Origin of the sequence: Chryseobacterium jejuense (assembly GCF_900100075.1) — a bacterium.
In the GTDB taxonomy this organism is placed as follows: Bacteria; Bacteroidota; Bacteroidia; order Flavobacteriales; family Weeksellaceae; genus Chryseobacterium; species Chryseobacterium jejuense.
Window position 1 is genome coordinate 57,672 of sequence record NZ_FNEG01000007.1, and the last position, 57,671, is coordinate 115,342.

A 57,671-nucleotide genomic window follows, 5' to 3' on the forward strand; every position below is an offset into this window, starting at 1 on the left:
AAATCAGTCTGCCAGGTTGAATGTTAATGGATTTTTCACAGGTCTATTTAATTATTTTGAAAAAGGCGGTTTTCTTATCAGTGAAAAATTTGAATATGCTAAATTGAATCCTTCGGAAAGAACTTACAAAGATTTTAATTTCAAAAATATTATTTTCTGTGAAGGAATGGGAGTAAAGGATAATCCTTACTTTTCAGATATTAATGTGACACCCAATAAAGGACATCACATAAAAGTTGAACTCTCTCAGCCTATTCCGGAAAATATCACCATTAAAAAGAAGCACTTCCTTTTTCCAACCGGGAACGGACTTTATTTCTATGGTGGAACTTATGACCGTGAGCAGCTACACCACCACATTGATGAATCTGCAGTGAATCAGCTAGTCAACGGACTTTCAGAATTCTATCCTTATGATTTTGAAGTGAAAGAAGTGAACTTTGGTTTCAGACCTACAGTAAAAGACAGAAGACCAATTATTGGAAGACATGAGATTCATAGTAATTTATATGTTTTCAATGGGCTGGGAGCAAGAGGAATTCTAAACGGATGTTACTTTGCAAGAGATCTGTTCCGTTTTATAGAAGAAGGTATTCCGTTGCATGAAGAAGTCTCGCTAAATAGATTTAAATAACTTTTTCATCAGCATATAATCTTAAAGGCGATAATCTATGAATGAAAACCTATTAGGGATTATAGCAGGAGTACTTACTTCCATCTCCATGATCCCACAGCTTGTAAAAGTAGTGCGGGAGAAAAATGTAGAAGATATCTCTCTGCTTATGCTTTTGATTCTTATTTCGGGGTTATCTTTATGGGTGTGGTATGGTTTTGTAAAAGACGAACTTCCTATTATTGTGTCAAACTCATTTGCTGTTTTAGTGAATATAAACCTTTTGATTTGCTATATGGTATATAACAAAAAGTAAAAAAGACGTCCCCATACAAGGACGTCTTTTTATATTAAATCTAATTATTTTTTTCTTATTCAAGAACGAACTTCGCTAAAGGAGCCATTCTTGCTTTGTTCAATGTTAACGTATTTCCGTTCACAGAATAGTTATCAGCTGCAAGGATAGCCTTTGTAAACTGATTTTCGATATCAAGATCTTCACAAGCCATCATGGTAGACATTCCTTGGTTGAATTTGATTCTCATGACATCCTGCTTGATTTCAAAAGTACCTCCTAATCCGTTACATCCAGCATTACCTTCATATCTCATTCCATTCATATCAAGTTTGAAATAAGGATTGCTTTTTGGATTTTTTAATTTGATCGGCTGACCATTAAGTTCCGTTAGTTTCCAAGTCTTTCCTGTAATATCTGTTGTTGGTTTCTGTGCAGTCTGTGTCTGGCAAGAAACAAGAAATACAGTTAGGAAAAGAGCAGATAAATAGTAATACAAGCTTTTCATAAATTTTAAATTTTAATTTTTCTGTTTGTACATAAGCTAATACGATGCCATTTTTGCAGGACCTGATTCTTTTTTTGCCTGTTTAAGATGGAAAAGCACCATATCTACATTTTTCTTTAAAAAAGTGATATTCCCTTTAATTTCAGAGTATTGGTACTCCTCGTTAGAAGCTGTATACTCAGGCAAAGCAGCACTTTTTTTAAGGTCATAAGTTTTACCGTTTAAATGTATCGTCGCTGTATTTTTAGAACGGTTGATCGTAACTTCTATTTTTTCTCCATAGCTGTCAACATATACATCTTTTGAAATGTCATCTGTATTTTCTGAAGTAACAGCGGTAACGGTTTCAGCATCTTTTCCGGGATGTTTACACGCTGTTGAGGAAAGAACTGCCAATCCCAAAAGGACTGTTGTTAATAAATTTTTCATAGTGATAAGTGATTTTAAAGTGTTTCATGAATTATGATGTTAATACTATATAAAATTACAAATATTTTTGGTAAATATGTGTTAATTTTTCATAAACTAATATTATGTTTTAAACGATTAGGTTTTGTCCATCATTTTTTAAACATTCTTCAATGAAACAAAAGCTGATTATTTATAGTAAGAAATTTGTGATTGAGAGGATTGGTGTTGTTTTTTTAACCGATTTATTATCAGTTGGATAGAGGGAATGTTTTTCGTTGTTCATTTGTTGTTTAAATTTTCGGCAAAAATAATTCAAAATTCAGAGAATAACAATACGCCTGTATTAATAATTTGAAATCATGATAAAGTTTAGTTTTTATGGTTGATATTTTCCATTAATCATAAATTTTCTTAAAATAAAATGTCGAAAAACGAGACATAACTGAACCTAAAAAGAAAGTATTAAGATGTATTATTGTATTGATAAGAGATCTTTATGAGATATAAACATCTGTTTTTCATGGTGTTTAATGTTTGATAAAATTTTGAATTCAGGTTATTTAAAGAAGCGTTAAATTTTGTTAATCTATTATGATGGTATCATAATCTAGCTGTACATTTGCCACTTCAAAATGAGAAACTTTATAGTATTTTTTTTAACGAGTCTTTTTCTGCTGTTTGTAGTAGAAAGCAAACTCAATGTTAAAACACTTCGAAGCGACTATTCCGGTCAGGTTTCTCATCATCATCTTCCTAAAAGAGCCAATAAACTGAATCAGACTTATGAAAAGCTTTCTATCCAGCAGATGACTTCTGATACGATAGATGATAATTCAACTTTGGAACTTGCAGAAAATGATTTTCAGCTGTCTGATGTATTGCAGGCTATTATTGTTTTTGCTGCAGTTTTTAGTCTGGTCTATATTTTTGGATTAAAAAGTAACAAACAGTTTAAACCTGATATTCATGGGTTTATTTGGGGGCTTACTGCCAAAAAGTTTATTCTTATCCGTTCTATTAGAATTTAAAATTTCATTTTTCTCAATAAGTTTCTGCCTGATTTCAGGTGGGGATGCTTTGCGTTGTGTATGTTGGTAATCATCGCTCCGTACTATTCTTTATTACCATTTATTTCTATTCAAAACATTAACGATTTATAAACTCTAGAATTATGATAAAAAGAGTTGCCTCAGGTATTGCGCTTAGTGTCCTATTACTGGCTGTAAGCTGCAATAAGAAAAAAGAGGAGAAGGAAGAAGTAACTACTTACCCGGTAACATCACCGGTAGTAATGGATACTGTGATTAATAAGGAATATGTAGCTCAGATTCAGTCTGTAAAGAACATTGAAGTTCGGGCGCAGGAAAAAGGATTCCTTGAGAAAATTTTTGTAGATGAAGGACAGTATGTGCAGGCAGGGCAAACCCTGTTCCGTATTATGCCTAAGCTTTATCAGGCAGAACTCTTAAAGGCAAAAGCAGAAGTAGAGCAGGCTTCTATTGAACTGAGAAATGCCACTACATTAGCTGGAAACAATATTGTATCCAAAAATGAAAAAGCTATGGCTAAAGCTAAGTTGGATGCAGCCAATGCAGAAATGAAACTAGCACAAATCCACTTGTCTTTTACCGATATTAAAGCTCCTTTTTCAGGAATTATCAATAGAATTCCTTTAAAATTGGGTAGTCTGGTAGATGAAGGTGATCTGTTAACTTCCTTATCAGATAATACAAGTATCTATACGTATTTCAACGTTTCTGAACCGGAATATCTGAGCTATCAGACGCATGCAGCAGACAGAGGAAGCAATCAGGTATCTCTGATTACAGCAAATGGAGAAACATATTCTCAAAAAGGAGAAATACAGACTATTGAAGGAGAATTTGACAACGAAACCGGAAATATTGCTTTCCGTGCTAAGTTTCCAAACCCTGATAAGCTTCTGAGAAACGGTGAAACCGGAAAAGTGCAGATGACTATGCCGGTTCACAATGCCCTTATTATTCCTCAGAAAGCTACGTATGAAATTCAGGATCAGAAATATGTATTTGTTATTGATAAAAACGGTACTGCAAAATCCAGAAATATTAAAATTGCTTATGAACTTCCGGATCTTTATGTAGTAGGTTCTGGAATTTCAAAAGGAGATCAGATTCTTTTGGAAGGTGTTCAGAAGGTGAAGGATGATCAAAAAGTAAAAACAAAATTCCAGGATCCTAAAAAGGTTCTTCAATCATTGAAATTAAAAGCAGAGTAGTGGTCTCTAAAGTGAAGTAGTATGTTTAAGAAATTCATCCGCAGACCCGTTCTGTCTATTGTAATCTCATTGATTATTGTGTTTATGGGGATTCTATCATTGGTAAAACTTCCGGTGACTCAGTTTCCCTCAATTTCTCCACCTAAAGTAAATATTACCGCAGAATATCCCGGAGCCAACAACGAATTATTGATTAAATCGGTTGTTATCCCGTTGGAAAGAGGATTAAATGGGGTTCCAGGTATGAAATATATGACCTCGGACGCCGGAAATGACGGAGAGGCATCCATTCAGGTTGTATTTGACCTTGGAACAGATCCTAACGTTGCCGCAGTAAACGTTCAAAACCGCGTATCTTCTGTAGTTAATAAATTACCTCCTCTGGTAGTTCGTGAAGGAGTAAAAATTACCCGTGAAGAACCGAATATGTTGATGTACATTAACCTGTACAGTGACGATCCTAAAGCCGATCAGAAATTTCTGTTCAATTATGCAGATATCAATGTAATGTCTGAATTGAGAAGGATAAATGGAGTTGGTTTTGCTGATATCCTGGGTACCCGTGAATATGCAATGCGTATCTGGCTTAAACCTGATAGGTTAACAGCTTATAACATTTCAGCAGATGAAGTGATGGAATCTCTGAATGAACAGAGTTTGGAAGCATCTCCGGGAAAAACCGGGGAAAGTTCCGGAAAACGTTCTCAGTCATTTGAATATGTATTGAAATATCCAGGTCGTTTTAATAATGAAAAAGACTATGGAAATATCATTTTAAGAGCCAAACCTGATGGCGAATCCATCAGATTGAAAGATGTTGCTGATATTGAATTCGGAAGTTCAATGTATGATATTTATTCCACATTAAATGGAAAACCGTCTGCAGCTATCACTGTAAAGCAATCTTATGGTTCCAATGCAAGTGATGTTATTAAGAATGTGAAAGCCTTAATGACAGATCTTGAGAAAAATACTTTCCCGAAAGGAATGCATTATGAGATCAGTTATGACGTTTCCAGATTCTTGGATGCTTCTATGGAAAAAGTAATTCATACTTTATTTGAAGCCTTTATATTGGTTGCTATTGTGGTGTTCCTTTTCCTTGGAGACTGGCGCTCTACCTTAATTCCTGCATTAGCAGTTCCGGTTTCATTGGTGGGAACGTTTGCTGTGATGTCAGCATTTGGTATTACCTTGAATATGATCTCACTCTTTGCTTTGGTAATGGCCATTGGGGTCGTCGTTGATGATGCTATTGTCGTTATTGAAGCCGTCCATGCCAAGATGGAAGAGAAGAATCTTTCACCATTAAAAGCTACGGAAGAAGCAATGCATGAGATCAGTGGAGCTATTATCGCAATTACTTTGGTAATGGCATCCGTATTTATTCCGATTGCGTTTATGTCTGGACCTGTAGGAGTATTTTACCGTCAGTTCTCAATTACCATGGCATCATCCATTATCTTATCGGGGGTTGTAGCCTTAACTTTGACACCGGCATTATGTGCTTTAATTCTGAAGAATAACCACGGAAAAGCCAAAAAGAAAACACCAATTACCATTTTCCTTGATAAATTCAATAATTTATTTATAAAAGGAGCTGGGAAGTATGAGAAAATGCTGAATAAAACAGTAACTAAAAAGATGTTCACGTTACCTCTGTTACTGGTTTTTTGTGCAGCTACTTATTTCTTGAGTAATTCACTTCCGTCAGGGTTTATTCCGGCGGAAGACCAGGGGATGATCTATGCAATTATCCAAACACCGCCAGGATCTACATTGGAAAGAACCAATCAGATTGCAAAAGAACTCTTAAAAGAGTCAGAAGATATTGATGGGGTACAGTCTGTTTCTTCATTGGCAGGATATGAGATTTTGACTGAAGGTACGGGATCAAACTCAGGAACCTGTTTGATCAACCTTAAAACTTGGGACGAACGTAAAGAATCTGCTGCTGAAATTATTGAGAAACTGGAAGAAAAAGCTAAAAATATTCCAGGGGCCAATATTGAATTTTTCCAACCACCTTCCGTGCCGGGATATGGAGCAGCAGGAGGTTTTGAACTTCGATTGCTTGATAAGGCAGGAAGTGGTGATTATCATAAAATGGAACAGGTAAGTAATGATTTTGTAAAGGAGTTGAAGAAACGTCCAGAACTGGGATCTGCATTTACCTTCTATTCTGCAAGTTTCCCACAATATATGCTTAGAATAGATAATGACCTTGCCGAACAGAAAGGGGTAACTATTGAAAAAGCAATGGATAACTTATCTACTTTGATTGGGTCCAATTATGAAACGAGTTTCATCCGTTTTGACAGACCTTATAAAGTGATTGTTCAGGCTGGGCCTCAATACCGAGCATTGCCAACAGATTTATTGAAATTGTACGTTAAAAACGATAAAGATCAGATGGTACCTTATTCCGATTTCATGAGATTGGAAAAAGTATATGGATTGTCTGAGATGACAAGACATAATATGTATAATTCTGCTCAGGTGAGTGGTACTCCAGCACCAGGATACAGTAGTGGACAGGCTATTAAAGCTATTCAGGAAGTTGCGGATAAAACACTTCCGAGAGGTTTTGGTATTGATTGGGCCGGGATTTCCAAAGATGAAGTAAGCAGAGGAAATGAAGCGGTATTTGTATTCCTGGTATGTTTAGGATTTGTTTATCTGATCCTTTCTGCACAGTATGAAAGTTTTATTCTTCCATTACCAGTAATTTTATCATTACCTGTAGGGATTTTCGGAGCATTTTTATGTTTGAAATTGTTAGGATTGGAAAATAATATCTACGCTCAGGTAGCCATGGTTATGCTTATCGGACTTTTAGGTAAAAATGCTGTGTTGATTGTAGAATTTGCCGTACAGAAAAAAGCCGAAGAGGGAATCCCTGTCATGCAGGCTGCAATTGAAGGAGCAGTTATTCGTTTCCGCCCGATCCTGATGACTTCATTCGCGTTTATTGCCGGACTGATTCCATTAGTGATTGCAACAGGTCCCGGAGCTATTGGAAACCGTACCATTGGAACGGCTGCTGCCGGAGGAATGTTGATAGGAACTATTTTCGGGTTGATGATTATTCCAGGATTGTATTACATTTTCGGAACCATTGCTGAAAAGTCGAGGCTGGCAAGATATGAAGAAGAAAATCCTTTAACAGAACAAACTGAACCTTATGAACACGATGGAAAATTCGAAGACTAAAAATATAATAGCAGCCATCGCCTTATCTCTTGTTTTAGCAAGTTGTAAGGCGCCAATGGCGACGGTGATAAAAGACGAGGTTAAACAAAATATACCTCAGAACTTCAATCAGGAAGAACAACAGGATGCGAACAACAACAGTGGAACAACTCCATGGAGACAATTTTTTACGGATCCTAATCTGGTAAGCCTTATTGAAACTGCATTAAAGAATAATCAGGAGCTAATGATTACCCTTCAGGAGATTGAAATTGCCAAAAGTGGAGTTTTAGCAAAGAAAGGAAGATTAACACCTACAGTTTCTGCAGGAATAGGGGCTGGATTAAAAAAAGCAGGCCGATACACGAGTGAAGGAGCTGGAGATGCTACCACACAAATAGAACCTGGCAGAGAAATGCCGGATCCTCTTGGAAACTTTGAAGGTGGTTTAATGGCCAATTGGGAAATTGATATCTGGAAGAAATTAAGAACAGAAAAAGAATCAGCAGTAGCTCATTATCTTTCTACAGTGGAAGGGAAAAACTTCGTTCTGTCTAATCTTATTGAAGAAGTTGCGGATAATTACTATGAATTATTGGCGCTTGATAATCAATTGGATATTATTCAACAGTATATTAAGCTTCAGCAAAGAGCTCTGGAGATCTCTAAGATTCAGAAAGAAGCTGCTGCTGCAACAGAATTGGCGGTCAAGAAATTTGAAGCTGAGCTGGCAAAATCCAAAGCTTCAGAATATACCATTCGTCAGCAGATTACGGAAAAAGAAAATGAGATCAATGCTCTGTTAGGAAGATATCCACAACCGATTGTCAGAACCAAGGAGAATTTTATGTCAACCATTCCTCCAACGGTGTATACGGGAATTCCGTCACAATTGCTGGCTAATCGTCCTGATATCAAACAGGCAGAATTAGAATTGAAAGCATCAAAGCTGGATGTAGAGGCTGCAAGGAAAGAATTTTATCCATCATTGGAAATTTCTGCAACCTTAGGATTGGAGGCATTCAAACCATCTTATTTGGTGAAAATGCCGGAGTCTATCGCCTATAATCTTGTAGGTGAGCTAGCTGGACCATTGATTAATAAAAGTGCGATTAAAGCTAATTTTCAGACTGCGGATGCCAAACAGGTACAAGCATTATATGAATATGATAAAACGATTTTAAATGCTTATCTGGATGTGGCCAATATGATGTCGAAGATTAAAAATATAGACCAGTATTATCAATTGAAATCTCAGGAAACAAAAGCCCTGGATCAATCTATTGATATTGCGAACCAGTTGTTCAGAAATTCCAGAGCAGATTATCTTGAGGTTCTTCTGAACCAAAGAGATGCTTTGGATGCTAAAATGGAGCTTATAGAAGCGAAGCAAAAACAGTTGAGTACCGTAGTAGATATTTATAAGAGTCTTGGCGGTGGCTGGAAATAAAGAAATATCATAATTCAATCAATAAACAGTTAATGTTTTGAGGGTTGGCTCTTCGGAGCTGGCCCTTTTTTGTTTTTAATACGTCGAGTTCTGTCGCTTTGATGGGATAGCTTTGTCCTGAATCATTAAAACAATTAATTATGACATTAAATTCAATTGTAGACTTAAAAACTAAAAATGGAAATACAGATGCCGATTTCTATATTGTAAGAGGGTATCATGCTGCCAATGATGGTGGTGGTGGTGAATTTTATTGGGATGGGGCATATTCTGGTACCGGAAATAATGGGACTATTATAACTGTTGGGGGGATAGGTGCCTGGAGAAGATCTTACGAAGGACCAGTAAATTTATTATGGTTTGGAGCAAAAGGGGATGATATTGCTGATGATACTATAGCTTATAAGTTGGCAACAGATTACTGTAGTGAAGAAAAGAAATTTTTATTGATACCTGAGGGGAAAATATTTCAAATTACCAGTGACAAAGTAATTGGTTGTAGTATAACAGGGACGGGTACATTAAGAACGATCACTGCAGACGCTAAAATATCAGTTGGACTTAAGGGTGCTATTGTTGAAGATATTACAATAATGGGGACCGGAACTGGAGATAATATTATTGGAGGAGGGCTGTATGTAAATTACAGTGAAAACTGTATTATTAGAAATGTAAAAGTAAATAATGTTCAGGGGGCAGGAATTACGGCAGCGGGATCCTCTTATGCTCATATTGACCATTGTACAACAACTGCAACGAGAGGGCAAAATGGAGATGGTATTATTGTGATGTCAGCTTCTGGTTGTAAAATTACAAACAATTATTGTACGGATTATCAAAGAGTTGGTATTGTTTGTGATAGGGAGACTACTCAAAGTGAAGAAGTTTATATTGCCGGAAATATTTGTAAAGAAGGGCATAATGCTCTTGGGAATGAATTTAATGGTGGAATTTGGGTAGAGAAAACACATGGTGCTCAAATTGTAAATAACTATGTAGAAAATCATGATGATAAAGGAATCATTGTAACTCCCGCCACAATAGGAACCGAAACTTATACTTATGTGGTTCATGGAAATACAATTAAAAATTCATATGATGGCATTAATATTACTTCGGGAAAAAACACAAAAGTTATTGTAAGTGATACTTTTATTTTGGATTGTGCACGTTGTATTGAGATTGGTGATACTGATAATGTACTTCTCTCAAATATTTATTTTGGCGAACGTATAATGCAACCAAAAGAAACTTTAGTATCTATTTCAAACGGTATACAAAAACCTACCGATGTTATCGTAGAAAATTGTATTAATGATACTTCTTTTAACTCCGGAATATCACCTGTTACATTTCCTGATATATATGGAATGAATTGTAATCTAACAGTAAGAAACTGTAAAGGAAACTGGGCTTATAGAAACTTTTCTCCTGCCACCATTCTGGGGCATATTGAGTATTTCAATACTTTATTCGATCTTAATAGCCTTGGGTATGCACCTAAAACACTTCTTTATCTTACCAATACAGATCATGAACAGTTATTTGATAGCTGTGAAATTCGTTTACCTGTTGATATGGATATCCGCTGCCAGTCTCTAACAGTTATTTTTAGAAATTGTCAGGTGGAGTCTTCGGGCCCGATGAATCTTCTTATTGGAGCGTATGGCTCACAGAAGGTGATTATAGATAACAGTACATTTAAGAATCTTACCTTTCTGAATCCGAAATCGAATTTTGAAATGGTAATCAAAAATAGTGATATCAATAATTATAGTGCCAATGGATTTCTGGATACACCTTTTGGACAATTGGGAGTTTTGGAAGTATTGAATAGTAAATTTATTTCAGCAAATTCTATAGTTCCTTTTAATCTACCATTAAATGTTAACTATTCTTTGTTTAAAGGAAATATATTTAAAGCTTCAGCTTTGTTTTCAAATATTACTACTGTTCCTAAAATTAATGATAGTAATTCTCCTTTGCAATAAGTAAGAAGAATTATTCAATCAATAAACAGTTAATGTTTTGAGGGTTGGCTCTTCGGAGCTGGCCCTTTTTTGTTGTTAATACGTCAAGTGTCACAGTGCTGTAGTAGATTTGTAGAGTCAATGAAGGATCATAGAATCGCAATGAAATATCCTGATGTTTGGAAATGTTCTATATTAAATCACAATAAAATGACTTGCATGGACTGAAAAAAAGTTAAATTTGCGCAAAATTTGAAAAGTTAATCATTAAACTCAAAATAACACGGGAATGAAAAAGATTTATCTCAGTGCATGTACTGTATGCACTATTCTGGGGCTGTCTGCCCAGGAAGTTCTGTGGCAAAAAGATATTAAATCCTCTACTCAGGATTTTCTAAGCCAGGTCACTACTACCATCGATCAACAGTATCTCATTACTGGAAGCTCTATTCAGGCAGGAAGCGGGAAGTTGGAAGCTGGAAGCAGACAAAATAATGGTTATGATTTCCATTTGGTTAAACTGAACCAGCAGGGAAATGAAGCCTGGGAAAAATATTTTTCAGGAAGCAATCACGATTACTTATCTGCAACGGTAGCCACTCAGGATGGTGGATTTCTATTGGCCGGGACTTCCTATTCAGGAAAAGGATTGGATAAAAAAGAAGAGTCCAAAGGAGGAGCAGACATCTGGCTGATCAGAATCAATGAATTCGGGGATGAACTATGGCAGAGAACATTGGGAACTTCCTCTGATGAAGAAGCCAGAGCAGTCATTCAAAGTACAGATTTGGGCTTTTTCGTCGCTGGAAATGTACAAAGTTCTTCCAATGGTTATGGCTCTAAAGATGTCTGGATTACCAGGCTGGATAAAGAAGGAAAAGAGCTCTCTCAACTGATTTTAGGTGGAAAAGGGTTGGATGAAGTTGAAAAGATGATTCCAACGAAGGACGGTGGAGCCTTATTGGGAGTTTATTCAAGGAGTTCCGAGGTTCGTGTTTCAGGATCCGAGATTAGAAATCCTGAAAGGAAATCTTCGGATACAAGTACTGCTACCCGCAACCTGATATCTGCTACCTCAAAACAAAGCAGCAATTTTGGTGAAGGCGACTACTGGATTGTCAAACTGGATAAAAACGGAAAAGTAGAATGGGAAAAGAATTTCGGAGGTAAAGGAGACGATCATATCAGAACATTAGCCTCTACCGCAGACGGTTATATCATCGGTGGTGAATCTAGATCCGAAAGATCCGGAAACAAAACAGTAGGCATTGAAGAAGGAACTGATCTTTGGATTATTGCTCTTAACGAAAGAGGAGATGAGCAGTGGCAGAAATCTTACAATTTCAAGAACCGGGATATTCTGATGGGTATGAATGCAATTCAAGGGCATGAACAAACTAAAGGAATCTTATTAGGCGGTTATACTCAAGCCGAAGGAAGAATACAAGAAAACGATGAAACCTTTTGGATGCTATATTTAGATAGTAATGGAAATGAGCAGTGGAGAAAGCATGTTACAGGAGAATCCAGACAAAAAGAAGAAAGGCTTTCAGATTTGAAGCTAAATAGAGATGGTTCTATCGTTTTAGCCGGAACCAGTGCCAAAGAACTTGGTAAGGAGAACTGGAAGATTGTAAAGCTGGGTGATAAACAAGTGAATGATCTGATAGAGAAATATGATATTAAAATTTATCCAAATCCGGTATCGGATTATGCGTATGTAGAAATTGGTTTTGATTTTAAAGAGGCTGATATTATGCTGTATGATATGAGCGGAAGACAGCTTCAGAATTTTAAAACGAAGAACAGAGTGACCAAGATTAATACCCAGGCTTTGGTGCAGGGAGCTTATTTGGTTACAATAAAAACTGATAATAACAAAACAGCAAATGCTAAACTGATTAAGAAATAATGAAAAGGCTATTAATTTTAAATATATTTTTGTTTTTTACAAAAAGTTTTTGTCAAACAGTATCAACACCTTCATACACTTCGACCTTCCCTAAAACCCCAGCAGCAACTGAGATGGAAAGATTCGGAAACATTCCAGTGAATTTATTTACAGGGGGCTTAGATTTGCAAATTCCAATATTTTCTAGTGAGAAAAACAATATTAGTTTAAGTTACAACTCATCTGGTTTTATTCCAGGAAAAAAAAGTAATTATGTTGGATATAACTGGAGCTTAAATTATGGAGGAGCTATTACCCGGGAAGTCCGAGGAATAGCAGATGATTTTATTTCAGATGGTAATTTTAATGGTTTTTTATACACTGTAAAGAATAATCCAATCAGTAATTCAAGTGCTTTCAATAATGGATATAATTATCACCTTAATAATAATTATATTAATATTGCCGGAAGGTTTAGCGAGTTAAGAGCCGATAAGTTTAATTTTAATTTTTTTGGAATAAATGGTTATTTCTATATAGGTAATAACGGAAAACCCGTTGTATCTTCCAGTACACCTAACCTCATTGTCAATATAGATAATTTTTCTTACCAGGATAACTTCTACTGTGACCCTAACCCTTCAGGATTCAGTATTGTAGATGGACAAGGTAATGAATATTATTTTGGTGATAATACAAATAATGTAGAGGTATCTTATTCATTGGGACATCATTTAAACCCTGAACAACCATCAGGAGTCCTTCCAGAAGCACGTGCTAATTATATGATTTCAGGATGGTATCTGTATAAGGTGAAATTTGCAAATGGAGAATTCTTGAATATCAATTATAAATCCCGACCATTATATTTTGATGCCAGTGATTTTTGCATAAAAAATAATTATCTTCCAATAAAAAAGAATTTTGGACTTTCTGGGTCTGCAAGTAATACTCAACCATATTATGAGTTATATTTGAATGTTAATCAAAAAAACAGTACTGAAACAACTATTTATAATGGTGGATCAGGATTTCCATTTTATCAGGAACTTCCTCATTATAGTATTGAAGTAGTAAAAAAAGTATTTCCAGAAAGTATAGAAATACCAGATAGGTTTTTCATAAAATTTATATACAAAACCCAACAGGCAAATGTTGCTGAGAATTTCGATGCTTATCTTTTAGAATTCATTGAAGTTAAAAATAAATCTCAGAATACTTCTAATGTTGATAAATTCGAGCTTAGATACAATACCTCAAATAAAGATTATTATTTTTTAACTGAAATAATCAAGAATACAGATCAAAAACATCTTTTTAATTATAATTTAAATACGACATTCCCAAAATTCAATACTTTTGGAACTGATTACTGGGGATTCTGGAATGGAGCCAATGCCACTCAAAATGCTTTAATTCCTAATTATCAATTGAATTTTTCTACTGGCGATATAACAATTACAGGAACAAGCCGCGCTTCTAGTAATTCTTTGTTTGATGTCGCCTTATTAAACAAGGTGACTTATCCTACTGGTGGGTATAGTTTATTTGACTATGAGCCTAATAGTTATGCTCAAAAGGTTACAAAAAATAGCTCCACAAATTTTATAAAACAACTTGTACCCAATAATGATATTGCAGGGGGGGCAAGAATAAAGAAAATTTCTTCATTTGATGGCAATAATACTATAACTAAAGAGTATAGATATATTAAAGATTTTTCATCAGGTAATATTAATGGACCATCAACAGGAATACTTTATAATGATTATAGAATGGTAAATTTTGTAGATTTAAATGCTGGGAGTTCGAACTCAAGAACCATCTCTGAAGAGGCTACTAATATTAATACTACCTCATTAAGTTCATATCATATAGGGTATTCTGAAGTTTCTGAGCTGGAAAACAATGAACTCAAGAAAAAATATTTTTTTAGCGACTATGCATCAAATCCTGACTCTCTTGTTTATAGCCAAGGACCACAGGTTCGTTTTCCACCGGGTGTAAATGTTAATCCCGCCAATTATCAGCAAAGGTATTTTTTAAGATATCTTGATAATAAAGATAATGAAAGAGGAAAACTGATCCGAGAAGTATTTTATAAAGACGGAAACAATATTGTACAGGAAAACTTCAATATATATTCGTCTCTTAAGTCTCATAAATTATTAAGTAACAACTATGTAACCCTTATAGAAACCGCTGTTGCTTGGAGGATGTTCTATAAGTTTTATGGATTGCCATATGTCTTAAAAAAATCTATTACAAAGAAATATTTTGGGAGTTCTGTTGTAGAAGAAAAATCAACAAATTATTTTGAAGGTAATTTACATCTCAATCTTACAAAAGTAATTAAAGAGTATTCGGATAACACAGAGTTTAAAACAACATACCTATATGCTGAAGATTTGAGACATGGTAATCAGCCACAACAAAATTATCCACCTTATTTTTCTTTACCTTATATGATAGGGAACAATATAGTAGGAGTTCCCTTGGTTACTAGTAACTATAAAAATAATATTTTCCAAAACAGAACGCAAACAGTTTATGAACACAACCCAAATAACAATCTGGACTTACCTAAAAGGAGCTTATATTATACTGAAGATGCTATGGTAGCAGCCCCACTTGACAATGGTTTTGGTGTTACAATGGTTCCTGGTGCATTTGAGCGTTTTAATGAGGTTGTTTATGACCAATACGATTCAAAAGAAAATCTAGTACAATATACTACAAAAGACGGTATTTCCACAGTTATCATCTGGGGATATAATGGGACTCAGCCAATTGCTAAGATTGAAAATGCAAAACTGGAAAATATTGGACAATCTCTTATAGACAGTATTGTGAATGCCTCTAATACGGATGCAGCAGCTGAAAGAAATAATGATGAAACCAACTTATTAAACGCTTTTAATACTTTCAAAAAAGATTTAGGTGGTTATCAGATCACCACCTACAGTTATGATCCTTTAATTGGAGTAAGAAGTATTACCCCGCCATCAGGCATCCGGGAAGTTTATCTTTATGATACTGCAGGCAGGCTTAAAGAAGTCAGAGAAAATAACCAGACTGGAAAACTATTAAAAGAATTTAAATATAACTATAAACAATGATAACTCAAATTATGAAAAAAATAATATTCACTACAGGAGCTTTAGCCATTCCACTATATATATCAGCAGATGTTGTTCATACAGTATCTGAATCCCTATCAGTAGGTGCTTATGACTCTCATTTCAATACAAAGAACTAATCTGCTAATATAAAATAATGCATAAAAAAATATATATAAGCATAGGGCTGTTATGGAGCCTTCATCATTTTGGACAGATTGTTTTAACAACCCCTCCTGCTCCTAATACCGAAGTGTCAGACCCTGTAAATATACGTATGCTTCCAGGGTTTCAATTCAATTCAGTTAATGGAACTTTTCGTGCTTACATTGGCGGGGCACCCTCTGGTAATGGTGATACCTATACCCCTATCACGGTAGATTATTCATCCAATATTCCAGGTACCGAAAATTATATTTATACCAGACAATATTTAGTACCCACTACAGTTTCAGACGGATCTCTTCAGCAAATACAAAATGTGCAGTTTTTTGATGGATTGGGAAGACCTAAACAAGCTGTCAGTATAAAATCTACCTCTAGCGGAAAAGACCTTGTAACTCATATTCCTTATGACGGATTTGGAAGGCAGGTTGATAGTTGGCTCCCGGTTCCTATGGCCTCATTAAATGGAAATATCCAGACCGGAGTAGAAACTAGTGCCAATAGTTATTATCAGTCTAATGATATTAATGATTCCTATCCTTTTGCTCATAAAACCCTGGAAAACTCCCCACTTGATAGAGTTTTAAACCAAAATAGCCCTGGTAATGACTGGAAAAACAAACCTGTTATTTTTGGATATGAAGCTAATGTACAGGGGGAGGTTAAAAAATATACAACAGTCACTACATGGCCAGACGGAGCTACTTCCTCTGAACTAAGCATATCTGGTACATATGGAGAAGCACAGCTGTATAAAAACACGATAACAGATGAAGACCATAATAAAACCATAGAATTTAAAAATGGAAAAGGGCAGACTCTGTTGGTAAGAAAAGTCATCAGTTCCTCAGAAAATGCAGATACTTATTACGTCTATAATGAATACGATCAATTGGTATTTGTTATTCCACCTTTAGCTTCTACTGCGTCAGCCGTTTCTGCTACAGTGAAAGAAGATCTTTGTTATCAATACAGATATGATGGTAAAAGCAGACTTGTAGAAAAGAAACTTCCTGGCAAAGGTTGGGAAAAGATGGTATATGATAAATCAGACAGACTGATTCTAACTCAGGATGCCAATCTCAAAGACCAGAACAAATGGCTTATTAACAAATATGACAAATTGGGGAGAATTGCTTATACAGGATTGTTAACAGGTGGTGATAGAGCAGGCAGGGAAAATCAAATCAAGGATCTGGTAATTACTGAAGATAGAAGTACAACAGGATTTACTCGAAATGGCATCACTGTGTACTATACCGATAGTGCCTTTGTTGGAGAAATACCCACCATTCTGAATGTCAATTATTATGATACTTATCCTCAGGAAGCACCCTCAGTGACTACGGTTTTAAATCAGGACGTATTACCACAGGCGCAGAATTCGGATGTAAGTACTAAAAGCCTTCCCACAGCCAGCTATACTAAAAATATTGAAAATGATAGCTGGACAAAAGTATACACCTATTATGATAAGAGAGGACGAGCAATTGCTAACCATTCTTTAAATCATTTAGGCGGATATACCAAAACTGAAAGTTATCTGAAGTTTTCAGGAGTACCGGAATATACCCTTATTGAGCATAAAAGAACAGCCAATGACCCGAAGATCAACCTTAAAGAAACCTTTGAATATGATCATCAGGAAAGATTGGTAAGACATTGGAATCAGGTAAATGGCGGAGCTCAGGAGCTTCTTGCCGAAAACCTTTATAATGATCTGGGACAATTGCAGACTAAAAACGTAGGAAATACTACAGGCAGCCCATTGCAGCGTGTCAAATATGTTTACAATATAAGAGGTTGGATGACCAAACTTAATGATCCTTCCAATTTGCAGAATAAACTTTTTGCTTACGAACTAAGATATAACAAACCTAATAGCCAGTATTCAGGCTCTGCGAGATACAATGGAAATATTTCCCAGATGTCATGGATTACCCAAAATGATGCTGTACTGAGAAATTATTCTTATGAATACGATGCCCTTAACCGACTTAAAGAAGGTCGTTTCTGGGATGCCATGAATTTAGAGAGAGGAGAATACCACGAACAGCTTACCTATGATCTTAATGGAAATATTAGAACACTTTTAAGAAGAGGAAAGCAGCTTCCAGGATACACCGCACCTGAAGTAATGGACCATCTGGAATACCATTATGAAAATGTGGAACAAAGTAATAAGTTATCCTATCTTAAAGAAATCGGAACCGGAAATGCCATAAGTGGCTATCCATTAGCAGCTGGAAGTACCGGAAGTACTATTACCTATGATGCAAATGGAAATATGACGACTCAGGTGGATAAAGGCATTTCCTCCATTCAGTATAATTATCTAAATTTACCTGGAAAGATTACCCAAAACGCTAAAGTAACCGATTATATTTACAAAGCAGATGGAGTGAAAGTAAGAAAGGTTTTTGGAACAGAAATAACCGATTATTTGGATGGCTTTCAGTATACCAATTCAATATTAAAATTCTTCCCAACAGCAGAAGGCTATTTTAATGCTGAGACCGGAAAATATGTTTATAATTATACCGATCATCTTGGAAATACCAGATTAAGCTATTCTAAAAATGGATTAGGAACAGAGATCATTGAAGAAAATAATTATTATCCTTTTGGATTAAAACATGAAGGGTATAATACTCTGTTGGGGAATTCTGCATATCAGTATAAGTACAATGGCAAGGAGCTTCAGGAAAATGGTATGTATGATTATGGAGCTAGATTTTATATGCCGGATATCGGTAGGTGGGGTGTCGCAGATGAATTAGCAGAAAAATCAAGAAGGTTCTCACCCTATACTTATGCTTTGGATAATCCAATAATGTTTGTTGATCCAGATGGTAAAGAAGCACAAGGATGTTGTGGTAATTTATGGAATCTTGCTAAAACTTATTATTCTGGAATGTATCAGGGTGCAAAAGGTGTGGCAACAGAAACTTATCAAGGTGTTAAACAAATTGTTACTGATCCAGGAGGAACAGCGAAATCAATATACAATAATTCAGGGAGTATTCTAAAAGCGGGTGTTAATAAAGGAGTAGGTGCTGTCGCTACTGCAATATCAGCTCCAGCAATTGCTGTGGATAGTTTTAAAAAAGGAGATGCAACAGGAGCTGGAAAGATAGCAGGAAAAGCTTTGGCTGAAATGGCTATAATTGCTGGTACGGAAGGAGCTGGAAGTGCTATTAAAGGTAGTATTACAGCTGCTAAAACAGCCAGAACAATAAGTAAACTTGGTACTGAAGTAAACACTACTGCAGCTGAAATGTTTAATGCTGGAAAAGCTCCAGCAGCTATAGTTGGAGCAGAATTAAATGGAAAAACAGCTATAGGGATAAGTGGGGCCCCACCGTCTACGATTGCTCCACAGTTGGAAGGTGTTGTGAATGAATTAGGGGGGCTTGGTACGAGGACAGCCTCTGGAAATCCGGTTGGATGCTGTGCTGAGTTTAATGCCGGAAATGAATTATTATTAAATAATCCTTCCGCTACGGCATCACAAGTTAATTTTACTGAAGCAATAAGGCCAAGAACTGGAAAAGTTGTACCAATGTGTGATAACTGTAAAGCAACTTTTGGGAAATAAAAATATTATTATTTATGTACACAGAAATAGAACAACAAACCTTAGATATAGATTGGTTTTTTACAGATGGTAAGTATATAGGGTTTATAGCGTCTGGAGCTGGTAGATTACCTGAATCAGTAGCGAAATCATCGGAAAACAATGAAAGACTAGTGTCATATTTTAGAAATTTACAAGAAATATCGGAGGTAATAGTAAACCCAAAACTGAATGATTTATTGATCGAAATATTTGGCACAGGTGCTGATGAAAGATATTTACACGATTTTGTTTCTATGACCAAAAAAGGATTTTATTCTTTTGATAAAACTAATTTAAATAACTTTCTTGACTATGATTATCATTTAGTAACAAGCCCTATGAATCCTTTGACTATAGATGATTTGCCTCAGGATATATTAAATATTATTCTGCAAACTAAGTATTCAGATGGGATGAACAATATTATAAATATTGGTAAAATAAACTAATGATTACAAAGTAACAGACTTTGAGCAGATAACACAATAACCACTGCAACTGCGGTGGTTTTCTTGTTCTGTTTTGTATATGGAAACAGAACAATATAAATAAATCTTTGGGATAATGTTTAGGTATAGAATAAAAGGGCTGAATTTTTTATATTTGTGGTAATGTATAAAAAATCATGATGGAAAAGCTAAAGGGTCTACGAAAACAGCGGGGCTATACCCATCTGCCGCACGAATCCTTTCTTGTGGCATTTTTGACCAATCCAATAATCCTCTGCTGCGCAAAGTCTCGCGACTTTAAACTGTCAAGCACCTAATACAAGAAATAAAAATAACCCTTGCTGTTACAAGGGTTATTTTTTTAGTCTCAATTTATATTTACAAAGAAATTTTTATTCTTTAACTTTGTCTTTTTCAGTACCATGGTCTTCCTTAGTATTGAAATTCTTATCCCAACCAAAAAATAAAATCATGTCAATTACCAACGACGATCAGTTAGCCGGAATGCAAAAAGTGAGTGAAGCGGTGGCGTATACTTTAAAAGAGATGACGCAATATGCTCAGCCGGGGATGACCACAAAGGTGCTCGATGAGTATGGAGCCAAAATATTGGCTGATTTCGGGGCCAAGTCTGCCCCTTATCTTACTTATGGATTTCCCGGATGGACCTGTATAAGTGTAGATAACGAATTTTGTCATGGTATTCCTACAGATCAAAGGGTTTTGAAAGAAGGTGATCTTATCAATATTGATGTTTCTGCCGAGCTTAATGGATATTGGGCTGATAATGGTGGTTCTTTTGTGATTGGGAAAGATATCAACCAACATCAGAAGTTAGTAGATGCTTCCAAAGATATTCTTCAAAAAACAATTGATAACATTAGAGGTGGTGTGAAAATAGCCGATATTGGATTTTTAATGGAAACTGAAGCAAAGAAAAGAGGTTTTAAAGTCATTAAAAATCTTGGTGGGCATGGAGTAGGAAGAAGTTTACATGAAGAACCGGATGAATTGTTGAATTATAGAAACCGTTTCGATACCAGACGCTTTAAGAAAAACTCAGTAGTGGCGATTGAAACATTTATTTCAACATCCTCAAACCTTGCTGTAGAGCTAAAAGATGGCTGGACTATGGTTGGTAATAAAGGTGGTTATATGGCACAACACGAACATACCATTTTAATTACGGATGGAAAACCTGTTATTTTAACTCAAATGAATGGAATACTGAATTAGTGGATCACCAGTTTATTGAAAATGGATCTTCATGTCTGAATATATTTATACTATTTTTTTCAATAGTGTGAGGCTGGAGATGCTGTTTTAATTAAAAGTATTCAACGAGAAATATTCCAAAATGGTCAGTGAAAAGAACCTTAAGATCATCGAAAACGTTATTCATTTGTTTGATAGTCATATCTATCGTAAAAAAGAAATATTGATGGATATTGACCAGGTTCACCGTGATTTATTTTATATCAAAAAAGGAGTAGTCCGGATTTTTTACTATGACGAAAAAGCGCAGGACCACACCCATTGGATCAGTTCAGACCATAGCTTTATAGCCCTTTTTTCAAGCGTATTATCCGGAAAAGCCGTTCCATTTGGAATTGAAGTCATTGAAGACAATAGCGAGATATTCAGATTGCCTTACCGTGAGCTCCTTGAGTTGAAATCAAACAATCCCGAAATACAACAGTTCATGGAAGATCTTTTTGCAGAAAGCCTAATAACCATGGGCAGCAGACTAATGGATCTTCAGATCAAAACTACAGATCAGCGTTATAATGATTTTGTAGCTGCCCATCCGGACTGGCTTCAGAGAATCAACCTTGGATATATTGCAGGATATCTGGGAATGACGCAGCAACAACTGAGCAAAGTAAGAGCTCAGCAGAAATAATCCTTTTTTAATCTAGGCGAAAAGAAAAGCTAAACTTTAAGACTACTTTCGAAAAAGTTTAGCTCACAAGGTATTGCTGATTTCAACAAATACAGCTTACCATTTTTTCACCAAAATAGAAACATAATGAAAAAAGGAACGTATCAATTACATGATGAAGCCAATTTTAATTTTCAACTGAACAGAACCTTAATGTGGGGTAATGGAGATCTGGAAGAAATCAAAACAATAGCATCCAGGATTAGCACTACAGAAGATTGGGTAAGGGAAATGGGTATTCTGGCTAAAGAAGCAGAAACCAACGGACAGATTCCTAAAGCCATTGGGTATTACAGGATGGCAGAGTTTTTTGAAGCAGATGGCACTTCGGAAAAATCGAGACTGTATAACCAGTCAAAATCTTTATTTTATGATTACCACAAGGTGATTTTTGATAAAGAAATCAAACGGGATGAAGTAGAGTATGAGAAAGGAAAACTTCCGGTTTGGATCTGTCTTCCCAAAGAAGAAATAAAAGACACTGTCATTATTCATGGCGGAAATGATTCTTATATGGAAGAATTTTTACCTGTTGTTCAACGCTTGGTATCCGAAGGAATTGCAGTCTACATTTTTGATGGCCCGGGGCAGGGCGGAGCTTTACGAGAATCCGGTATTTATTATACCTATGAATGGGAAAAACCCATTAAAGCCATTTTGGATGCTTATCAATTGGAAAATGTGACCCTCATTGGATTGTCTTTAGGTGGAATGCTGGCACCCAGAGCTGCAGCCTTTGAACATCGTATCCAGAGAGTCGTAGCGTGGGGAATTATGCCTAGTTTTTACGATGTCATATTGACTAAAGTACCCAATGAATTAAGAATATTGATGGATGCTGAAGAAAAAGAAAAGGTAAATGAACTTGTTCAAAGGAAAATGGCGGTTGATCCTCTGGTAAAATGGGCCATGCAGCATGGAATGTTCAGTATGAATGTAGAAACTCCTTATGATTACATCAGGAAAGTCCAGCATTTCGAAATGGAAAGTATCGGATCACAGATTACTCAGGATTTTTTACTTCTCAGTTCCAATGAAGATCACTTTATTCCTGTTGAATTGTACAAGAGAGTAATAGATGCTTTGCCCAATGTAAAATCACTTACCTATAAAATGTATACAAAATATGATCTGGCCGAGAATCATTGTAATCTTGGAAATTCAGAACTTGTTTTAAGGGACATTATTCACTGGATATTACAGGCCCGAAATAAATAATCATTATCAATAAAATTAGTAGGAAGATAGAAGTTAGGAAAAGAAAGTTATTGACATACGATCATTGATGAACAGTCTAATAGTAACTTCCAGCCTCCATCTTCCTTTTCTTAATAATTGTTAAAGACCAAATACTTTGCTATCTTTATAGGACCAAACCCATTCACAAAATCATTCTGTTATGAAAAAAGTCCTTTTAACCCTTCTGGGAATTCTCGTTATTCTGGCTGCCATAGTATTGATTAAAACTTACACTTATCCTTTTAAGAAAAGCACTTCAGGAGCTGGAGAAGGATGGAAGCCTGTAAAAAATGATTCCGCTGTAGCAAGATTTTCCGGAGGAATAAAGATCCCTACCGTTTCTACAGGAAGTTTGGGAGAATTCAACTATGCACCGTTTGAACAGTTTAAAGAATATCTGAAAACAACCTATCCGTTAGTATGTCAGAATACGGAAACTGTTGAGGTTAATCAATACGGATTAGTATTCAGGCTGAAAGGAAGCAATCCAAAGCTGGAGCCTATATTATTCCTTTCTCATATGGATGTGGTTCCGCCAGGAGATGCTGATGTAAAAAATACTACTGAAAATATCTTCAGACCAGATGATAAGCCGGCAGAACCTGTTGCGAAGGTTGCTGAAGACTGGGATTTTGCGCCTTTTTCAGGAACAGTGGCCAATGGCCGAATTTACGGCAGAGGAGCAATAGATATGAAAGGGATGCTTTTCTCTTTAATGGAAGCCATGAATAATCAGATTAAAAGCAAACAGATTCCTCAGCGCGATATCTATCTGGCTTTTGGTTTTGATGAAGAAGTGGGTGGACAAAAAGGAGCCATTCAGATTGCAGATTATTTTAAGAAAAAAGGATTGAAGTTTGATGCTGTGTATGATGAAGGCGGACTCATTATGCGAAAAGGAAATGTAGCCGGAGTAGATGCTGATGTAGCCGTAGTAGGATGCGCTGAAAAAGGCTTTCTTTCTGCAAAAATAAAGGTAAAAGGGCTTGGTGGGCACTCCTCAATGCCACCCATGGAAAGTGCAATAGGAAAAGCTGCGGTTATAATGCAAAGACTGGAAGACGATCAGATGAAACCTGTGATAACGCCATTAATTAAAGAGTTTTTTGATAATATTGGGGGAGCAATGCCCTTTACAACCAGAATGGCACTCGCCAACCAATGGCTTTTAAAACCTATATTGATCTCTCAACTTACCAAAAATAATACAACCAATGCATTGGTACGAACTACAACCGCTTTAACGATGATGAAAGGAAGTGACGGAACCAATGTTCTTTCTCCCGAAGTTGAATTTGTAGTCAATTTCAGACTTCTTCCCGGAAATACAGTAAAAGACGTACGTGATCATATTGCAAAAGCCACAAAAGATTTTGATGTTGAGGTGGAAGAAATCGATAATACAAGAGAAGCTTCTGCCATATCTCCATCCAATACCAAAGCCTTTAAATTGATTGAATCAGGAGTAAAAGAAATCTATCCTGAAGCCATTGTTTCCCCCTATCTTACTATGGCCGGAACCGATGCCGGTAAATATGAAATTGTAAGCAAAAACGTTTACAGATTCATGCCGATCAGAATCAATAGCTCAGAACAGCAAAGTATCCACAGTACAAACGAATATCTCAGTATAGAAAACTATCTGAAAATGATCCACTATTTTGAATTTATGATGAAAAATTATGATAAGTAGAGTAGGTAGGGTATAAACAACAAGAATTCAGCAGCAAAATTTACCATTGACATCTAATCGTTCATGATTGCTGGTTTGTTGGTTATTGCCTCACATCTTTTGCCCCTTTTTTTGATGTTTGTTTTAAAAAAAATATAATGCGTCAAGTTTTGTCGCATTACAGCAATAGCTTTGTCATATCAAAATTACAGAGTTATGGAATTGCCACTTTACTTAAACTTTAAAGACTTCGAAAACCATTATTACGATCATCTTGAAAAATGGTTTGAAGAATATCATAATGCTAGTGAGGCAGATTATCTGAAAATGTTAGCAAGTATGTATAGTCCTTACCTCTATTACAATTTTGCTGATGATAGTCTGCAGGCAGATGCAGCCATTGAAATCAAAGACTGTTTTTTTCCTTATCATGAAAAGATAGGCCTTTCCTTTTGTACAGGCTGTGAGAACGGAACATCACCCAAAAAAGGAATGAATCATGTTTTTGAATGGAAAACCATTTCCATGATGGAATATGCACAACATATTCTGGATAAAATCAACCACTATTGCTCAAAAAATAAAGATGCTTTAAGTGGCAGTAAAAATATTCTGGATTACATCAATGACTATGATATTGTGACCTCCAGAGAAGGAGCCGGATATTGTGTGAGCTATAACAGACACCAGATGACCATTCCTTTCCTTAAAGCTTACCTTCCGTATTATGGACAGTCAGTCGATATGGCGTTATACAGAGATTTTATCTTTTCCATTGTACAGATTGCAGAATGTATTGATCAGAAGTTAAAAACAATTCAGGCTTTTGAACATACCATTTATGCTCAGTCCAGAGCGGAAGCCAAATTCAAAGTGCAGATGAGCCGCCAGTTTCTGACCTTATGTAATTAAAATTTCACACCACATTCATACTTAATTATATTGCGGAGAATCCTATATTTTCCAACAAAAATCCCAGCCAGTAATGGCTGGGATTTTTTAATATATAGAAAGTTAATCAAGATGATCCTGATCTGTTGTTTCTTTCTTTTTATATGGGATATTCCAGATGAGGTCAGCGGCAATATAGTGAACCCCTCCATGACGAATACTATTGCTGTCTCTTATCAGGTCATCCATATAACCAATATCTACTGTGAAAGGAGAATTAGGAATATTGAACATATAATAAGCAGCTAGCCGCAATTCCCGATATCCAAAAGAATTCCAGTGCTGATCGTGTTCATTGAGATGGCTGATAGAAAACAATGCTTCAGCACTTAATGCCAGTTTCTGATTGTTTTTCGGAGATAAATTATAAGTCAGCTGACTTTTGATGCGGGTTCTCAACTGAAAATCTTCATCCACTTTATGAAAATCAGCATCAAAGAACTTCCTGAATTCCTGACGAACCGTATTTTTAAGCTTCAGCTTTTTTCCAAGATCAAAAGTATAAGCATAACGACCATAAATTCTGAATTCCTGTTCTATACCTTCTTTATCATAAGGAGCTTCTTTCTCATATTCAGGTTGTCTTCGGTAGCTTAATGCATAGCTGTACTGCTGATGAGGAGCAAAAGAATGATAAAACTCGTGATTCAACACAAAAATGGCCTGTTTGGCGAACAGATTATCATTATCCAGAGTGCTTTTACGACCAATAGCAATATAACTCATGGTTTGCTTCTTTCCCAAAGAATCCAGATTACGTTTCACTCCAAAGGCAGACCAGAATGCGGTTTTGGCATCTCCTAAACCGGGTGGACTAATCTGGGCTTTTACAAGGCTTCCCAAACAACCTGTTATACTAAATACGATAAGGACCTTTTTTATACCAAACATCATGAAAACTGCTTTACTATTAATGTTAATCTCTATGAAATCATAAGGTTAGATGGAAATATCAACGATACGCAGAGAATATATTTTGTCATAACAAATTTATAAGGCTTTACAAATAGATTGTTTATTCAAAAACCTTAAATACTGTTTAAAAACATGACAAAATAAGGGCTTGATTTAGGAAAGATTTAGGAATAACGGTAATGGGTAAGAATAGATTTAAAGATTATTCAATCCCAATTTTCTCTTTTGAATAATCAATGTAGATTTTATGATTTAAAAAGATATTTTTTTGTGGATAACTTGTTAGTAAAATATGGATAAGTGAATGTTTCTATTTTGAAATATTCCTTAAATCTTTTGTTAAAAGGAGATTTCGAGGATTTAGTTGGAGACTTAAAATAAGAGTATTGATGAAAATGGTTGCATGAGTACAGTTTTTATTAGGTTTTGTTTAGAAAGAAAATGATGATTTTTATCTTTTATTTAGAATAATTCAAATTAATATTGTGAGGGAATTTGTTTATTCTTTATTTTTGCACCTTTATTTATATTTATTTCAAATAAGGCTGAAAAATGATACGATCAAGTGAATGTGAACTTCCGATGAAGTTGATGAGTTATGTCCATGAAACAGAGCAGAAGGATGTTCTAACAGACAAAATAATACAATGGTTTAAGCCATTTCTGATTTTCTTCTTTTCCTTAATAAGCTTAACCCAACTATCTGCACAGGATCTTCAAGGTGGAATCACTGGTAAGGTTAATATGGTGGATGGGCAGCCTTTAAGAGCAATATCGGTCTCATTATTGGAAGCAGACCGTCAGACCTTAACGGATGATGATGGGAACTATCGTTTTACAAATATAAATGCAGGTTCCTATACGGTAAAATTACAAATTCTTGGATCTAAAGAAATAAGGATTCCTGTTGAAGTAAAAGCAGGAGAAAGCACAACACTGGATTATCAGTTGACTAAAGAAAATATTCAGGCAATACAGGAAGTGGTCATCATGAAAAATGTTAACAGGTTTTCTAAGAAAGAAAGCGGATTTGTTGCAAGACTTCCTTTAAAAAACCTTGAAAATCCTCAGGTATACAATACCGTAACCAAAGAACTTTTTCAGGAACAGGTTGCTGTAGATCTTGGAAGCATCTCTAAAAATGTACCGGGAGCAGGGGTTCCCATGATTGCTAATCAGGGAAGGGTAACATTCCGTTCAAGAGGATTTGAAACGGAGCCTAATGCAAGAAACGGAGTAGCTGGAGCAGCTTTTTCAGTGATTGATCCTGTAAACCTTGAACGTATTGAAGCGATAAAAGGTCCTTCTGCAACGTTATTTGGGAAAAGTGTAGCGAGCAGTTATGGTGGAGTCTACAACCGTGTGACGAAAAAGCCTTATAATAAATTTGGAGGTGAAGTAGGATATGTTGGCGGAAGCTGGGATTATAACAGATTGACTGTAGATGTAAATACACCGGTTAATAAAGACAGAACAGCTCTTTTTCGTCTTAATGCTGCAGGAACATTTGAAAAGAGTTTTCAGGATTTAGGATTTACCAATTCATTAGCCATTGCACCAAGTTTCTCCTATCAGATCAATGATCGTATGTCGCTTCTTTTGGATGTAGAATTTAATCAGGCCAAAGGAACTTCAGTAGTACGTTTCAATCCTTATACGGGAAGTAATAAAACGCAATCCATTGCAGATATGAAATTCCCTTACTACAAAAATTTCTTAGGTGACGATCTTGCGTATGAAACCCAAATGATGAATATCTTTGCCCAATTGAATTATAAAGTATCAGAAAACTGGACTTCTCAGACAATTATATCCCGTGCAAGATCAACAATCAACGGTTATATTTCCGCAATCAACGGGAAAACAGATTCTACGGCGAGCGCTCAGGTGATGGTGGGAACCACTTCATTTATCGCTACCAATATTCAACAGAACTTTATCGGAGACTTTCATATCGGACGTTTCAGAAACAGAATGGTAGTAGGATTAGATTACTATAATAACTCAAATCATTTTGACCGTTATCATACCAATACAAAGGTGTTTAACTTTGTTCATCCTTCTTCGGATTTTAGAGTAAACCGTAATACCATTGATGCTCTTACGGCAACTTCTGCTATGAGAAAAGAAAATAACAGTGATAATACGTATGCTGCTTATGTTTCGAATGTTTTCAATGTAACAGATCAGTTAATGGTAATGACCAGTTTAAGGGTAGACAGATTTCAGTTTAAAGGAGTGTACGACATTACCACAGGTCAGATAAAAGGAGGTTTGAGTAACAGTGGAACGCAGGCCGGGCCCTATGCACAAACAGCACTTTCACCTAAATTAGGTCTTGTTTATGAAATAGTAAAGAATAAAGTTTCCCTGTTTGGAAACTATATGAACGGTTTCAATAACGTGAGTGGGGTGGATATTAATGGGAACTCATTCAGACCAGAATATGCTAACCAGTTGGAATTGGGAGTGAAAGGAGATATTTTCAATCATAAATTGGTAGGAACATTAAGCTATTATAATATCCGTGTTGATAATATTTTAAGAACCAATCCGGACGATATCAACTATTCCATTCAGGATGGAACACAATTAAGCAAAGGATTTGAAGCAGAGTTAACAGCCAATCCCTTTGATGGATTAAATATTGTAGCTGGGTATGCTTATAATGACAGTAAGTTCACCAATGCCAATCCTTCCGTTAATGGATTAAGACCAGCATTATCAGGCCCTGCAAATATGTTTAATTTCTGGATTAGCTACAGAGTTCCACAAGGAAAATTAAAAGGCCTTGGAATAGGCGGCGGGGGAAATATGGGATCTTCATCTTACCAAACCAATACACAAACTGCTAAAGTGATTATTCCTTCCTATACAATGTTTGATCTGGGAATTTTCTATGACCAGCCAAAATATAGAGTAGGACTTAAGTTTGACAATATTACCAACGAGAAAGCCTGGTCTGTACGTTTAACCCCACAGGCACCAGCTCGTTTCTTAGGAAGTGTTTCTCTAAAATTCTAAACTGAGATTTTAATAATTGATAATAAAAAGTCCCGGATCAATAGATCCGAGACTTTTATTTTATAAAGACTTTCTAAGCTTTTTATGTCATTAATAAATGTCTTTTTAATTAACAGAATAAGATAATTTCCATCCTCCATCTTCCTGCTTCCCTCTTTCCTAATTAATCCAAAGACAGTAATTATTACGGTATCTTATCTTTGTATAAGTTGTTCCTTGGAATGTTCCGGAGGTATGATCCTGCCAATCTTGTCTGATTACATAAAGTCCCGGCATTGTAGGTTTGAAAGCAGCTTCATGATCTTCATTTACCGGAATATTCTTTTCCCAGTTTTCAGGGTTAAAAATTCGAAGCATTGTTCCTTTCTCTACAGGTTTCATATTGCGGTAAGGATAAATAGTGTAAATACCGTTTTTTTCCTGAAGGCTAATATCCATAAACTGGAGCGGAGAGTTGTTACCCGATGGGCTTCCCACTTGATAAGCTCCACACATAAAATCAATAGGCCTTACATTTTCCTGTGGATTTTGAGAGCGTACCAAAACGGGTTGCTGGTCATTCATTCCTAAAATCCGATAAGTTCCTTTCTGATCCGGAATAAAAGTCCCTTCCCAATGATCTCCTTTAGGCTGTAATTCAATCTTTAATTTTTCACCCTTAGTATTGTAAAGAAAAAAATTAAAATCTTTGATCCTCTGGAATTCAGTGCCGGTGGTACGATGTCGCTCACTAAGGTCATCAATAAAGCCATAGCATACCTGGATTTTTACCTGTTCTTTTATTTTACCGGATCCATGAATTTCCATCCAGTAAGCACTGGCTTTTGCTAGTTGTGGAAATAGAAAAACAGCAAAAAATAACAGCGAAGAAAGTGCCGTTCGGATTATAAACATTGTCATTGAATTATATGAATGCTGCAAATGTAAGGAAAAGGATTTATCGGGTGGTATCGTTTAAAAATGAAAACTGCGATATTAAAAAATACCGCAGTTCACTTGATTATAGTGATTGATTTTGCAATTAGCCTGTCTTACGCTCCTGTTCTGCACATGGCATCCCAAGTCGTCCAAAAATGGGCATTAATGGCACCAATAAGAGGATTGGTACTGTCTGCAACAATGCCTACCATAGAAGCACAGTTGGAGTTACATCCTATTTCATTGTGGCTTCCAGCCTGAGGAGGAATCTGTCTCCATGTACCTGTTGAACCACTTAATAATTCCACTTTAATTTCAAAAATCCCGGAAAGATTGGGAGTCTGAATTTGTTTTGTCGGGTTGTCACTTGAAATGGAATCGCTCCAATTTCCCTGTGAAAATGTTACACGCCATTTGGTAATCATTTTAGCAGTATCATGTTGAGGGGATAAATACACCCAGAACTGTGCTCCGCCACCCAGTTGTAACTGGCCGGATGAATTTGCATTAACGCTTGTTGATGTCATAATAAAATTGGTTTTTGTGATTGTTTTATAAACCAAAGTAACAAAGAACAATAGAGATGCTGTAGAGTATAAATGACCAATTATATAGTTGAGTAGAAATACCTAGATGGAAGGAAAATGAAAAATAATTTTAAAAAGAAGGAATGAGTCTTACTATCTGTAGAGGTAGATGTTTTTTTTGAAACGCAAAGTTTCATTAATATATTTCGTAGACTAGAGGGGGCTTAGAAAGCATAATCCCAGCCGCTTTATCAGCAACGAAGTCGCAACTCTTAGCTTTCTTAAAAATATAAGGCTTTTATCATAAAACTTTGCGTCAAATTAATACATATATTCTTAACAATTAGCTTACTAGAAGTATGTAAAAACAAAAAAGTCTTAAGTATAAAACCTAAGACTTTTCTTTGCAGAAAGGAAGGGATTCGAACCCTCGATACAGTTACCCGTATACTACCTTTCCAGGGTAGCTCCTTCAACCACTCGGACACCTTTCTTTTTGAGATTGCAAAAATAGACTATTTTCTTTAAATACCAAATTTTTAATGAAATTTTTCAGCAGTAATTTCTCCGCAAAGGCTTTGGGTAAAGTTATCCGCGAAACTTCCGGAGTAATTTGGATTGTCAATTAAGTGCATCGCTTTGGTAATAGCTGTTTCCGCAGTCATATCCCTTCCGCTAATCGCTCCGATCCTTGAGAAAATATTGCTGTTCTCGTATTTACCGAACGAAATACCCCCGGAAATACACTGGCTTACTACCACGATTTCTGTTCCATTATTTCTGATCTCCTGAAGCGTTTCCTGAGTTTTTTCACTGCTGAAAATAGTTCCGGAACCGAAAACCTGAAGGATCAGTACTTTCATTTTAGGGATTTCTCTGAAATGGCTCAGATGCATTCCCGGGAAAATTCTCCAGAACAGAACATCTTCAGAGATATGTTCGTCGACATGAAATTCCACTTCCGGATTGGAACGGAAAAGATTATCTTTGATAATATTTAAATGAACACCCGATTGCCCAAGGATAGGGTAGTTCGGGCTTGCATAGGCATCAAAATATTCAGCCGAATACTTTAATGTTCTGTTTCCTCTTAATAATTTATACTCAAAATAGATGGCCACCTCCTGAATAACGGCTTCGTCATTCTCATACAAACTTGCATAGTAAAGGCTCGTAAGAAGGTTTTCTTTGGCATCAGTCCTAAGGTCTCCGATAGGTAACTGGGAACCTGTCATAATCACAGGCTTTCTTAATCCTTTTAACATGAAACTTAATGCAGAAGCAGTGTAAGACATGGTATCTGTTCCGTGAAGGATTAGAAATCCGTCATAATCATTGTAATTTTCATGGATGTAATTGGCAATCACTCTCCATTCCTCTGGTCCCATGTCTGAAGAGTCCAGTGGTTTGGCAAAAGGATGTACGAAAACTTCACATTCCATAAGCTTCATTTCGGGCATCTTTTCGAAGATATTACCAAAATCAAAGGCACGCAGACTTCCGGTTTCATAATCTTTTTCCATACCGATGGTTCCTCCGGTATAGATGAGCAGGACTTTTCTTTTCATGTATTATTTTAATTAAGAATTTAATCCCGGTTAAGGATCATAGCCCAAAATTACGTTAATTTGCAAAGATTTGAAAATGAATGGAACACTTAGGGTGAAATTTTATAAGAATAAGATGAATTCCAAAGGTTACATAAGGCTATTGAAAAAAATAACTAGATGCAGATGAAAGATTTAGCGCAAACTTATGAATATTTAAAACAGTTTTTAACAGAGGAAAGATTATCAAAAATTGAACACTTTTCCCAGGAAAGTTCAGATTTTGTACTTCCAGTGGTAGAAGACATTTATCAGTTCCGGAATGCCGCTGCTATTGTACGTTCTGTAGAAGCTTGTGGCTTTCATAAAGTGGTGGCTTTGCAGGAAGAGTATAGTTTTGAACCTAATCTTAGGGTAACCAAAGGAGCAGACACTTGGGTGGAGGTTGAAAAACTTCCCCGAAATATGAAATCCTTTCAGGAAATTAAAGACAGAGGCTACAAGATTGTAGTGGTTTCGTTGGAAAATAATGCGAAAATGCTTCCTGAATACGAAATTACAGAGCCCATAGCTTTGGTATTCGGGACAGAAATGGAAGGCGTTTCTCAGGAAATTCTGGATTTTGCAGATGAAACACTGGCCATTCCGATGTATGGTTTTACAAGAAGTTTTAATGTTTCTGTTGCAGCTTCCATCTGTATGTACGAATTGAAACAGAAGCTTATAAAATCTGGGGTTGATTATAAATTAGATGAAGAAAAGCTGTTAAGAATGAAAATCCTTTGGACGGTAAACTCCATAAGAAGCGGACAGCAGATCTTTGAAAAATATCTGAAAGAAAATAATATTGATTGGAAATAATCAAGGAAGAGTATAGAAAAAGGAGGTTGAAAAACCTCCTTTATTTTTATAGATAGATCAAAAGATCAATATTTATATCATATTATAATAATTCCAGGCAGCTACAAATACGCCTGCTGTTTCGGTTCTCAATCTTTGATCTCCTAATGAAACAGCTTTGATTTTGTGTTCAGCCAGAAATGCAATTTCTTTTTCAGAAAAGTCTCCTTCAGGACCAATTAAAAAAGTAATCTCCTCCATAGTAGGAATATTCTTAAGTTCCATTCTCTCCAAGTTTTCATGGCAATGGGCCACAAAGGTATTATCAGGATGAATGCTTTTTAGAAAGTCAGAAAGTTTTACCGTATCATTGATAACCGGAAAGTGAAATCTCAAACTTTGTTTAGATGCTGCGATAGCCTGTTTTCTGATCTTATCGATATTAATATTTTTACGTTCTGTTTTTTCTGTAGCAATAATGCTTATTTCAGAGATTCCCATTTCTACAGCTTTTTCCACAAAAAATTCAATCCTGTCAATATTCTTTGTGGGAGCAATGGCAATATGAAGTTTAGGAGTAAAGCCAGGAAGGTCATTTTTAATTTCTGAAACTTCAATGCCAGCTTTTTTTCCTTCTATAACAAGCTTTCCTGAAGCTAAAGCTCCATTTCCATCAGTCACATAGATTTCTTCTCCATCCTTCATTCGAAGAACTTTTACAATGTGCTGCTGTTCCTCTTCGTTGATGATGACTTTATTGCCTGTTATTTCTCCGTAAAATAATTTCATATATCCTGAGTTAAGAATGCAACGCCTGTTTTTATGGTGGTGTAAATGTCCGTATCACATTCTCGGTAGCTGCACATATATATTTCTTCTATCCACTTGTCATTAAGGAAAATAAGATTTAAATATTCCTGTTTTCTTAGGTTGTTTTTGATGGATAAATAATCTCCTTCTTTTGGAGTATAAGGAAAACTAAAAAGATTTTCAGAGTTTATTTTTTCAATAATTTCCTCTTTTATATCCTGAATATATCCTGTTTCAGAGCTTGATGGAAAATAATCAGCATCATCTTCTGAACTTTCATTTTTTCCTGTAACGGTTTCTAAAACCCAGTAATATTTTGAGTTCTTTTTAGAATGTGTTCCCAGTACTTTTTCTTCTAAGAGTATTTTCATAAATCGTATTTTGCTGTAGCAGAAGTTCTAAGGTCTGTGAATTCTCCTCTTTCAAACTTAAGTTGTGCTACCATAGCAATCATAGCTGCATTATCGGTAGTATATTCAAATTTTGGAATGTAGATATTCCATCCTAATTTCTCTTTATTGTCTTCCATAGCCTTTCTTAATGCAGAATTGGCAGAAACTCCACCCGCAATGGCTACGTCTTTTACAGTAAGGTCTTTTGCTGCTTTTTCAAGCTTATTCATTAAGATCTCAATGATGCATTTCTGTACAGAAGCACAAAGGTCGTTAAGGTTTTCCTTAATGAACTCCGGATTCTTTCTGACTTCTTTCTGAATGAAATATAAAACAGATGTTTTAATCCCACTGAAAGAGTAGTCGTAGTTTTCCAGTTTGGGTTTGTTGAATTTAAAAGCATCAGGGTTTCCTTCTTTGGCAAGTCTATCAATGATAGGGCCGGCAGGATAATCCAGATCGAAGATTTTTCCGATTTTATCAAAGGCTTCTCCGGCGGCATCATCGGTAGTTTTTCCAATGATTTCCATGTCAAAATAATCCTTAACCAATACAATCATAGTATGCCCGCCACTTACGGTAAGACATAAGAAAGGGAAAGTAGGCGGCACAGGATTTGCATCCTCGATGAAATGGGCCAGAATGTGAGCTTGAAGGTGATTAACTTCAATTAACGGAACATTAAGACTCATAGCCAGAGACTTAGCAAATGATGTTCCTACCAGAAGTGATCCCAAAAGTCCGGGGCCGCGTGTAAATCCTATAGCAGAGATAGCATTTTGTTGTATATTTGCTTTGGTAAAAGATTTTTCAACAACGGGGATTATATTTTGTTGATGGGCTCGCGAAGCCAATTCAGGAACCACGCCTCCATATTCTTTATGGATAGCCTGGTTCGCAGCAATATTTGAAAGAATAGAATTCCCCTTGATGATAGCTGCTGAGGTGTCGTCGCAAGACGATTCAATACCTAAAATTATAGAGTCGCTCATAATAATGGCAAAGTTAGAGAATAATAACGAGAATGAGAATAAAAAATCAGTAGCTGAAAACCTAGGGGATCAGGTACAGAAGACTGTTGAAAATGTAGAGGGAAAGGTGCGGGAAACAGTAAAAGAAGCATCTGAACTGGCTTCAGACGCTATCAATCATCCTGTAGAAACCGCTGAAGAGTTTGGAAAACAGGCGATGAAAGATGTCACCAGCTACAGCTGGTGGGCAAAGCTTCTTCTTATTCTTTTTTGGTTAGGTATTGTTCTTATTGGAGGAATACTTATTACCATCAATCTTCCGGTTACCAAACAATGGGCAGCAGATCAGGCTCTGAAGCTTGTGAATAATGATTTTAAATCCGGGTTTTCTACAGAAAGTGTAGATGTAAACTATTTCGGAGACGTTACCATAAAAGGATTAAAAGTAAAAGATTACAAGGGTTTAGACTTTATTCAGGCTCGTGAATTCCGCGCTGATTCACACTGGATATCTCTTGCCGTGAATGCCATTTCTGGGAAAAGCAATTCTTTAAGCTTTAATTCCCTTACATTGGTTAATGCAGACGTAAAAGTTATTACTTATAAAGGGGATAGTATTTCCAACTTTGTCCGATTCACAGAATTATTTGATGATGGAAAGAAAAGAGATCCTAAAAAACCTCCTTTTCAACTGAATTCAAGAGTACAGATCATTGATTCTAAAGTATCTATCATTAATCAAAATTCTGAGGGAGATCACGGAAAGTGGCTTACCGCAACAAAATTTAATTTAAAAGCACCCAATGTAAAGGTTGTAGGTCCAAATATTACGGCGCTTATTAATAATATGTCTTTTGTGACCTCCAGATGGGGGAAATCTCATATTGTAGATACCTTTTCAACAGAACTGTCTTTAACCAAGCAGTTTTTGTCGTTAAAACACCTTACTTTAAATACAGACCACACTTTGCTTCAGGGAGATGTTAAATTCAATCTTCATGATGGTTCCTGGGCAGATTTTGCAGATAAGGTTCGCTGGGATATGAATATTAATCAGGGAAGTCAGATAAGTGGTTATGATATCAGTTATTTTGTGACCAATTGGGATAATATTAAGCCTTTCAATCTTTCCGGGAAAATGACGGGACCTTTAAATAAATTCCATTTAGAGAACTTTCTGATCCGAAATCCTGATGTGAATATTGCCACCAAAACAATGAAGGTGGATAACCTGTTGAACGGGCATTTTTCTATTGAAACCAAAGACCTTTCTACAGATTTTACTTACAAGGATCTGAAAGCGATGATGCCAACCTTTATCTCCAGCAAGATGAAAAATTTTGCAGACGATTTTGGAAAGCTGAAGTATAACGGAGCAGCCAAAGTAAATCCCGACCAGGTTTATGTAGAGAGTGGAAATCTAATGACAGGAATTGGGCAGGCAAAAATCTCTAAACTATCTTTAACAGGTTACAGTACGGCTATGCCTAAGTATTCAGGTCGTCTTGAGGTAAAAGATCTTAATACCTCTGTAATCACTAAAAGTAAATCAGTTGGACTGATTTCCGGTAATTTTGATCTCAACGGGCAGAGTTTTGATGTGAATACGATGCGTCTTACCACCAAATCTCAGATTACCAGCATAGAAATTATGGATAAGGTCATCAATAATCTATATTTAGATGGATTATTAGATCACAAAAAATATAATGGGCTGATTACTGTTAATGATGAACAGGCAAAAGCAACAGTTAAAGGGTTAATAGACTTCAGTACATCTAAAATTATGATGGATGTAAATGCAGATGTTACTCAACTGAACATGAATTATTTTACCAATAAACCAGGAAGTCAGATTGTAAGCGGACAGGTTGAAGGTAAAATGTCTATGTCATCCATTAATGACCTTACCTTAGATGTTAGTGCCAATAATCTTTATTTTGCCACTGCTACACAGAAGTATAATATTCCATCAGCAAAATTAAAAACATTTATTGAAGAGGGTGGACGTGTTATTGATGTGGACGCACCTGGAGCTGCAAACGGAAAAATATCAGGTAAATATAATCTTGGGGATCTTGTAGGAATGGTAGAAAACGGAGTAGGAAGAATTCTTGTAGGGCCACCACCGAGAAAAGTATACAGAGGTCAGAATTTTGCTATGAAATTTGATGTTCAGCAAGGATTAGTCAACTATTTCTTGCCGGATCTTAAATTACCAAACGGAGCTGCAGTAGAAGGTGAATATGACGGGGATTCAAATAACTTGATCCTAAACCTTGATGCAACAGCCCTGAAATATATTATGACCAAAGAAGAGGAAATTACTGATGCAGATAAAGCGTTGGCAGCTTCCAATCCAGACTACCAGATCAACAACAGAAAGAATCTCAGCAAAGACAGTGCAATGGTAGATAGTGTTAAAGTTAGGATTAACACTGCAAATCTTGCTCAGCAGCTGTATGCAAGAATCAATAGATTAGAATACAATAAAAATATCATTAAAGATTTCGAACTTAAAGGCAATAACGAAAACGGAAATACCCTTCATCTTGCCACTGTATTCAAGCATGGAAGCCTGGATGACGAGATTAATGAGAAGCTTAAAGAGTATGCCATTAATGTAGATCAGTCTACCGATGCAGCTGGCGATTATGTTTTCAGATTTGAACCTACTGAAGTGAAATTCAATGAAGTTTCCTGGGCTATTGATACGAGTCCGGAATTGAACCATTCCATTACCTATAGGAAGAATACCGGTGATTTTGATATCAGGAATCTGAGAATTTATTCTGATAAGAGCGCTCTGTTTATAAAAGAGGCCGAATTTAAATCTATCAAGGATTTTTATGTAGATGCTGATATCAGCGATTTCGCGATAGAAAAACTGCTGGATATGCAGTCTGGTGGTAACAGTATGGATATAAAAGGTCTTGCCAACGGAAGTGTAAAGATCAAGATGGATAAAAGCACTTTACAGCCTTTGGTAGATCTTACGGTAGATGATATTAAAATGAATGGGAATGATATGGGAGATATTTCCATTTCAGCAACCAATGGATTCTCATTGAACGTATATGATATTGATGTAAAAGTTCATTCTGCAGGAGTGTTAGGAAATAACAGTTTAAATCTTACGGGTACTGTAAATAACAATACAGCGTCTCCAGATATTGATCTGACGGCAGAAATGCGTGATTTTGACCTGTCATTTACCCAGCAGTTTGTTCAAACTATTTTTGGAAACCTTAGAGGTAAGGCTACAGGTGATCTTAAGATTAACGGAAAGCTTAATAATCTTGATTATAGTGGTGATATTGCGTTGAAGGATTTTGGATTAAAACTTCTGTTTACAGGAGTGGATTATTCATTTGATGATAACGTGATTCAATTAACCAAAGGGCTTGCCATTCTTAACAATATTGAAGTACATGATGGAAGAACCAATTCCAAAGGAAATATTTCCGGGGCAATCAGGTTCGAAACACTTTCTTCAATGGGTATTGATTTGATCATGAGGGCAGATAATCTTTTGGTATTAAATTCTACACAGAAAGATTCCGACCTGTTTTGGGGAAGAGTTTACGGACAAGGGGATTTGTATGTATCCGGCCCTGTATCCGGTTTAAGTATAACCACTCCTAATATGAGGGCGCTTAATGGAAGTACCTTTACTTTTAACTCGAGTTCCACTTCAAATGTTGAAGAGTTCAAGATGCTGAGATTCCTGAAAGAAGGAAAGGACGGTTTGGTAACGTTGGAAGAAAAGAAAAAAACAGGTGCCAATATGTATATTGATTTCAATTTGGCAGTAGATAAAGGAACTACGGTAAATGTATTGATTGGAGATGATGTAGGAAGCATTACTGTAAAAGGAACAGCTGATCCGTTGAGGTTCCAGATGAGCCGTCAGGGAAATATTGCCATGAATGGTACCTATAAGGTTGATAACGGAACATTCGTATCCAAAGCGATTCTTAACAAAACTTTCCAGATCCAGAAAAACAGCAGCATCAGATGGGATGGTGATGCCATGAAGCCGGCACTAGATATTACAGCCAATTATGTAAGAATGGTTTCCAATGCGGGGGAATATCTGAGTATGGGAAAACTGCAGCCAATAAGTATTTTGTTACAGGCTAATATTACTGAGTCTTTGATAGATCCTATAGTGGAATTGAATGTTACGGCGATGGATGTTTCCAGCCAGGTAAGAGAAACATTGGCTGCCAAAATGAGCCAGGAAGGAGAAAAAGTACTTCAGTTCGGTTCCGTTCTTCTACTAAGTACCTTCAATGTTTCCAATACCGGAGGAGTAGATGTAAATATGGGTAACGTTGCAGAATCACAAGGATATAACATGCTTCTAAAGCAGCTTGGGTCGGTTCTTAATACCATGAGTAATGAATTCCAGATTGACCTGAACTATGTGAAAGGTGACCAAAATTCAAATACGGCAGACAGAGCGAATGCGGGAGTTAGCGTAGCCCTTTCACCAAGGGTAAATATCAAGACCGGATTGGGTATTCCATTATCCAAAACAGAAGCTAATGCTACCGGAGCGCAGAATAATTATCTTTCAGGAGAAGGGTCTATAGAGTATGATTTATCTAAGAAGAATGACGGTACTTTGGTGGTAAGAGGATATTCTAAGCCTACGAACATCGGAATGATCAGTACAAACGGAACTGCTAATCAAGCCTATGGAGTAGGGGTGATGTGGAGTAAAAGCTTTAATTCTTTGTTTAAAAAGAAGAAAAAAGACAAAAAAGTGTCTCCTGAGAAAACGGAAATAAAAACAGATTCTATAAAATCAAATGCTAAATAATCGGAATATTTTAATGATTTTTATCATCCGTGTTAATTATTGTTAATATTTGATATATATTTTTTAGTTAAATTATTTTTCGTAAATTTGCAAAAAATACATAGATTTTTTAAAGAAATTGTAATTTAACTAATATGAACTATCAACTGGACGAAATAGACAAGAAGATTCTTGATTTCTTAGTAGAAAACACAAGAATGCCTTTTACAGAAATTGCTAAGCAGATGGATGTTTCTGCTGGAACAATTCACGTAAGAGTGAAAAAGATGGAAGATGCAGGTATTATTTTGGGATCATCTCTAAGCATCGATTATGGTAAGCTGGACTATCATTTTACAGCTTTCATTGGAATTCTTTTGACAAAATCAAACCGTACTCAGGAAGTATTAAAAGAATTGTCAGTTATTCCTAACGTAATTGAAGCTAGCGTTATTTCTGGAAAATATAATATTTTCTGTAAAGTAAGAGCTAAGAATACGGATGATGCTAAAAGAATTATCTATCAAATTGACGACATTCAGGACGTAATGAGAACTGAAAGTATGATCTCTATGGAGGAATTCCTAAGCGATAAAAATAGACTGATTAACGCAATCTCTATTTAATTCAAATTTTAAACGAATTACTATAAAAGAACTTATGAAATTTCTCATAAGTTCTTTATTTTTGTACCTATGGAAGAATACAGCTATTTTGACGAGGATCCGAAGAAAGGATGGGGTTTTGTATTGGCATTTGCTGCCTTAATGTTGTTTACCGTAATGGGTCTGGGAATAGATGTTGATGAATATCTTCAGCATGAATACCTGGATATCCCGAGATGGTACTTTTATGTTATCTTTTCAGTGGATGCATTGATGATGATAGGACTGATCCTGATGTTCTTCTACAAAAAAATAGGAATCATTATGTTTCCGGCTTTATTGGTGATGCATTTCTTTATGCACAATTACTATCTGTCTACCTTCCTGTATACGGATGTTACCAATCTTTTCCTGTTTACAGGTTTTGGAATGCTGGCCATTATTCCGAAGTGGAAATTTTTTAAATAAGAGTTTTTTACCTCTCTTATATCTATATAATGAAATAGCTTTTAGACACCGTTTAAAAGCTATTTTAGTTTTTGTAACTCATAATGGTAGATGGCTTTCTGTTTCAGCGGATTTTTGCTCCATTCTGTCCACTCATTGGTATAAGGATTATAACCACATTTCAGAGGCTTTGATAGATCCAGGTTTTCTGCGCTATAATGTGATCGTTCTGTATAAGCCCTGCAATCCGTACAGATATGCCTGAATTCGCAGTCTTTGCAGCCTTCTATGCTGTCTTTGGTGATGTCCCAGTATTTCTTGAATCCAGGCTTTGCGAAAGCTTCCTCAAGACTAGTGTTCAGAATATTCCCAAAACTTTCCTGCATTAAAGGACAATTTTTAATATTCCCCTCACTATCTATACTGATCTTCTTGTGAAGACAAGAGTTATGGTTGATGGCTTCCAGTACTTTAGGGAGATTGGTATTGAAATACTTTATATCTACCTTCCCACACGATGATATTTTTAGATCTTCTCTTGTAAAGGTAACTGTGAAATGAAGGTTATTTTTTATTTTAAAAGAAAGCGATGGAGAACAATATACTATAAGGTTGTTAATTCGGGATACTTTTTCATTTAGCTTGTCAAATAAATCACTATTAATTTGGTTGTGGTAAGGGAAATAAATATCAATATTTTCTAGGGGAGTAGCTTTAAACAATAAATCAATTTCCAGAATCTCATCATATGTCATCTCATTTTTGGTGAATATAATGAGATGTCTACTATTCAGATTTTCTATGGAATGTTTTATTTTGTAAAGGACCTCTAGTTTGTCCAGTTCTAGAAAAATATTGGAAATAGTATTATAATCTTTATACTCATAAGACAATGGCGGAAAATTGTCTGTCCAGTTATTTTCAGTGATAAAGCCATATTCTCTTTCCAAAAGAATATCTATATACTCTTGGACAATTTCTTTAGATTCATGGTCATAGCTCGTCAGGATGTTCTCAATAGAACAAGTTTTAAGATCCTCAATAAGCGCATACAGCTCTAAGGGATATAACTCTGATATATTTCTTTGTAAATCTGAAATAAGGATTCTAGTGACACCTTTTGTAATCATAATATTGCTAAACAAATTGAAGTATTTCATAGAATTCTTACTAGAAATTTATTAGGTTTTAGCTTTACATAAAAATCTGTCTGGAATTTTTTGCAGTCTATGGTAGTACCGGCAGGGGTTTGTCTTGTTTTATTTTTTACTACTTCTACATATTTAAAAATAAGAGGAAGGTGTTTTTTCTCTTTGGGTATAAAGTTCTTTTTCATAAGTATTCTGCTATTTTTTTTTCTAATGAATAGTTACATTTAACCGACAAGCCAAGAAACTGACCCACTGCATTAACTTCTAAAAAATAATGTTTATCTCCACTTTTAATAAAATCCAAAGAACCGCAGTTGAGATCTAATGATAACATTAGTAGCCGTACTTTTTCTTCAATATCTTTAGGAAGATAATAAGGTACATTTCTGTTAGGCTTTTTAGTATTATATTTTCTGAAATCAATTTTAGTTTGTTCATCATTCTGAGAAAAAATAGCTGTTGACCAAAGGTGCCCATTCAGAAAAAAACTTCTGATCTCGAAATCTTTTTCAATTTTTTCTTGAAAGAAAGTGGTAAAGAAATTTGTATTCTCTCGTTCTTCAACTACAGAAGTGTACATCATACCACTATAATTTTTAATAATGTTTTCCATTCTTGGATTTTCTCCTATGGTTTTCATAATGGTTTTATTCAGATCTACATCATCAGTATTTTCAGCAAGGAAATAGGGCGGGATATGTAAGCCATATTTTTGTGCTTGTTCCAATACCCATAACTTATTAATATCACTATTGCTTTCTTTGTTAATATGTTTTTTCGATTCCAGTTTTTTTCTAACATAATCTTCTAACCAATGCTGGTATTCATCCATACTCAGGTTAATAGAATTATTTTTATACTGTAAACGGTTGAATTGTAAGCCTCCTCTTCTATACCAGACACTGGTGATGTCATCAATAAAAAAACAATTTCTATGACTTTCTAAATAAATTCTTTTATCTTTTGTTCTGATATTAAAAACTTCATCTTCATGAATCCGAATGAAATTTTTCTTCATCTTTACTAACCACTTTGTCACCTCAGTAGTTGTAGTTTCTTGATTTTGTGAGATAATCAGAATCATTTTTCCACTTTATTCTTTTTATAATAATCTTTTATAATAGCATTTCCGTGTTTCATACTTGGCAATCCTATGCTTTTCCGGTTACGATTGATAGCTGTAGAATCTTTTACAGAACTTTGTCCTACATATATGTAATAAATAGGATCCTTTTTAAGAACATACAGATTGTATCGGTCTATCATGGCAGCATAGTCTCGAGGTGGACATTCACCAGATTTTACGTATTCTAATATTTTGGTTTTAAAATATTGGTGATATTCATCATAATTTGCCATATGAAGGAGTAAGGGACCAACAGGCATAAACAAATTATTATTCCATAAACCTATTTTTTGTATGCTGGGAAACCCTTCATTTTCAAACATCCACTTAAGCATTTCAGCATTTTTCCTGTCATTTATAATAATGTCCAAATTATTTTTGCGGCTTTCCTGATCCCGTTTAAAAGCAATACTGAAAGAATCTATTAGTTTTCTGTTATTTTTACTTTTCCATTCTGCAACATCCTGCTCCATTTCTTGGGGTGTTATGCCATTTTTTTGAAACAAATGCATAAGAGTGCTATCCTCCTTTTTGTACTGCCAATAGGGAGCAACTAAAAGAATAAGTTTACGAAGACTCTTCTTTCCTCCAAAGTTTTTATGCTGCTGATCAGAGAGTTTGATATAAGTTTCATACTCCTCGATGCGATCTTGATTTAAAGGCGGATATCGTCTGAATAATTTTTTATATTGTTTTACAGTGGCGCGGGTATCTTTTTTAAAACGGTAAATACTGTCAATATTATTAACCTGATTATAGTAAGTAATGTAATTTAAGTTTCTGTTTTTGCAGGAAGAAAGAATAAACAAAATAATAATACAAGAGAAGTATAAAAAATATTTTCCCATACATGTAAGTTTTTAGAAATGATATATAAACAGATGATTGATTTGATAAGAATAATAAGCTATAGAGGAATTTTCCTCTATAGCTTATTAAATATTAGCACTCGCCTACATATAATGTATTGAGAAGTTTAGCGTCTTTCCAAGTTTGTTTATCATAACACTGTGCACCACCATCCGTTGCTATATAACTATAATCTCCTGCACCTTGAATTAACTTCAAATCATTTCTGTTGATCTTTTTGTTTTCTATAGAAGAGAAATTTCTCTTCATTCCAACTAATTTTTTCATTTTTGATAGTTTTTTGTTTATTAAATAAAATGTTCTGCCATACCATCCCTGGCATTGGGTGATTCATTCTTGTATTTAATTTGTACTGTACACATACCATTAAAAACAGAATTGTATCAACGTTGATGGTTCAAAACTAAAAATAATTTTATCACTTAATGGTGATAATGTTTGTAATTTATTTGTGTTTTTTATTCCGAATTATCCTATTGTGTACAGACTTTTTACAGATTTTTTCAATTGAGTTTTAGGAAGTTTTAATAGAAATTCTGGAAAATTTAAAATAGTATAAATTATTGATTGGGAAGAAAATGAAAAAAAATAACTGAATGAAAATCAAAAACTGAATTATTTTTTATTGTACATAAATCATACATAATCACTCAATGTGCATGAGTGAGTTTAAACTATGCAAAATTAAATAATGGTTTAGGGGTGTATTTAATAAATAAATCACATAGGATGTAGTAAAATATTAAAATGAATGGGTAAACAAACCTATTATTATAGCAAAATGTATTTATAAGATTCCTTAAAAAATTCATGCATTTGTGGCCAAAAGAATAGTGGCATTATTAAGAAAATACTCTCTGAAAGAAGGTGTCCAAAACCATATTCTCATCCAATCCAAATTTCTTTTTCAGACGATATTTGGTCATTCTTACACTTTTAGGTTCCACATTCAGAAGATTGGCAATTTGTTTGGTATCCATTCCCAGGTAAATATAAGCGCAGTATTTAAGGTCCAATGGTGTCAATTTTTGTTTAGCTTTTTCATTAATGTTTTTGAAAAAGTTGGGATGTAATTCCTGGATGGTAAACCTGATCTTTTCAAAATCATTATCTACGCGGCTTTCTTCTTTTACCACCCGGCTGATATTAATATCGCTATCTGAAAGTTGGGTCTGCAGCTGTTGGAGTACCTCATTTTTATGCTGAATATGGAGCTGGCTGGCTAAGACTTCACTCTGAAGTTTTTGCTGTCGTAAGGTAAGAAGTTCCTGTTCGGCTTTTAATCTGGCCTGTTCCTCCTCTTGAAGTTTTACCAGCATTTCAGCTTCGTGTTTTTCCGTATTTAATTTTTTTTCTCGTATTATGGAGTACCGTAATTTATAATGATAGGAGCGGAACATAAAAAATGCTCCAATTAATCCTATAATTCCCAGTCCGATATACAGGAATTTTTCCTTTTTAAGACTCAACGTTTTCTCAGTCAAAGCTTTTAACTCAGTTTCTTTTTTCTGAGACTGAAACTGGGCTTCCAGTCTTTTTGCGGTTTCTGCCTGTCCTTCATTGTAAAGAAGATTGTTATATTCTGTTACTTTCGTCTGATATTCATAAGCCTTTTGATAATTTTTCTGTCTTTCATACAGCTTAGAAAGATCAGAAACTACATTAATCATGACATGATAATACACCGGCTTCTGAGTCAATAGAATTTGCTCGGCTTTTAGAAGATATTGTTCAGATAAGGCGTCATCTTGGTCCCGTGTAGCGAGGTTACTGAGAATTCCAAACGCACCCGCCTGGATGCCTTGATTTAAAGTTGTATGCCGGGTAAGTGCCAGAATCTTATTGGAGTTACCCTGAATTTCCTTACGGATTTCCGGAGTAATAATTGGATAGCTCAGATAGTAGTTGGCAAGATTTAATAAAGCTAAAGCATGGGCATGGGCTGAAACCTGTCCCGGAAACTGCTGATAAAGGGCAACAGCCTTTTTACACATCTCTATGACCAATTTTAAATCCTTTAAGTCTCCAGTTTTTTCAAAAGGGAAATAATAACAGACTGCCATGGCAGAATATGCAGAGCTCAGCATGTTTTTATTTCCTGATTTTTGAGCCAGTTCTGTTGCTTTTTGAGCATATAATGTGGCATTCTTTGCGTCATTCCATTCAGAGTGGATACCATATAGAAGATAATTGAGTTTTGCATTCAGCAGAATTTCTGAAGGCTGTTTTTCAACCTCTGGAAGGATTTTCTGAATAAGTTTCATGGTATTCTCAGATTCTCCCAGGGTATTATTATAGTAGATATTCAGATAAGCAGCATACAATGAAGCTGTTTTATCATTTGTTTTTTTGGCGGTTGCATTAGCAGCGTCAATAAGTGGTGGAACCTTATCGTATTGAGATTGGTTGAGTTTTATGATTCCATTCTGAACCAAAGCCTTTACTTCTTCCGTATAATGGTGCTCACTTTTTGCCAGTTTTAATTGTTCCTGAACATATTTTTCAGCAACAGGATATTGGTCACTTACTCTATAGTATTCTGTAAGCTCATTATAAACTTTAAATTTTTCCGCAGCAGAACTGTTGCTCTTTAACTGATTTTCAAGTCCGTCAATGAATGTATTTTGTGCCGGGCAAAGAATACAGATAAAGAATATAAAGTATAAAAAAGAGAACTGCAGTTTCATGAGGTGAAAGTACAAAAATTGACAACACCTATCAATAATTCATGGTAAAAAATGAAAATGTGACTGTAGTTTAAGTTGTTGTTAATTAGTTGTTTGTGTAGAGTTGTAGACGCTTTGTAGGCGTTTGTTTGAAGACTTGAAGTTGTTTTGTAGTAACGCAGAAAATTGGAGTTATGCTTTTCTGTTGCAATTTTGAATCAAGAAAAAAATCAAAAATATTAATTAAAAAATTTTACCATGGACAATAAAACATTATCTATCGTATCATACATTACCATTATCGGATGGTTGATTGCTTTTATAGCAGGAAAAGATAAAGCAGACAGCCTCTTAAGATATCACCTTAAGCAGTCTTTGGGAGCTGCTATTCTTTCTTTTATTCTACCCACCATTCTTGGAATTCTGATCTCGGTTACCCATCTCGGTATACTGGGAATAATTGCTATTCTTCCATTGGTGTTGATGATTATTGGAGCCATTAATGCAGCTAATGAGGTTGAGAAACCCTTGCCATTGATTGGGAAAATAGCGGAAGAACAATTCTCATTTATCGGTTAGAATCTCAAATGCTTACGGATATGGAAGACTTTAAACATGTAAAAAGAGAAGGAATGGGATATCTGGTCAAGCAGTATTGGTCATTACAGCATATTATAGTGATTGCCTGGCTTTTGATTTCAATTATAGTGATGGTTACTACCAGTTATCTGAAAACAGGAATCATTATGTTCATATTTTCACTGTTGCTAACGGTTGTTTCCTTTATGCCTCCTGAAGTTTGTTTTGATCCTGTATCAAAGCGTCTTACTATTCTTAACAGAGGGTTAAACCGTCAGAAATTTACTTATGATCTTAATGATTTTGAAGGATTTGAACTGCATACAATGTATATCGGTATGATTCCTTTAGGATGTTATTTATATGGGAATTTTAAGAATATATCCCATTTCAAACGTCCGGTTGTATCTCAATCCTTCAGCAAGAAGACCATGCAGGAAGTGGTTAATGAACTGGAAGATCTTACTATAAAACACAATGCAACATCTATTTAACTTTTAATATTAGACTATGAAAAAATCATTGCTCATCACAGGAATACTTAGTATTGGTTTTTCTCTGACTTCCTGTGATAAACTGGAGAAGATTAAAGAAAAGCTTTCACAAAGTGGAAATAGTACACAGGTAAACCCTTTTAGTGTTAATTCAGGAGATGAAAACAGAGATATAGTTTCCTTTAATAATAAGGTGGTGAAAATGGATGAGGCCCAGGCAGAGTTCATTAAAAATTTTCAGGAATCACTGACTCAAATGGAAGAGTATGTGAAAAATGTAACAGCCAATCCACAATATTCAGGCATGTCTCCCATATTTACGCCTACTATCATGATGTGGATTAATCAGGATATTAAAGTTCCCAATGTATTAGGAAAAGATTATCAGGCTCTGGTGGATAAAATGAAAGAGACAGCGACTCAGTTACAGGCTCTGAAGAAAGATCTGGAAACGTATAAAACTGCAGAAGACTGGAAGGATGATAAAGGAAAGAAAATCAATGAAATTAGCGAAAAAGCGAATAAACTGATACAGGAAAACCGTAAAACCGCCAACGAACTATTTTCAAAACTCTCTCCAAAAGCAGATAAAGCTGAAATGGAAGTTCTTAAAGGGCATCCCCTAAAAGATCACATCATTCAATCTAAGGAAGCCATGGAATTTACTCAAAAAATCATTGATGATTCTTATAATATTAAAGATCTGAATGTCTACAAACAGAAATTTACCCAACAATATCAGCAGATGGAAAAACTATATACAAGGAATGTTGATGAAAAGATTCCATCTTCAGAAAAGCAGAAAGAAAACAGTTATACAGCCCTTAATAATGCATTGAATGATTTTCTAGGTAAAATGAGAATTGTTCAGAGAAGTCTGAATGAAAACAGCAGCGAACTGAATCATGATCTTGATGATCTTGAAAGTGAAGCCGGCACTGTTCTTAACCGGTACAATAATTTTGTAGATTAATAACCTTACAATATAATACTATGAAAAAGACATTAAGCATTATCATGATTATTATAGGTTTTTGCCTGGTAGTTATTATAAAAATAGGTCCTTCTAAAGAGACGTCCTGGCTGTTCGCATATGGCGATTGGGTTCCAATGATCGTTGCTGCAGCAATTATAATTCCCGGTTGGATTATGTATAAAAAAAGCAGATAAGTTCAAAATTATAAAATAAGCTAGCTATAATCATGAAACTGGCTGGACTATTAATAAATATATCAACATGATTCAACAAGATAAGGGTAATTTTACCGCCCCATTTAAATCAAGAAACAGAGCATGGATTTTGAGATGTTGAAACAACAGAGAGAAGAAGCTGCAAAAGAATATTTTTTTTAAATATAATAAGGAAAGATATTTTCTTGATTTTTCACCGTTTCAGATTATGAATTTGAGAAACAGGATCTGAAAAATAGCATTATCAGACTTAATGATAATGAATATAAAAGTGAATATCCGGATGGGATGGAGACCTGGGACAATTAAATTAAAGGATGAAGAACAAAAAAACACATATCATTATACAATATGAAGCAGCATAAAATAATTGTCTCAGACACATCTTACAACAGTAACGATCCTTATGAGTTGATCCTTTCCAATATCTCAGTAGTGAATCTTCTGAACGAAGAAGGATTTGACATGGAAAACATGCATAAAGATTCCATCATCAGCTATTATCTTGATTACTATCTCGCACAATATTCCAATGGAAATTTTTCCCAATTTGTGTGGAATTCAAAATGGTCACCGGATCTCAACAGAGATATTGAAGAAGGATTAAGAAAAATAGGGGCACAAAAACATCTTGATCTTTTTCTTGAACAGTGTTCAATAGTAGAAAATCTGGAAGAAGGAGAACTTGAAAAGTATCTGAAAAGTGAATATTTTGGACCCAATAAAACCAGAGATAAACTGAAAAACAGTTCATTTTACAGCTTGGAAGAAGATTTAATTGTATTACATTCGCAATGGTTGAGAAATCATCAGGATTTACAAGTATTGACTATCGAAGATATGTTTTCAGAACTGGAAAAACTGACGGGTAGAAAACTTGACAGATCATAATTTTTTAAACAAAATGAGTCTATGGAAGATCTTAAAAAACTCAATATTGAATTAAAAAAATACCTGGAAGAAAACAGCGTACAGCTTACAGAAGATCTGGTTCATCTGTTGAATGGAGAAAACATCAGTTATCCTGATAACAATGGGAAGTCTGATATCAAAGCATTCTATTTCGAATATGAGTACGAATATCTTGATATTGTATTCTGGGGGGTAGATGGAAAAGGCAATATTGCTACCAATACAGTTTCTTTACCTACTAAAAAGATTGGGAATGCTGAAGAAAATAGTGACTGGGATGCTCTGATTCCTGAAAAAATATGGAAAATAGTCTCAGATTTTCAGGATCATTACGAAGGAGATGATTTTGATGATATTCTGGATGAATATGATGATGAAAAATATAAACTGTTTGAACAATGGTTTTCTGATTGCTGGAAGAAAGCGTCGGAACAAACTAAAATAAAAATGAATGCCTATTTTTCTATTCATGATACCTATTTCAGAACAGACCTAAATACTCTGAAAATCATCAATGAAGATGAAATAGCACAACGATACCAATCATAAGAAGATTAATCTCTGTAATACCTAAATCACTATATAAATAAATTATTATGAATTCATACAAATTTTACAAACAGGAAGGAAACCAGTACATTTTTAAAAATCAACCGGTTTTTGTCTCTGTTTTATGCCTTTTCTTTTTAATAATAGCAGGACTGGTCTTTAAGGATGTAAGGATCTTAAGCCTTGTTCTTATTGCACTAGTAGTGCTTATTGCTATCAATTTCTTTACAAAGAAATTTGTCATCGATATGGATCGAAAAACCATTACCGGGAAGCATACCATTTTTGTTCCGGCCAAAACCTATGATCTAAAGGATTTTACCAATTTTCATGTGCTGGCAACAAAGTATCTAGGTTTTATTACAACAAATGTGATATTGTCTATTTATTTTGAAGTAGATGGAAAAGAAAAACATCTGACCATTGGACAGGCTCTGACGCAAAAGGGAATCCAAAAGATGGTAAATGAAACTGAAGACATCATGAAAATTAACGAACCGGGCAATGAATATAACAGACCGTTATAAATTTGAAGAGAACGGCGGCGAAATCAGCATAATGCCCAATTATGATTTTTTGAAAACTCTGATATGGTGGCTTGCATTGGGAATTATTGCTCTTCCGGTGATTGTCTATTACTTTATGGATAAAATGTCCGGAGATCAGTTTAAAATAGCAATGATAATATGGGCCATTTATATGATCTATATCCTGTTTGACCTTTTTTTCAGAATTCCTGTAAAATATATTTTTGATAAATCGGAAAAGTGTATTTACAAAAAATGGATACTCTCCAAAAAGATCATGACCTTCGGGGAAATGACTTATTTTATCAATGATGAAAGAGGCGGATATTATTATTCCATTGGCAAGAAACGCAATCAGTTTGTGAAAAATTATAGAATCAGCAATTACTTTTCAGGCTCAAAGAAATCCATTGAGAGAGAAGATGATTATATAAAGGAAATATTATGTCCCATCCTGATTGCTGTTGGAATTCCTTTCAACGAACGGGAATAACAAAAAAACGATACGTAGGGTAGAAGCTACAACCATGAGAACTATAAGTATAACCATTCCCCTCCGCTGGAGGGGTGGCAAAAATTCAAAGAATTTTTGACGGGGTGGTGAACTCCAACGTAGAATCACTCATTCAATAAAAGACTGCGGGCTGTTTCGAAGAAACAGCCCGCAGTTATTATGATAATGCTAATGATTAGTTAGCTAAAATTCTTTTTACAGCTTCTTTCACTGCTGCAGCATCAATCTTATACTTCTTCATCAATTCAGCTGGTGTTGCAGATTCTCCGAAAGTATCGTTTACCGCAACAAACTCTTGTCTTGTAGGTCTTTTTCTAGCAAGCATTCCTGCAACAGATTCACCTAAACCACCAAGATAGTTGTGCTCTTCAGCCGTTACAATCTTACCTGTTTTTTCAACAGATTTTAAGATGATTTCTTCATCAAGAGGCTTAATAGTGTGGATGTTGATCACTTCACAAGAAATACCTTCTTTTTCAAGCTCGTCAGCAGCTACAAGAGATTCCCATACAAGGTGTCCTGTTGCAACAATTGTTACATCAGTACCTTCCTGAAGCATGATTCCTTTTCCAATTTCGAAAGGCATATCTTCAGGCATGAATACAGGAACAGTTGGTCTACCGAATCTTAAATATACAGGACCTTCAAAATCAGCAATAGCAAGAGTAGCCGCTTTTGTCTGGTTGTAGTCACATGGGTTGATGACAGTCATTCCAGGAAGCATTTTCATCATCCCGATATCTTCCAATACCTGGTGAGTAGCTCCATCTTCTCCTAATGTAAGACCTGCGTGAGATGCACAGATTTTCACATTCTTACCAGAGTAAGCAATAGACTGACGAATTTGGTCATATACTCTTGAAGTAGAGAAGTTAGCAAAAGTTCCTGTGAAAGGAATTTTTCCAGTGATGCTAAGACCTGCAGCAAGTCCCATCATGTTAGCTTCTGCAATACCTACTTGGATAAATCTTTCAGGAGCTTTTTCAATGAATTTCTCCATTTTTAAAGATCCGATAAGGTCTGCACAAAGTGCTACTACATTAGGGTTTTTGTCAGCAAGCTCAGCTAATCCAGCTCCGAATCCTGAACGTGTGTCCTTTTTTTCTGTATATGTATATTTCATTTTTATTTTTATTAATCGAGATTTTAACTGATGGTTAGAGATTAGTAGTCAGCAGGAGCTTCCAAATACAATTGTTTGAATGCAGTATCCAATTGCTCATCATTAGGAGCTTTACCATGCCAAGCGTGAGATCCCATCATGAAATCTACTCCAGCACCCATTTCTGTGTGAAGGATAATAGCCACAGGTTTTCCTTTTCCTGTTTCAGTTTTTGCTCTTTCAAGAATACCGATTACAGCTTCAAGATCGTTACCATTCTTTTCTTCTAAAACAATCCATCCGAAAGCTTCAAGTTTAGCATGAAGATTCCCAAGGCTTAATACATCATCTGTATCACCATCAATCTGACGTCCGTTGTAGTCGATAGTAGAAATGATGTTATCTACTTTTTTAGCAGCAGCAAACATCAGTGCCTCCCAGATCTGACCTTCCTGAAGTTCACCATCTCCGTGAAGCGTGTAAACAAGAGATTGGTCTCCATCCATTTTTTTACCTAAAGCAGCTCCTAAAGCTACAGAAAGACCTTGTCCTAAAGAACCTGAAGCAATTCTGATTCCTGGAAGACCTTCGTGAGTAGTAGGGTGCCCCTGTAATCTTGAATCAAGCTTTCTGAAAGTACTTAGCTCGTGTACTGGGAAGAAGTCGAATCTTGCCAAAGTAGAGTAGTACACAGGAGAAATGTGCCCGTTTGATAGATAAAAATGGTCTTCATTCTTGCCTTCCATCGTAAAAGGAAGATGATAGTTCATCACCTTTCCGTAAAGTGCTGTAAAGTACTCTGTACAGCCTAAGCTTCCTCCCGGGTGTCCTGAATTTACAGCGTGAACCATTCTTAAAATGTCTCTTCTGATCTGTGTAGTAAGAGATTTTAACTCTTCGATACTTTTACTCATTATATCTGATTTATTTGCACGCGAATTTACAATTTTTTACCGGCTTATGGAAATGCAAAAATCCGGATATAAAAACCCGGATTTTGATCGATTTGAATATTTTCGTGCTTTTAACAGCCTTCGTTGATGTAAACTGTAATTTCTGTAACAATATTATTAACAAATTTAAATGTTAACTGTGTTCCAGCATCATAGTCATCAATATTAAAGTATCCTGCATCTTTAATACGTTTACCATTGTCATCAACCTCCGGACGAACACTAAATATAGGATAGTTTTTGTAAGTATTGATAAGTTCATCTCTGGTACTTCCCACACCCATTCCGCTTTTGGTTCTGAATTTTTTACTGGTGGTTGTCATTCCTGCAATGGTAACAGCATCAGGTTTTGCAGAACCACCATAGCCCTGAAAAACTTCAATATTAATATCCTCACCATTGTACTTTACGAAATTCTTTTGTTGTCCGTCAGAAATTTTGATTTTAGTACCTGCAATTTTTTCTGCTTCACTTTTTTCCATGAAGATCTTGTAAGGCCCGATTCTTAAAGTAGACACTTCAAAATTTTCCTGAGCTACTAAGGATCCGAATGTGAGTACAAAGACGAAAAGTGAAATAATTTTTTTCATAGTTTTAATACTGTTTTTTTATTTTAATTCTTGCCGTCAAAGATATTGAAATAGATCCCTCTCTAAGGGATAATTATGGAATATTTAAAAGGTTCCTGATAAAATTGCGAGTTTTTTACCATTTAGAGATGAATACAAAACGACCTCATTAATATTTTTAATAAAGTTTGTTTTTTTTAAGTATTTATTTTTCAAATCATTATAATATGTATGGTTATTATGAATAAATAGAGAATATTTGTTTTTTTGTATATGTTTATTGTGTTAGATTTATAATTATTTTTAGCTAAATAATTTGTTTTTCATCCTTTTGATTATTTATTTGAGAATTAAACCACATAAACAATGAAAATTAAACAATTACTCTGTCTGGGGATATTCATTATCTCCATTTCTTTAGGGAAGGCACAGGATTTTTTTACAAAAATTAGTGAAAGATCTGTTGAATCTAAGCCTGGTGACAGGTTGATACAGCCGGAAAGATTTCTCACTTACAGATTAGATGTAGCCGGAATGAAAAGCTATTTTCAATCAGTTCCGGAGTTGGGGGATACTGATTTTAAAGACAAAGCACCCATTATTATTTTGCCTATGCCTGATGGAACAAAAGCAAAATTCAAAGTCTGGAAATCTTCTGTAATGGCTCCTGAATTAGCAAATAAATTTCCTCAGTTGGTTACCTTTACAGGACAAGGGGTTGATGATCAGTACGCTACTGTGAAATTAGATTTTACAGAATTGGGATTTCATGCTCAGATAAAATCTGTGGTGACAGGGGATATGTATATTGATCCGTATGCTAAAAATGATGTGAATAATTATATCATCTACAAAAAAAATGATTTAATAAATAAGAGTCCCATAATTTGTGGTACTAAAGAAGAGAAATTTCAGACTATAAAAAAAAACACTCAAAAAAACGTTACTCCGGGAGTAGGAAACCAAATTAGAATTTTTAGGTTTGCTGTAGCCTGTACAGGGGAATATGCAAAAGCTGCAACAGGGCAAGCTTCTCCTACTGTGGCTCAAACCCTGTCTGCTATTGTAACAACTGTAAACAGAGTAAACGGTGTTTATGAGCAAGAGGTGGCTGTGAGATTGATATTAGTTCCTAATGAGACCAGCCTCATTTTTACAAACCCCGCTACAGATCCTTTCAATGGTAATAATGATTCAGATGTATTAATTGAAGAAAGCCAAACTCAGATTAACGCCATCATCGGAATTAATAGTTATGATATTGGCCATACTTTTAGCACAGGCGGCGGCGGATTAGCTTATTATGGTATATGTGATCCTGACTATAAAGGAAAAGGGATTACAGGAAGAGGTAACCCGGTTGGTGATCCTTATGATATTGATTACGTTGCTCATGAAGTAGGACATCAGTTTTGGGGACCCCATACTTTTAATGCAGTTACAGGAAGTTGTGACGGTAACCGGGATGCTGATGCTGCCGTAGAACCGGGAAGCGGGATTACGATTATGGCATATGCCGGAATTTGCGGATCTTTAAATAATTTAGCCAACAACAGTATTCCTATTTTTCATACCCGATCATTTGAGTCTATCACTACAGCAGTATCATCAACAACGTGTCAGGTGACAACTCCTGTCAGCAACACTGCACCTACAGTAAATGCCGGGAATAATTATACAATACCGAAAGCTACACCCTTTAAACTTACAGGTTCTGCAACGGATGCTGAAAACAATGCCCTTACTTATTGCTGGGAACAAAATGATAATGGTCCTGAAGGAGACTGGAATACTCCAACCGGAAATGCTGCTATATTCAGATCATTTATGCCGGAGACTGTTTCTTACAGATACTTTCCAAAGTTGACAAGTATCCTTAACAATACAGTATCAAAAGGAGAAATTTTACCATCTTATGGAAGAACAATGGAGTTCAGACTAACTGTAAGAGATAATAATGCAGGTTGTGGAGGCGTAGCGAATGATGATGCAGTCATTACGGTTGCAGGAAATTCCGGTCCGTTCAAGGTAACAGCACCAGCTTCCGCAGTGACATGGGCTATAAGTTCTACACAGACGATAACATGGGATGTCGCCAATACTACCGCTGCTCCGGTAAATTGTGCCAATGTAAGTATTTTACTTTCAACAGATGGAGGCCTTACTTATCCAACAACTCTGGTTGCTTCCACTCCAAATGACGGCTCTGAGACCATTACTATTCCTGACGTAAATACAACAACAGCAAGAATTATGGTAGCTGGGGCTGGAAACGTATTTTTTAATATTAATCCTGTTAATTTTACAATCAATAAAAATGTATTAGCTGTAAATGAAGTAACCGGAAATAAAGATGTATTTGTAGTATATCCTAACCCAGGTAAAAGTATTCTTAATATTAAATTTCCAACTACAAATGAAGCCTATGATATTACTATATATGATGTAAGTGGGAAATTAGTATTTAGTAAATTGAATAATAAACCTGATCATAATAGGGTAGGTACTTTTAATGTGGCTCAACTCATAAAAGGAGATTATTTGATCAAAGTTAAAACGAAAACTACTGAAAGAACCATAAAATGGATTAAAGAATAAATAATAAACAATTCACAAAAAAGGCTGTTTTCTATTGTTGAAAACAGCCTTTAATTTTTTTATATAGATCCAAAATGTTGGAACACTTCATCTTTTTAATCCTAAACAACTCTTAAATGCTGCTTATCCTTTACCAGCCATAAACCAATAAAGGTCAATAATCCATTAAGAACAATTAATTCCACACCAATTCTGTAATCTGTGTACGAAGTAACCGCAAAATTGATTACATAGGTGATGATAGGTGCTAGAATTGTTACCATAAGAATAGAGTACTTTTTGGAAATTTTGAACTTGGTGAAGATTCCAAAAGCAAAAAGTCCC

At 35.4% G+C, this 57,671-nt stretch carries 49 protein-coding genes and 1 tRNA gene (2 of these 50 cut by a window edge); 30 read left to right on the top strand and 20 right to left on the bottom strand.

What is annotated here, in order from left to right; translation table 11 throughout:
- Both BLS98_RS19535 and BLS98_RS19540 read left to right on the top strand, forming a co-directional pair.
- Positions 1 to 634: the 3' portion of an NAD(P)/FAD-dependent oxidoreductase gene (locus BLS98_RS19535; protein ID WP_089738868.1), read on the top strand. 401 nt of this gene lie to the left of the window's left edge; only the last 634 of its 1,035 coding nucleotides appear in the window; its start codon lies off the left edge, out of view; it ends in the stop codon at positions 632 to 634.
- 37 nt (positions 635 to 671) lie between these two features.
- Entirely contained in the window at positions 672 to 929 is a 258-nt protein-coding gene (locus tag BLS98_RS19540; RefSeq protein WP_089738618.1) for a SemiSWEET transporter, read from the top strand.
- 55 nt (positions 930 to 984) lie between these two features.
- Here BLS98_RS19540 and BLS98_RS19545 read toward each other — a convergent pair whose 3' ends face one another.
- Both BLS98_RS19545 and BLS98_RS19550 read right to left on the bottom strand, forming a co-directional pair.
- On the bottom strand, positions 985 to 1,416 hold the full coding sequence (locus BLS98_RS19545) for an META domain-containing protein (RefSeq protein WP_089738620.1): 432 nt from the start codon (positions 1,414 to 1,416) through the stop codon (positions 985 to 987).
- A gap of 36 nt (positions 1,417 to 1,452) precedes the next feature.
- Complete coding sequence (locus BLS98_RS19550; protein ID WP_089738622.1) at positions 1,453 to 1,845, bottom strand: hypothetical protein; 393 nt, start codon at positions 1,843 to 1,845, stop codon at positions 1,453 to 1,455.
- A 614-nt stretch (positions 1,846 to 2,459) separates the two neighbouring features.
- On the opposite strand from BLS98_RS19550, the gene BLS98_RS19555 reads away from it, so the two are divergent.
- The 15 genes from BLS98_RS19555 to BLS98_RS19620 all read left to right on the top strand — a co-directional run bounded on the left by BLS98_RS19555 (position 2,460) and on the right by BLS98_RS19620 (position 25,704).
- Complete coding sequence (locus BLS98_RS19555) at positions 2,460 to 2,855, top strand: hypothetical protein (protein ID WP_089738626.1); 396 nt, start codon at positions 2,460 to 2,462, stop codon at positions 2,853 to 2,855.
- Positions 2,856 to 3,001: 146 nt separating this feature from the next.
- Positions 3,002 to 4,084, top strand: a complete 1,083-nt coding sequence (locus tag BLS98_RS19560) for an efflux RND transporter periplasmic adaptor subunit (protein ID WP_089738870.1) — start codon at positions 3,002 to 3,004, stop codon at positions 4,082 to 4,084.
- Positions 4,085 to 4,105: 21 nt separating this feature from the next.
- Positions 4,106 to 7,297: an efflux RND transporter permease subunit gene (locus BLS98_RS19565; protein WP_089738627.1), complete on the top strand. Its 3,192-nt coding sequence runs from the start codon at positions 4,106 to 4,108 to the stop codon at positions 7,295 to 7,297.
- A complete protein-coding gene (locus BLS98_RS19570; RefSeq protein ID WP_089738629.1) occupies positions 7,269 to 8,726 on the top strand; it encodes a TolC family protein in 1,458 nt (485 codons plus the stop codon). The genes BLS98_RS19565 and BLS98_RS19570 overlap by 29 nt, the downstream gene beginning before the upstream one ends.
- A gap of 140 nt (positions 8,727 to 8,866) precedes the next feature.
- Positions 8,867 to 10,717: a right-handed parallel beta-helix repeat-containing protein gene (locus tag BLS98_RS19575; protein WP_089738631.1), complete on the top strand. Its 1,851-nt coding sequence runs from the start codon at positions 8,867 to 8,869 to the stop codon at positions 10,715 to 10,717.
- Between the two features lie 268 nt (positions 10,718 to 10,985).
- Complete coding sequence (locus BLS98_RS19580) at positions 10,986 to 12,608, top strand: T9SS type A sorting domain-containing protein (protein ID WP_089738633.1); 1,623 nt, start codon at positions 10,986 to 10,988, stop codon at positions 12,606 to 12,608.
- 113 nt (positions 12,609 to 12,721) lie between these two features.
- The gene (locus tag BLS98_RS19585) at positions 12,722 to 15,706 is read left to right on the top strand and encodes a hypothetical protein (protein ID WP_089738635.1); all 2,985 of its coding nucleotides are present in this window, start codon (positions 12,722 to 12,724) and stop codon (positions 15,704 to 15,706) included.
- A gap of 11 nt (positions 15,707 to 15,717) precedes the next feature.
- Positions 15,718 to 15,846, top strand: coding sequence for a hypothetical protein (locus tag BLS98_RS23700; protein WP_262487364.1), 129 nt, complete (start codon positions 15,718 to 15,720; stop codon positions 15,844 to 15,846).
- Between the two features lie 17 nt (positions 15,847 to 15,863).
- Positions 15,864 to 19,469, top strand: a complete 3,606-nt coding sequence (locus BLS98_RS19590) for a DUF6443 domain-containing protein (RefSeq protein WP_089738637.1) — start codon at positions 15,864 to 15,866, stop codon at positions 19,467 to 19,469.
- 14 nt (positions 19,470 to 19,483) lie between these two features.
- Positions 19,484 to 19,939 (top strand): hypothetical protein, encoded by a 456-nt coding sequence (locus BLS98_RS19595; protein ID WP_089738640.1) that lies wholly within the window; start codon positions 19,484 to 19,486, stop codon positions 19,937 to 19,939.
- Between the two features lie 471 nt (positions 19,940 to 20,410).
- Positions 20,411 to 21,175, top strand: coding sequence for a type I methionyl aminopeptidase (gene map / locus BLS98_RS19600; RefSeq protein ID WP_089738642.1), 765 nt, complete (start codon positions 20,411 to 20,413; stop codon positions 21,173 to 21,175).
- Between the two features lie 121 nt (positions 21,176 to 21,296).
- Positions 21,297 to 21,842 carry a Crp/Fnr family transcriptional regulator gene (locus BLS98_RS19605; protein ID WP_089738644.1) on the top strand — a complete coding sequence of 182 codons (546 nt, stop codon included), beginning with the start codon at positions 21,297 to 21,299 and terminating at the stop codon, positions 21,840 to 21,842.
- 126 nt (positions 21,843 to 21,968) lie between these two features.
- Positions 21,969 to 23,099 carry an alpha/beta hydrolase gene (locus BLS98_RS19610; RefSeq protein ID WP_089738646.1) on the top strand — a complete coding sequence of 377 codons (1,131 nt, stop codon included), beginning with the start codon at positions 21,969 to 21,971 and terminating at the stop codon, positions 23,097 to 23,099.
- Positions 23,100 to 23,280: 181 nt separating this feature from the next.
- A complete protein-coding gene (locus tag BLS98_RS19615) occupies positions 23,281 to 24,813 on the top strand; it encodes a M20/M25/M40 family metallo-hydrolase (RefSeq protein ID WP_089738647.1) in 1,533 nt (510 codons plus the stop codon).
- Between the two features lie 195 nt (positions 24,814 to 25,008).
- On the top strand, positions 25,009 to 25,704 hold the full coding sequence (locus BLS98_RS19620; RefSeq protein ID WP_089738650.1) for a hypothetical protein: 696 nt from the start codon (positions 25,009 to 25,011) through the stop codon (positions 25,702 to 25,704).
- Between the two features lie 102 nt (positions 25,705 to 25,806).
- On the opposite strand, the gene BLS98_RS19625 is transcribed toward BLS98_RS19620, so the two are convergent.
- Positions 25,807 to 26,637, bottom strand: coding sequence for a DUF2490 domain-containing protein (locus BLS98_RS19625; RefSeq protein WP_089738651.1), 831 nt, complete (start codon positions 26,635 to 26,637; stop codon positions 25,807 to 25,809).
- 573 nt (positions 26,638 to 27,210) lie between these two features.
- On the opposite strand from BLS98_RS19625, the gene BLS98_RS19630 reads away from it, so the two are divergent.
- A complete protein-coding gene (locus BLS98_RS19630; protein ID WP_089738653.1) occupies positions 27,211 to 29,682 on the top strand; it encodes a TonB-dependent receptor domain-containing protein in 2,472 nt (823 codons plus the stop codon).
- 159 nt (positions 29,683 to 29,841) lie between these two features.
- Here BLS98_RS19630 and BLS98_RS19635 read toward each other — a convergent pair whose 3' ends face one another.
- The 4 genes from BLS98_RS19635 to BLS98_RS19650 form a co-directional block, all read right to left on the bottom strand.
- Complete coding sequence (locus BLS98_RS19635; protein ID WP_089738655.1) at positions 29,842 to 30,576, bottom strand: hypothetical protein; 735 nt, start codon at positions 30,574 to 30,576, stop codon at positions 29,842 to 29,844.
- 137 nt (positions 30,577 to 30,713) lie between these two features.
- Entirely contained in the window at positions 30,714 to 31,127 is a 414-nt protein-coding gene (locus BLS98_RS19640; RefSeq protein ID WP_089738872.1) for a hypothetical protein, read from the bottom strand.
- Between the two features lie 407 nt (positions 31,128 to 31,534).
- A tRNA-Ser gene (locus BLS98_RS19645) sits at positions 31,535 to 31,621 on the bottom strand.
- A 45-nt stretch (positions 31,622 to 31,666) separates the two neighbouring features.
- Positions 31,667 to 32,695, bottom strand: coding sequence for an asparaginase (locus tag BLS98_RS19650; RefSeq protein WP_089738657.1), 1,029 nt, complete (start codon positions 32,693 to 32,695; stop codon positions 31,667 to 31,669).
- A gap of 159 nt (positions 32,696 to 32,854) precedes the next feature.
- On the opposite strand from BLS98_RS19650, the gene BLS98_RS19655 reads away from it, so the two are divergent.
- Entirely contained in the window at positions 32,855 to 33,535 is a 681-nt protein-coding gene (locus BLS98_RS19655) for a TrmH family RNA methyltransferase (protein WP_089738659.1), read from the top strand.
- A 72-nt stretch (positions 33,536 to 33,607) separates the two neighbouring features.
- Here BLS98_RS19655 and BLS98_RS19660 read toward each other — a convergent pair whose 3' ends face one another.
- The 3 genes from BLS98_RS19660 to tsaD are packed head-to-tail and all read right to left on the bottom strand — an operon-like array spanning position 33,608 to position 35,708.
- Positions 33,608 to 34,303, bottom strand: a complete 696-nt coding sequence (locus BLS98_RS19660; RefSeq protein ID WP_089738661.1) for an RsmE family RNA methyltransferase — start codon at positions 34,301 to 34,303, stop codon at positions 33,608 to 33,610.
- On the bottom strand, positions 34,300 to 34,695 hold the full coding sequence (locus tag BLS98_RS19665; RefSeq protein ID WP_089738663.1) for a hypothetical protein: 396 nt from the start codon (positions 34,693 to 34,695) through the stop codon (positions 34,300 to 34,302). The genes BLS98_RS19660 and BLS98_RS19665 overlap by 4 nt, the downstream gene beginning before the upstream one ends.
- Entirely contained in the window at positions 34,692 to 35,708 is a 1,017-nt protein-coding gene (tsaD, locus tag BLS98_RS19670) for a tRNA (adenosine(37)-N6)-threonylcarbamoyltransferase complex transferase subunit TsaD (RefSeq protein ID WP_089738665.1), read from the bottom strand. Before tsaD ends, BLS98_RS19665 begins: the two co-directional genes overlap by 4 nt.
- A 4-nt stretch (positions 35,709 to 35,712) precedes the next feature.
- On the opposite strand from tsaD, the gene BLS98_RS19675 reads away from it, so the two are divergent.
- The 3 genes from BLS98_RS19675 to BLS98_RS19685 all read left to right on the top strand — a co-directional run bounded on the left by BLS98_RS19675 (position 35,713) and on the right by BLS98_RS19685 (position 41,567).
- Positions 35,713 to 40,515, top strand: a complete 4,803-nt coding sequence (locus BLS98_RS19675) for a translocation/assembly module TamB domain-containing protein (RefSeq protein ID WP_089738666.1) — start codon at positions 35,713 to 35,715, stop codon at positions 40,513 to 40,515.
- A 134-nt stretch (positions 40,516 to 40,649) separates the two neighbouring features.
- On the top strand, positions 40,650 to 41,120 hold the full coding sequence (locus BLS98_RS19680; protein ID WP_045493567.1) for an Lrp/AsnC family transcriptional regulator: 471 nt from the start codon (positions 40,650 to 40,652) through the stop codon (positions 41,118 to 41,120).
- 69 nt (positions 41,121 to 41,189) lie between these two features.
- A complete protein-coding gene (locus BLS98_RS19685; protein WP_089738668.1) occupies positions 41,190 to 41,567 on the top strand; it encodes a hypothetical protein in 378 nt (125 codons plus the stop codon).
- Positions 41,568 to 41,626: 59 nt separating this feature from the next.
- Here BLS98_RS19685 and gwsS read toward each other — a convergent pair whose 3' ends face one another.
- From gwsS to BLS98_RS19715, 6 genes are all read right to left on the bottom strand, one after another.
- Positions 41,627 to 42,706: a grasp-with-spasm system SPASM domain peptide maturase gene (gwsS, locus tag BLS98_RS19690; protein ID WP_089738671.1), complete on the bottom strand. Its 1,080-nt coding sequence runs from the start codon at positions 42,704 to 42,706 to the stop codon at positions 41,627 to 41,629.
- Positions 42,703 to 42,882: a hypothetical protein gene (locus BLS98_RS19695; RefSeq protein WP_089738673.1), complete on the bottom strand. Its 180-nt coding sequence runs from the start codon at positions 42,880 to 42,882 to the stop codon at positions 42,703 to 42,705. The genes gwsS and BLS98_RS19695 overlap by 4 nt, the downstream gene beginning before the upstream one ends.
- Entirely contained in the window at positions 42,879 to 43,781 is a 903-nt protein-coding gene (gene gwsG, locus BLS98_RS19700; protein WP_089738676.1) for a grasp-with-spasm system ATP-grasp peptide maturase, read from the bottom strand. Before gwsG ends, BLS98_RS19695 begins: the two co-directional genes overlap by 4 nt.
- Entirely contained in the window at positions 43,778 to 44,671 is an 894-nt protein-coding gene (locus BLS98_RS19705) for a hypothetical protein (RefSeq protein WP_089738678.1), read from the bottom strand. The genes gwsG and BLS98_RS19705 overlap by 4 nt, the downstream gene beginning before the upstream one ends.
- A gap of 94 nt (positions 44,672 to 44,765) precedes the next feature.
- On the bottom strand, positions 44,766 to 44,960 hold the full coding sequence (locus tag BLS98_RS19710; RefSeq protein WP_089738680.1) for a TIGR04139 family peptide modification target: 195 nt from the start codon (positions 44,958 to 44,960) through the stop codon (positions 44,766 to 44,768).
- A 575-nt stretch (positions 44,961 to 45,535) separates the two neighbouring features.
- On the bottom strand, positions 45,536 to 47,380 hold the full coding sequence (locus BLS98_RS19715; RefSeq protein ID WP_089738682.1) for a helix-turn-helix transcriptional regulator: 1,845 nt from the start codon (positions 47,378 to 47,380) through the stop codon (positions 45,536 to 45,538).
- A gap of 237 nt (positions 47,381 to 47,617) precedes the next feature.
- On the opposite strand from BLS98_RS19715, the gene BLS98_RS19720 reads away from it, so the two are divergent.
- The 7 genes from BLS98_RS19720 (at position 47,618) to BLS98_RS19750 (ending at position 52,104) form a co-directional block, all read left to right on the top strand.
- Entirely contained in the window at positions 47,618 to 47,938 is a 321-nt protein-coding gene (locus BLS98_RS19720; protein ID WP_089738684.1) for a magnetosome magnetite crystal formation protein family, read from the top strand.
- Between the two features lie 20 nt (positions 47,939 to 47,958).
- Positions 47,959 to 48,432 (top strand): hypothetical protein, encoded by a 474-nt coding sequence (locus tag BLS98_RS19725; protein WP_089738874.1) that lies wholly within the window; start codon positions 47,959 to 47,961, stop codon positions 48,430 to 48,432.
- Positions 48,433 to 48,448: 16 nt separating this feature from the next.
- Entirely contained in the window at positions 48,449 to 49,405 is a 957-nt protein-coding gene (locus BLS98_RS19730; protein ID WP_089738686.1) for a YiiG family protein, read from the top strand.
- 569 nt (positions 49,406 to 49,974) lie between these two features.
- Positions 49,975 to 50,514 carry a DMP19 family protein gene (locus BLS98_RS19735; protein ID WP_089738688.1) on the top strand — a complete coding sequence of 180 codons (540 nt, stop codon included), beginning with the start codon at positions 49,975 to 49,977 and terminating at the stop codon, positions 50,512 to 50,514.
- A 21-nt stretch (positions 50,515 to 50,535) separates the two neighbouring features.
- Entirely contained in the window at positions 50,536 to 51,084 is a 549-nt protein-coding gene (locus tag BLS98_RS19740; RefSeq protein WP_089738690.1) for a hypothetical protein, read from the top strand.
- Positions 51,085 to 51,131: 47 nt separating this feature from the next.
- Complete coding sequence (locus BLS98_RS19745) at positions 51,132 to 51,611, top strand: hypothetical protein (RefSeq protein ID WP_089738692.1); 480 nt, start codon at positions 51,132 to 51,134, stop codon at positions 51,609 to 51,611.
- Positions 51,589 to 52,104 carry a hypothetical protein gene (locus BLS98_RS19750; protein WP_228425275.1) on the top strand — a complete coding sequence of 172 codons (516 nt, stop codon included), beginning with the start codon at positions 51,589 to 51,591 and terminating at the stop codon, positions 52,102 to 52,104. The genes BLS98_RS19745 and BLS98_RS19750 overlap by 23 nt, the downstream gene beginning before the upstream one ends.
- Before the next feature lie 196 nt (positions 52,105 to 52,300).
- On the opposite strand, the gene BLS98_RS19755 is transcribed toward BLS98_RS19750, so the two are convergent.
- The 3 genes from BLS98_RS19755 to BLS98_RS19765 form a co-directional block, all read right to left on the bottom strand.
- Positions 52,301 to 53,248, bottom strand: coding sequence for a transketolase family protein (locus tag BLS98_RS19755; protein ID WP_089738694.1), 948 nt, complete (start codon positions 53,246 to 53,248; stop codon positions 52,301 to 52,303).
- 41 nt (positions 53,249 to 53,289) lie between these two features.
- Positions 53,290 to 54,144 (bottom strand): transketolase, encoded by an 855-nt coding sequence (locus tag BLS98_RS19760; protein ID WP_262487366.1) that lies wholly within the window; start codon positions 54,142 to 54,144, stop codon positions 53,290 to 53,292.
- 107 nt (positions 54,145 to 54,251) lie between these two features.
- Positions 54,252 to 54,770: a hypothetical protein gene (locus BLS98_RS19765; RefSeq protein ID WP_089738698.1), complete on the bottom strand. Its 519-nt coding sequence runs from the start codon at positions 54,768 to 54,770 to the stop codon at positions 54,252 to 54,254.
- A 345-nt stretch (positions 54,771 to 55,115) separates the two neighbouring features.
- On the opposite strand from BLS98_RS19765, the gene BLS98_RS19770 reads away from it, so the two are divergent.
- Positions 55,116 to 57,347: a reprolysin-like metallopeptidase gene (locus BLS98_RS19770; protein ID WP_089738700.1), complete on the top strand. Its 2,232-nt coding sequence runs from the start codon at positions 55,116 to 55,118 to the stop codon at positions 57,345 to 57,347.
- Positions 57,348 to 57,448: 101 nt separating this feature from the next.
- On the opposite strand, the gene BLS98_RS19775 is transcribed toward BLS98_RS19770, so the two are convergent.
- Positions 57,449 to 57,671: the 3' end of a sodium:solute symporter gene (locus BLS98_RS19775; protein WP_089738703.1), read on the bottom strand. Its footprint extends 1,337 nt past the window's final position; only the last 223 of its 1,560 coding nucleotides appear in the window; its start codon lies beyond the right edge, outside the window — the gene reads right to left on this strand; its stop codon occupies positions 57,449 to 57,451.

What these genes read in the sequence shown, in the direction of transcription:
- BLS98_RS19540 (WP_089738618.1), top strand. Translation starts at nt 672, where the DNA reads ATGAATGAAAACCTATTAGGGATTATAGCAGGAGTACTTACTTCCATC.
- BLS98_RS19545 (WP_089738620.1), bottom strand. Translation starts at nt 1,416, where the DNA reads ATGAAAAGCTTGTATTACTATTTATCTGCTCTTTTCCTAACTGTATTT.
- BLS98_RS19550 (WP_089738622.1), bottom strand. Translation starts at nt 1,845, where the DNA reads ATGAAAAATTTATTAACAACAGTCCTTTTGGGATTGGCAGTTCTTTCC.
- BLS98_RS19555 (WP_089738626.1), top strand. Translation starts at nt 2,460, where the DNA reads ATGAGAAACTTTATAGTATTTTTTTTAACGAGTCTTTTTCTGCTGTTT.
- BLS98_RS19565 (WP_089738627.1), top strand. Translation starts at nt 4,106, where the DNA reads ATGTTTAAGAAATTCATCCGCAGACCCGTTCTGTCTATTGTAATCTCA.
- BLS98_RS19570 (WP_089738629.1), top strand. Translation starts at nt 7,269, where the DNA reads ATGAACACGATGGAAAATTCGAAGACTAAAAATATAATAGCAGCCATC.
- BLS98_RS19575 (WP_089738631.1), top strand. Translation starts at nt 8,867, where the DNA reads ATGACATTAAATTCAATTGTAGACTTAAAAACTAAAAATGGAAATACA.
- BLS98_RS19580 (WP_089738633.1), top strand. Translation starts at nt 10,986, where the DNA reads ATGAAAAAGATTTATCTCAGTGCATGTACTGTATGCACTATTCTGGGG.
- BLS98_RS19585 (WP_089738635.1), top strand. Translation starts at nt 12,722, where the DNA reads ATGGAAAGATTCGGAAACATTCCAGTGAATTTATTTACAGGGGGCTTA.
- BLS98_RS23700 (WP_262487364.1), top strand. Translation starts at nt 15,718, where the DNA reads ATGAAAAAAATAATATTCACTACAGGAGCTTTAGCCATTCCACTATAT.
- BLS98_RS19590 (WP_089738637.1), top strand. Translation starts at nt 15,864, where the DNA reads ATGCATAAAAAAATATATATAAGCATAGGGCTGTTATGGAGCCTTCAT.
- BLS98_RS19595 (WP_089738640.1), top strand. Translation starts at nt 19,484, where the DNA reads ATGTACACAGAAATAGAACAACAAACCTTAGATATAGATTGGTTTTTT.
- map (WP_089738642.1), top strand. Translation starts at nt 20,411, where the DNA reads ATGTCAATTACCAACGACGATCAGTTAGCCGGAATGCAAAAAGTGAGT.
- BLS98_RS19605 (WP_089738644.1), top strand. Translation starts at nt 21,297, where the DNA reads ATGGTCAGTGAAAAGAACCTTAAGATCATCGAAAACGTTATTCATTTG.
- BLS98_RS19610 (WP_089738646.1), top strand. Translation starts at nt 21,969, where the DNA reads ATGAAAAAAGGAACGTATCAATTACATGATGAAGCCAATTTTAATTTT.
- BLS98_RS19615 (WP_089738647.1), top strand. Translation starts at nt 23,281, where the DNA reads ATGAAAAAAGTCCTTTTAACCCTTCTGGGAATTCTCGTTATTCTGGCT.
- BLS98_RS19620 (WP_089738650.1), top strand. Translation starts at nt 25,009, where the DNA reads ATGGAATTGCCACTTTACTTAAACTTTAAAGACTTCGAAAACCATTAT.
- BLS98_RS19625 (WP_089738651.1), bottom strand. Translation starts at nt 26,637, where the DNA reads ATGATGTTTGGTATAAAAAAGGTCCTTATCGTATTTAGTATAACAGGT.
- BLS98_RS19630 (WP_089738653.1), top strand. Translation starts at nt 27,211, where the DNA reads ATGATACGATCAAGTGAATGTGAACTTCCGATGAAGTTGATGAGTTAT.
- BLS98_RS19635 (WP_089738655.1), bottom strand. Translation starts at nt 30,576, where the DNA reads ATGTTTATAATCCGAACGGCACTTTCTTCGCTGTTATTTTTTGCTGTT.
- BLS98_RS19640 (WP_089738872.1), bottom strand. Translation starts at nt 31,127, where the DNA reads ATGACATCAACAAGCGTTAATGCAAATTCATCCGGCCAGTTACAACTG.
- BLS98_RS19650 (WP_089738657.1), bottom strand. Translation starts at nt 32,695, where the DNA reads ATGAAAAGAAAAGTCCTGCTCATCTATACCGGAGGAACCATCGGTATG.
- BLS98_RS19655 (WP_089738659.1), top strand. Translation starts at nt 32,855, where the DNA reads ATGCAGATGAAAGATTTAGCGCAAACTTATGAATATTTAAAACAGTTT.
- BLS98_RS19660 (WP_089738661.1), bottom strand. Translation starts at nt 34,303, where the DNA reads ATGAAATTATTTTACGGAGAAATAACAGGCAATAAAGTCATCATCAAC.
- BLS98_RS19665 (WP_089738663.1), bottom strand. Translation starts at nt 34,695, where the DNA reads ATGAAAATACTCTTAGAAGAAAAAGTACTGGGAACACATTCTAAAAAG.
- tsaD (WP_089738665.1), bottom strand. Translation starts at nt 35,708, where the DNA reads ATGAGCGACTCTATAATTTTAGGTATTGAATCGTCTTGCGACGACACC.
- BLS98_RS19675 (WP_089738666.1), top strand. Translation starts at nt 35,713, where the DNA reads ATGGCAAAGTTAGAGAATAATAACGAGAATGAGAATAAAAAATCAGTA.
- BLS98_RS19680 (WP_045493567.1), top strand. Translation starts at nt 40,650, where the DNA reads ATGAACTATCAACTGGACGAAATAGACAAGAAGATTCTTGATTTCTTA.
- BLS98_RS19685 (WP_089738668.1), top strand. Translation starts at nt 41,190, where the DNA reads ATGGAAGAATACAGCTATTTTGACGAGGATCCGAAGAAAGGATGGGGT.
- gwsS (WP_089738671.1), bottom strand. Translation starts at nt 42,706, where the DNA reads ATGAAATACTTCAATTTGTTTAGCAATATTATGATTACAAAAGGTGTC.
- BLS98_RS19695 (WP_089738673.1), bottom strand. Translation starts at nt 42,882, where the DNA reads ATGAAAAAGAACTTTATACCCAAAGAGAAAAAACACCTTCCTCTTATT.
- gwsG (WP_089738676.1), bottom strand. Translation starts at nt 43,781, where the DNA reads ATGATTCTGATTATCTCACAAAATCAAGAAACTACAACTACTGAGGTG.
- BLS98_RS19705 (WP_089738678.1), bottom strand. Translation starts at nt 44,671, where the DNA reads ATGGGAAAATATTTTTTATACTTCTCTTGTATTATTATTTTGTTTATT.
- BLS98_RS19710 (WP_089738680.1), bottom strand. Translation starts at nt 44,960, where the DNA reads ATGAAAAAATTAGTTGGAATGAAGAGAAATTTCTCTTCTATAGAAAAC.
- BLS98_RS19715 (WP_089738682.1), bottom strand. Translation starts at nt 47,380, where the DNA reads ATGAAACTGCAGTTCTCTTTTTTATACTTTATATTCTTTATCTGTATT.
- BLS98_RS19720 (WP_089738684.1), top strand. Translation starts at nt 47,618, where the DNA reads ATGGACAATAAAACATTATCTATCGTATCATACATTACCATTATCGGA.
- BLS98_RS19725 (WP_089738874.1), top strand. Translation starts at nt 47,959, where the DNA reads ATGGAAGACTTTAAACATGTAAAAAGAGAAGGAATGGGATATCTGGTC.
- BLS98_RS19730 (WP_089738686.1), top strand. Translation starts at nt 48,449, where the DNA reads ATGAAAAAATCATTGCTCATCACAGGAATACTTAGTATTGGTTTTTCT.
- BLS98_RS19735 (WP_089738688.1), top strand. Translation starts at nt 49,975, where the DNA reads ATGAAGCAGCATAAAATAATTGTCTCAGACACATCTTACAACAGTAAC.
- BLS98_RS19740 (WP_089738690.1), top strand. Translation starts at nt 50,536, where the DNA reads ATGGAAGATCTTAAAAAACTCAATATTGAATTAAAAAAATACCTGGAA.
- BLS98_RS19745 (WP_089738692.1), top strand. Translation starts at nt 51,132, where the DNA reads ATGAATTCATACAAATTTTACAAACAGGAAGGAAACCAGTACATTTTT.
- BLS98_RS19750 (WP_228425275.1), top strand. Translation starts at nt 51,589, where the DNA reads ATGAATATAACAGACCGTTATAAATTTGAAGAGAACGGCGGCGAAATC.
- BLS98_RS19755 (WP_089738694.1), bottom strand. Translation starts at nt 53,248, where the DNA reads ATGAAATATACATATACAGAAAAAAAGGACACACGTTCAGGATTCGGA.
- BLS98_RS19765 (WP_089738698.1), bottom strand. Translation starts at nt 54,770, where the DNA reads ATGAAAAAAATTATTTCACTTTTCGTCTTTGTACTCACATTCGGATCC.
- BLS98_RS19770 (WP_089738700.1), top strand. Translation starts at nt 55,116, where the DNA reads ATGAAAATTAAACAATTACTCTGTCTGGGGATATTCATTATCTCCATT.